Source organism: Bacillus sp. MYb78 (assembly GCF_002975115.1).
Lineage (GTDB): Bacteria > Bacillota > Bacilli > Bacillales > Bacillaceae_G > Bacillus_A > Bacillus_A cereus.
This window is the reverse complement of record NZ_PCOB01000027.1, coordinates 1-56,692: the sequence shown is the minus strand read 5'-3', so window position 1 is coordinate 56,692 and position 56,692 is coordinate 1. Positions and strand designations below refer to the sequence as shown.

Genomic DNA, 56,692 nt, shown 5'->3' with positions numbered 1-56,692 from the left:
ATTTGACTTATAACGCTAAAAATAAATCCTACACCCATCAACCAGAAAGATACCGCTAAAATCTCCTTAACGTCGAAATTTTGAAAAAATTCATTGTACCTGTCCCACTCCAAAACAAAACCAATAATAACTGTGCTAATCCCACCAAGAAACAACGTCGTTAAAAATAGTCGTACCCACTTGCGGCTATTCACAACACATCCCCCATTATCCTTATATTTCTAATTAAATTGTATCAATGACAATTTCAAAAAGCTAGCCATGTTCATGTATAAATTCCTTAAAGATATTTATATTAAAAAGAGAGAACTGTGCTGAAAGGAGTTCCAACTTATGAAACGGATACTATTCATTTTCGTTTCTTCTTTTCTACTTATCGCACTTGTAGCATGCGCACAAGGAAAAGAAACGAAATCCGAACTAGATTACGATCAAACAAAGAAAATGATTGTTGATATTTTAAAAACAGATCAAGGTAAGAAAGCTATTCAAGATGTATTAACTGATGAAAAAATGAAACAAGCACTCATACTAGATGAAACAGTAGTAAAGAAAACGATTGAAGATGCCATGGTATCCAATAAAGGGCAACAATTCTGGGAAAAGCTCTTTAAAGATCCTGAGTTCTCATCAAAGTTTGCTAAAAGTATGGGGAAAGAACAAACCCAATTAATGAAAACCTTATTAAAAGACCCTGAATACCAAGCAGGCGTTATAGAAATTATGAAAAATCCTGAAGTAGAAAAAATGATGTTACAAACAATGAAGAGTAAAGAATACCGTCAATATCTACAACAAGTACTAACAGAAACTACTGAAAGTCCACTCTTCCAAGCCAAGATGATTGATATCATTAGTAAAGGTGTACAAAAGGCTGAAAAAGGTGGATCTGATAAGAAAGAAGCAGGCGGTGACGGCGGTTCTCAAGGCGAGAAGAAGGAAGAACAGTAAAAATAATAACTATAATAACGAGTGGACAATGTATAAATTGTCCACTCGTTATTACTTTATCTTGCTATTAACAGACAAAATGGCCCTCTAGTTAAGCGAAAGGTTTACTAGTTGTTGCCAGTAACAGATGAGCCCCACTGATTAAAGTTTCGCTTTATTTTTGTGTAACAGCTGTTTTATCAATTACTGTTTCAGCTATTTTACTATAAATAATGCCGGTTGTATGTGTATCTTCATATACCGAAGGAGCAAAGTCTTCTTTATTCCAATCGGGTTGTTGCAGTGGAATACGCCCAAGAACATTTGTTTGTAGTTCGGTAGCTAACTTATCTCCCCCACCTCTTCCAAATACATATTCTTTCTCACCAGTTACCTTACTTTCAAAATATGCCATGTTCTCAACAACACCGAGAATACTATGTTCAGTGCGTAATGCCATCGCTCCAGCACGCGCTGCTACAAACGCAGCTGTTGGATGCGGCGTCGTTACAATAATCTCTTTGCAAGATGGCAACATTGAGTGCACATCTAACGCAATATCACCTGTGCCTGGTGGCAAATCTAATACTAAATAATCTAAATCGCCCCATTCTACTTCTGTGAAGAAGTGGTTTAACATTTTCCCAAGCATAGGTCCTCTCCAAATAACTGGTGCATTATCCTCTACAAAGAAGCCCATTGAGATTACCTTTACACCTAAACGTTCCACCGGAATTATCTTATCACCTCTTACGATGGGACGTTTTTCTATCCCCATCATGTCTGGCACACTAAAACCGTAAATGTCCGCATCAATAATACCAACTTTTTTTCCTAAACGAGCTAAAGCAACTGCAAGGTTAACGGAAACGGTTGATTTTCCCACGCCACCTTTTCCACTCGCTACTGCTAAGAATGTCGTTTTTGAATTTGGTGACAATAAAGATTCACTTTGCTCTGCTTCTTGTTCTGGTGCAAACTGAGCTAATTCCTCTTCTGTAAATTCTGCAAAACGAAGTCCAACTGTTGCTGCTCCAAGTTCTTTTAATAACTTTACAATTCCAGACTGCAACTGCATTTGTTCCGCTGTACCAGTTTTTACGATTGCAATTTTGACACTCACATGTTCCTTCTCAGGCTTGACTGTTACCTCTTTAATTGCACTTGTTTCTTTTAATGTTTTATGTAAAAACGGATCTACAATCCCTTCTAACGCTTCAACCACTTGTTCTTTCGTTACCATAATTAGCCCAGCCCCCTGTATGAAAAATAACGTAATGTTAATTGAATTTATCTCTGCTTATTCTTGAAATAAATGCGTTTACATTTCCAGTATAACATATTTTCCGAAAACTTCGTTAACGAGAGAAACTCAAAAAAATCCTCCTTATTCTGGAGGATTTCCTTTTTCCGTGAAATAGCGTAATATACCCCGGTATATTGCAGCCGCTACCTTTTGCTGATATTTCTCCGAATTTAACATATACCTTTCGTTCACATTCGATAAAAAGCCGGCTTCAATTAAAGCACCTGGTGTTTTAGAATACTTTAATAAATACACATGCGAAATTGTCTTAGCAGAACGATTCGTGTTCTCTAAACTTGTTCTCAATTCAGCCTGTATAAATTTTGCAGCACGTTCATTTTCAATTGAAGAGCGGTAATAGAACGTTTGTGCGCCCTTCGATCCACTACTAGTTAAAGCATTTAAATGAATACTTGCAAAAAAGTCTACATCAGGTTTATTGATGATTTCTACACGTTTTTTTAAATCCTCTGCTTTACGTCTACTATATGACTTTGTATCTTTGTTAGCTAAATCATAATCTCCCTCACGCGTTAAAATAACTAGTGCACCTTGTTCTTGTAAATAGTCTTGTACCTTTTTTGTAATTTCAAGCGTAATATCCTTTTCTATAATATCCTTTCCTCCAACAGCCCCTCCATCTGGTCCACCATGACCAGCATCTAATACAATTACTTTCCCTGATAAGGGTAAATTCCAAGCTCGCCACGATTTTGTAATTTGAAATTCTTGTTTGACTAAAAAAAACAATACAACCGCAGCGAGTGCAAAAGAGATAATTCGAATTCTCTTCATACCTTTCCTCCTCCAGCTAGTCCCTCTAATTACTTATATGGGACAAGAGGAAAGTTTATGCTTGTCTTAATGAAGCTTTAATCGATATCTTCTTTCACCTTTTTCATACCCTTCTTGCCACCACAATCCTATAAACTGCTGACAAGATTCAAAAAGTAATTCCTCATCTTTCAACTTTATTTCTCGCATAGTCATACTCGTTAAAAATTGAAATAGCGTTTCAGTTAATTGTTGTTCTTCTTCTAAAGCTCTATATTTCACATCAAAAAACGATTCACCATAATAACCAAATTTACTATATCTCGCTCCTAATAAATAAGATTCTATCCCTAATTCAATACAGTAATCTTCATACTGACGATGAAGCTCTTGCATTTGAAAGGCATCACGAATATTTGAACGTAATGTTTTTAATGATAATTCCCGCAACATCTTCCGCTCGTATTTTAACTGCTTTTCTTTTTGTTTTTCTTGTAAGCTGACAATGACATTCATAGTACTTATAAACCTCCCTAATACGTATTAGTCTAAACTTCTAAAGAAGAAGCATACGCGCGGCGGTAGCACTAAAATATTCCAAGCTATAAAAATTACAAAAGAGGAATGAAACATAAAAAAACCCCAACCAAAATGGTTGGGGTTTGTAGTTCGCAAAAATTAACGTTTTGAGAACTGAGGTGCACGACGTGCGCCTTTAAGACCGTATTTTTTACGCTCTTTCATACGTGCGTCACGAGTTAATAGACCTGCACGTTTTAGTGTTAGACGGTATTCTGGATCAGCTTTTAATAAAGCGCGAGAAATACCGTGACGAATAGCACCAGCTTGACCAGTGTATCCACCACCATTTACGTTTACAAGTACATCGTAGTTACCTAAAGTTTCTGTTGCAACTAGAGGTTGTTTCACTACTTCACGTAATGCAGCAAATGGGATATAGTTTTCAAAATCACGACCGTTAATGATAACGCGTCCTTCGCCTGGAACTAGGCGTACGCGCGCTACTGAACTCTTACGACGTCCAGTGCCATAGTATTGAACCTGTGCCAAAGTAAGCCCTCCTTTAATTAATTATCCGCGAAGTTCGTAAACTTCTGGTTTTTGTGCTTGGTGTGGATGCTCTGCTCCAGCATACACGTTAAGTTTCTTAGAAACTTGACGGCCTAAGCGTCCTTTTGGAAGCATGCCTTTAATTGCAAGCTCTAACATTTGTACAGGGTAGTTTGTACGCATTTCAAGAGCTGTTCTTTGCTTAAGTCCACCTGGGTGGTTAGTGTGACGGTAGTAAATTTTATCGTTTAATTTATTACCTGTTAAATGAATTTTCTCAGCGTTAATAATAATTACATGATCACCCGTGTCAACGTGTGGTGTAAATGTAGGTTTGTTTTTACCACGTAAAATGGATGCTACTTCAGTAGATAGGCGACCTAAAGTTTGACCTTCAGCATCAACCACATACCATTTACGCTCAACTTCGTTAGCTTTTGCCATAAAAGTCGTACGCATGTGTTTCCCTCCTCGTTATCTTTTCCATAGAAAAAATCTATTGTTTATCTTAAACACGATTTCCTTCCGGGGCTAATCGTGGTTTTAGAAACAATACCATATGTTATGATATACTTTTGAGTTTCTAATGTCAAGCAAATGTTACACCAGGATTAGTTGTTATAGTTTACCTCCCATAGGTAAAGCCCATGACCTGGAGCCATCTTTCCAGCAAACTGACGATTTTGTTTCGCTAAAATCTCTGGAATGCTATCAGGATCAAGCTTTCCTTGCCCTACGTTAAGTAACGTACCAACAATAATTCTGACCATATTATATAAAAATCCATTACCTACAAAACGAAAAATTAATTCATCGTCTTGCTCAATTAACTCGATTTCATAAATTGTTCGCACTTTATCTTTTTTGTCAGTTTTTGCCGAACAAAAAGAAGTGAAATCATGCGTTCCAATAAAATACGGAATTGCTTTTCTTATTTTTTTGATTTCGAGCGGATATGGATATTGATATACGTAATTTCTACGGAATACATCCGCAGTCTTTGATAATAATACACGATAACGATATTCTTTTCTCTCGACACCGTAACGTGCATGAAATTCTTCTGTTTTTTTCTCTACTTGCCTAATAACAATATCATCTGGCAACATTGTATTTAAAGCGTTACTCCATTGCCACTCTTCAAGAGACAAAGGAGTATCAAAGTGTATGACTTGTCCTTTTGCATGAACCGTAGAATCTGTTCTACCAGATGCCTGAACACGAACAAGTTCTCCCTTATGCAATTTCTGTAATGCTTTTTCTATCTCCTGTTGAACAGTACGATGCTTCGGCTGAATTTGATAACCACAAAAATGCATGCCATCATATGCAACCGTACATTTTATTCTATCCATTTCTCTATTCTCCATTACGATCGCACCCATGCCAAAATACAAGCTAAACAAAATAAGCTTACAATCGTTACTGTATCGCTTGTTTTCCAGCGTAGTTGCCTAAATTTAGTACGTCCTTCACCACTTTGATATCCACGAGCTTCCATCGCAATAGCTAAGTCCTCTGCACGCTTAAAAGCACTGATAAACAGAGGAACAAGCAGTGAGATAATAGCTTTCATTCTATCTTTTATCGGTCCCCCAGCGAAATCAATACCACGTGATGCTTGTGCTTTCATTATTTTACTCGTTTCATCCATTAATGTCGGAATAAAACGAAGAGAAATTGACATCATTAATGCGATTTCATGAACAGGAACCTTTATACGCTTCAACGGCTTTAATAACGTCTCCAAACCATCTGTAATTTCAATAGGTGTCGTCGTTAACGTTAATAATGTCGTCATTAAAATAATAACGAAGAATCGTACAGAAATGTATATCCCTTGCTCTAATCCTTTTTCATGTATCGAAAACCAACCAAGCTGGAGTAGTACATCCCCCTCTTTATTTGTAAAAATATGCAGGAAAAATGTAAAAAGAAAAATCCATAAAATTGGTTTTAAGCCCGAAAGTACATAACGAATCGGCACTTTTGCAAAAAATAAAGCAATGAGTGCATATAAAAATAAAAATCCATATGAAATCGCATTATTTGCTAAGAAAACAACAAATACATATAAAAAGACAATCAGCAGCTTCGTACGTGGATCAAGTTGATGAATAAGTGAATTCCCCGGGATATATCTCCCAATAATCAACTGCTGCATGATTCATGACCACCTTTTCGTAACACCTGCACAACTTCATGAGTAAGATCCTCTAAAGATAAGGTAGCCTTTGGAATTGAAATACCAAACTTCTCTTCAATTGCACGTTTATACTTTAATGACATAGGAAGATCCACACCAATTTTCTCTAGTTCATCAGCATGTGAAAATACTTCCTCTGCACTTCCTTGCAAAAAGACCGTTCCTTTATGCATAACTACAATCTGCTCCGCATACTGAGCGGCATCCTCCATATTATGCGTTACAAGGATAACTGTAAGCCCCTTCTCCTTATGCAACTTATAAAACATCTGCATAAGTTCGTTCTGCCCTTTTGGATCTAGACCTGCTGTAGGTTCATCTAATACAAGCACTTCAGGTTCCATCGCCAATACACCCGCTATCGCAACACGCCTCATTTGCCCGCCACTTAACTCAAACGGTGAACGTGTTAACAGTTCTGGCTCTAACCCTACAAGTTCAATTGCCTCTCTTGCCTTTTGCTTCGCTTCTTCTACAGATACCCCAAAATTAGTAGGGCCGAAACAAATATCTTTCTCCACAGTCTCTTCAAACAACTGATGTTCTGGGAATTGAAAGACAACCCCTACTTTTTTACGTAGTGGCTTTAGCTTTTTTTCTTTCTTTCCTGCCGAAATCAAATGTTCACCAATTTGAACTGTACCATTTGTCGGCTGCAATAAACCATTTAAATGTTGAATCATCGTCGACTTACCTGAACCAGTATGACCGATAATGGCATAATAGCCCCCACTTGGAAACGACACGTCTACATCATAAAGCGCGCGTCTTTCAAATGGAGTTTTATATTGATAACGATGTTCTACTTTTTGGAATGTAATCTCCAAAGTTCGTTCACCAAGCTTTCCATTGTAAGATGCGTATTTTGCAAAATAATTTCATTTCTTTTTAATAATTCTGCTATTTTCACCGAAAACGGTACATCTAAGCCAATTTCTTGGAGCATATGAGAGGACTTGAAAATTTTCTCTGGAGTCCCTTCCTCTAATATTTCTCCCTTATTTAAAATAATGACACGATCTGACTGTGCCGCTTCTTCTAAATCGTGCGTAATTGATAACACAGTAATACCTTTTTGATTAACAAGTTGTCTAACCGTTTCTACTACTTCACGTCTTCCTTGAGGATCTAACATTGACGTTGCTTCATCTAATATTAAAATAGATGGCTGAAGTGCTAAAACGCCTGCTATTGCCACTCGCTGCTTTTGCCCACCAGATAAGGAATGAGGCTCATCATTAAGAAAATCTTCCATACGGACAAGTCGTAAGGCCTGTTCTAATCTTTCAATCATTTGTTCTCTGGGCATTCCGATATTCTCTAAGCCAAATACAACATCATCTTGCACTGTTGTTCCAACAAATTGATTATCTGGATTTTGAAATACCATTCCAATTTGTTTTCGAACATCCCATACCGTTTCCTCTGATAAAACCATTGAATCATTTACTGTAATAGTCCCTGCTTCCGGCAAAAACAAACCATTCAATAATTTTGCAAGTGTAGACTTTCCTGAACCGTTTTGTCCAATAATAGATACCCATTCTCCCTCATATAAGGAAAATGAAACATCTTTTAATGCATACGTGGCTGCCCCAGGATATTGAAATGATATATTTCCTATCCGAAGTTTCTCTTTTTTCAATAGAAGGCACCCTTTCCTTCGCCAAGCTCGCCTATTTTTATATTTAAAAAAAAGGGCCATGACCAGTTTCTTGAAAAGAACTGTCCTGCCCTTTTAATTATCATTATACTAACTCGATAATTACCATTGGTGCTGCGTCTCCGCGACGTGGACCAATTTTTGCAATACGAGTGTATCCGCCTTGGCGCTCAGCATAGCGTGGAGCTACATCAGCGAATAATTTTTGAAGTGCATCTTGACCAGTCTCAGCGTTAGCTACTTCATTGCGAATGAAAGCTGCTGCTTGACGACGAGCATGAAGATCTCCGCGTTTACCTAAAGTGATCATTTTTTCCACTACAGAACGAAGTTCTTTTGCACGAGTTTCTGTCGTTTGGATGCGCTCGTTGATAATTAAATCAGTAGCTAAGTCACGTAACATAGCTTTACGTTGCGCACTTGTACGGCCTAATTTTCTGTATGCCATTCGTAGTTCCCTCCTTTGTTCATGGGTTTAAATCCTCAGTCGTCTTTACGTAAACCTAAACCTAATTCCTCAAGTTTATGTTTAACTTCTTCTAAGGATTTACGTCCTAAGTTACGAACTTTCATCATATCTTCTTCTGTTTTGTTCGCAAGCTCTTGTACAGTATTAATTCCTGCACGTTTTAGGCAATTATAAGAACGAACAGAAAGGTCTAGTTCTTCGATAGTCATCTCAAGAACTTTCTCTTTTTGATCTTCTTCCTTCTCGACCATAATCTCAGCATTTTGTGCTTCATCAGTTAAACCAACAAAGATATTTAAATGCTCAGTTAAGATTTTGGCACCTAAAGAGATAGCTTCTTTTGGCCCGATGCTTCCATCCGTCCATACATCAAGCGTAAGCTTATCATAATTAGCCACTTGTCCGACACGTGTCTTTTCCACTTGGTAAGTCACACGTGATACTGGAGTATAAATAGAATCAATAGGAATTACTCCTATTGGTTGATCTTCGCTTTTATTTGCATCAGCTGGCGTATACCCACGGCCACGCTTTGCAGTTAAACGCACGCGGAAATGCGCATCTTTTGCTAACGTTGCAATGTGTAAATCTGGATTTAAGATTTCTACATCACTATCGTGAGTAATATCAGCAGCTGTGACAATACCTTCGCCCTGCACATCAATTTCCAACGTCTTCTCTTCTTCAGAGTAGATTTTAAGAGCTAACTTTTTCAAGTTTAAGATGATCGTCGTAACGTCTTCTACTACGCCCTCAACTGTTGAAAATTCATGTAATACGCCATCGATTTGGATAGCAGTAACAGCGGCACCAGGGAGTGAGGATAAAAGAATACGACGTAAGGAGTTACCCAAAGTAGTACCATATCCACGCTCAAGCGGTTCAATTACGAATTTACCATATTTAGCATCTTCGTTAAGTTCAACCGTTTCGATTTTCGGCTTTTCGATTTCAATCATTAACTAAACCCTCCTTCAAAACGTCGAAACCCCGGTTAAACAAAGGTATAACCCCTGTCTAACCGAAAGTCCCCCTTAGGCAGTTCCCGATTGTGCACAACAAGCGATGTTTCTGTACGAAATTTCTCGATAATGCATCATATCCATTATAGACAAAAGGGAAAATTCTATACAGAAAAATTACACACGACGACGTTTTGGCGGACGACATCCATTATGAGGAACTGGAGTAACATCTCTAATTGCTGTTACTTCTAGACCTGCAGCTTGAAGAGCACGAATTGCAGCTTCACGACCAGCACCAGGACCTTTAACAGTAACCTCTAAAGTTTTTAAACCGTGCTCCATTGCAACTTTAGCAGCAGCTTCAGCAGCCATTTGCGCAGCGAATGGAGTAGATTTACGAGATCCACGGAAACCAAGTGCACCAGCACTAGACCAAGAAAGCGCGTTACCGTGAGTATCTGTAAGTGTTACGATTGTGTTGTTGAAAGTAGAACGAATATGAGCTATACCAGCTTCGATATTCTTTTTCACACGTTTTTTACGAGTGTTTGTTTTACGTGCCATTGTTAGTTCAACCTCCTTTACTTATTATTTCTTTTTATTTGCTACTGTACGACGTGGACCTTTACGTGTACGAGCATTGTTTTTAGAATTTTGACCACGAACTGGTAAACCACGACGGTGACGAAGACCACGGTAAGAACCGATCTCCATTAGACGTTTAATGTTAAGAGATACTTCACGACGAAGGTCTCCCTCAACTTTAATACGATCGATAACATCACGGATACGTCCTAATTCGTCTTCCGTTAAATCACGAACTCGTGTTTCTGAAGAAATACCAGCTTCAGTAAGAATTTTTTCAGCAGTTGTGCGACCAATGCCGAATACGTAAGTTAAAGAAATAACAACGCGTTTGTCTCGAGGAATATCTACACCTGCGATACGTGCCATTCTGAATGCACCTCCTTCTGATTAACCTTGTTTTTGTTTATGTTTAGGGTTTTCACAAATAACCATTACTTTTCCACGTCTACGAATAACTTTACATTTTTCGCAGATTGGTTTAACTGACGGTCTTACTTTCATGTCTCGAACCTCCTTAAAGATTACGGAGTGCTATATTATTTAAAACGGTACGTAATACGACCACGATTTAAATCGTACGGAGATAATTCTACCGTAACTTTGTCTCCTGGTAAAATACGAATGAAGTTCATACGGATTTTACCAGAAACGTGAGCCAATACGACATGCCCATTCTCTAATTCTACTTTGAACATAGCATTTGGCAACGTTTCAAGAACGGTACCTTCGACTTCAATTACATCATCTTTAGCCATTCAATAGTTCTCCCTTCTTCAAATCAGTAACATTTTACACTGCTCTGAAATCCCGGAGAGCCAGCTACTTATAAAGTGGTAAGGATTTCGTATCCTGCTTCTGTAAGAGCAATCGTGTGCTCAAAATGGGCACACCATTTACCATCTACCGTTACCACTGTCCAGTCATCAGATAGTGTTTTTACATATCGTCTTCCTTGATTCACCATCGGCTCAACACAGATGACCATTCCCGGCTTTAATCTAGGGCCTCTATTTGGTGGACCATAGTGCGGGATTTGAGGGTCCTCATGTAAGTCTTGCCCGATTCCGTGACCAACATACTCCCTAACGATCGAGAATCCATTCTCTTCAGCATGGGTTTGAACCGCATGTGAGATATTTGATAATCTCTCGCCTGGTTTTACTTGTTCTAGACCAAGATACAACGATTTTTCTGTGACATCAAGTAGCTTTTGAACAGATTCAGAAATGTTTCCAACTGGATACGTCCATGCAGAATCTCCATGGTACCCATTGTATTTCGCACCAATATCGATACTGATGATATCGCCCTCTTTGAGCTTGCGCTTTCCTGGAATTCCGTGTACAAGCTCTTCATTTACAGAAGCACATATGCTCCCCGGAAATCCGTTGTATCCTTTAAAAGATGGCGTAGCACCATATTTTTGAATCGTCTTTTCCGCTATTTGATCGAGCTCTTTCGTTGTAATTCCTGGAGTAATGTGCTGTTTCAACTCTTGATGAGTTAAAGCAACGATTCTGCCAGCTTCTCGCATGATTTCTATCTCGCGAGGAGTTTTGCAGATGATCATTACGCTAAGCCTCCGATGAGAACATCGATATCAGCAAATACTTTATTGATATCTTGCTCACCATTAATGCTTTTTAAGTAACCAAGCTCGTCGTAGAAATCAAGCAAAGGTTTTGTTTGCTTAATATTCACATCTAAACGATTTGCTACAGTTTCTTCATTGTCATCAGAGCGTTGGTATAATTCGCCACCACATTTATCGCACACATCAGCTGTTGCTGGTGGATTGAATTCTAAGTGGTAAGTCGCACCGCACTCTTTACAAATGCGACGGCCTGTAAGGCGTTTTAATAACAACCCTGAATCCACATTAATGTTTAAAACATAGTCGATTTTTTTGCCAAGATCTTTCATAATCTCTTCAAGAGCTGATGCTTGTGCAACAGTTCGTGGGAAACCGTCTAGTAAGAAACCTCTTACGCAGTCTTCTTGACTTAAACGTTCACGAACAATTCCGATTGTAACTTCATCTGGAACAAGTGCACCTTTATCAATAAAAGATTTTGCTTGTAGACCCATTTCAGTTTCAGCCTTCATAGCTGCACGGAACATATCTCCTGTTGAAATGTGAGGGATGTTATACTTGGCTACAATCTGTTCGGCTTGTGTACCTTTACCAGCACCAGGAAGCCCCATTAAAATTAAGTTCATCCTTGTTCCCCCTCAGTACATGAGCATGTAGGGAAGATGGTTCTTCCCACTTACTCACTGCTTGATAAACCCTTTGTAATGGCGTTTTACCAGTTGGCTTTCTAGCTGCTTCATTGTTTCTAAAGCAACGCCGACAACGATTAACATACTCGTTCCACCAATCTGTGCAGATGGAGGAAGATTTCCCAATTTCGTAAAGATAACTGGTAAGATTGCAATCGCTGCTAGGAAAATTGATCCTACAAAGGTCAAACGATACAAGATTTTTGTTAGATATTGTTCTGTATTCTTACCCGGACGAATACCTGGAACATATCCACCTTGCTTGTTTAGATTCTCTGACATTTGCTCTGGATTAACCTGAACAAACGCATAGAAATATGTGAAGGCTACAATGAGCGCAACATATATGATCATTCCCACTGGGTGAGAATAGTTAAAGTTTGCAATAATCCACTGCGATACATCATGTTTCGGGAAGAACTGTGCAATAGTTGGAGGCGTAATTAAGAATGAAACAGCAAAAATGACTGGAATAACACCCGCACTATTTACCTTAAGCGGTAAATGTGTGTTTTGTGCTCCAGCATGATTCCCATTCCCTCCTGTTACACGCTTCGCGTATTGAATTGGGATCTTTCTAACAGCTTGTTGAATGAAAATAACACCAACAATAACTGCTAGCACAGCTAGTAAAATCAATGCAACTTTAACGATACTCATGAACAATTGATCTCCGATATTTTGAAACTGTTGTTGATACACTTGAGATATAACACTTGGGATCGCTGCAGCAATACCGCCAAAGATAAGGATGGAAATACCATTACCCACACCTTTAGCTGTAATCTGTTCGCCTAACCACATTAAAAATGCAGTACCAGCAGTCAGTACCGTAGCAATGTATAAATAAGTGCTCCAACCAGGATTCAAAATTAATTGCCCACCTACCATACCGTTAAAACCGATTGACATACCAAACCCCTGAATAAACGCAAGAACAATTGTAAAGTAACGCGTGAATTGCGTTAGTTTACGACGGCCCATTTCACCTTGCTTCGACCATTCCGAAAATTTAGGAACAACATCCATCTGCAATAATTGCACGATGATGGATGCTGTAATATACGGCATGATTCCCATCGCAAAGATGGAGAAGTTTTTCAAGGCGCCACCGCCAAATGTATTTAGAATACCTAAAGCATTTAATTGGTCTTGTGCTTTCAGTACGTCTCCATTTGTAAATGGCACTGGGATAAACGTGCCAATCCTGAATACGATTAACATCGCTAAAGTGAATAATATTTTACGTCTTATCTCAGCAACGCGCATAAAGTTGGAGATTGTACGAAACATTAGATCACCTCAACTGATCCGCCAGCTGCTTCAATTGCTTCTTTAGCACTTGAAGAGAACTTGTGCGCTTTAACAGTTAGTTTTTTCTCTACTGCTCCGCTTGCAAGAATTTTAACACCGTCGTTTAACTTGCTGATAACGCCAGTTTCCAGCAATAATTCAGGTGTTACTTCTGTACCATCTTCAAAACGATTTAACGTTGATAAGTTTACAATAGTAAACTCTTTACGGTTAATGTTTGTGAAGCCGCGTTTTGGTAAACGACGGAATAATGGAGTTTGACCACCTTCGAAGCCAAGACGAACACCGCCACCAGAACGTGCGTTTTGTCCTTTATGACCTTTACCAGCAGTTTTACCGTTACCAGAACCGATACCACGACCGACACGGTTACGTACTTTACGAGAACCTTCTGCAGGTTTTAATTCATGAAGTTTCATTCCCAGGCACCTCCTTATATTAATGAGTTATCCTTAAGCTTCTTTTACAGTTAAAAGGTGAGAAACTTTGTTGATCATACCAAGAATAGCAGGAGTTTCTTCCTTAACTACAGTTGAATTCAACTTTTTAAGACCTAAAGCTTCTACCGTCGCACGTTGATCTTGTGGACGACCAATTACACTACGAGTGAGGGTAATTTCTAACTTTTTCGCCATTTGTTTTCCCTCCTTAACCTAGTAGCTCTTCTACAGATTTACCGCGTAATTTTGCAACATCTTCAGCGCGCTTAAGTTCGCTTAATCCGTTCACAGTAGCGCGAATCATGTTGATTGGTGTGTTAGAACCAAGAGATTTCGAAAGAATATCTTGTACACCAGCTAATTCAAGTACCGCACGAACAGGTCCACCAGCAATAACACCAGTACCTTCAGCAGCAGGTTTTAAGAATACTTCACCAGCTCCAAAGTGACCGTTGATTGTGTGTGGAATTGTTGTACCAACTAATGGTACAGCGATTAAGTTTTTCTTAGCGTCTTCGATAGCTTTGCGGATTGCGTCTGGTACCTCTTGTGCTTTACCAGTACCGAATCCAACATGACCGTTTTTATCGCCAACTACAACTAGTGCAGCAAAGCGGAAACGACGACCACCCTTAACAACTTTCGCGACACGATTTATCGTAACTACACGTTCTTCAAGTTCTAATTTACTTGGGTCAATGCGATGCATCAATTTTCCCTCCTTTGACCATTAAAATTGTAATCCAGCCTCACGAGCAGCTTCAGCTAGAGCTTTAACACGGCCATGGTATAAGTAACCACCGCGATCAAATACTACTTCTTTAACGCCTTTCTCTACAGCACGCTTAGCAACTGATTCTCCAACTTTCGTAGCAGCTTCAGTATTGCTAGTACCGTTAAGAGCAAGGTCTTTATCAAGAGTAGATGCACTTACTAACGTTACACCATTCACATCATCAATAACTTGAGCGTAAATATGTTGGTTAGAACGGAACACGTTTAAACGTGGACGCTCTGCAGTACCAGTAAGTTTAGCACGTACACGTGCATGTCTTTTCTTACGAGTCGCATTTTTATCAGCTTTAGTGATCATTTTCTTGTCACTCCTTTCTCTCACCTAACGGGTTTACTTAGCAGTTTTACCTTCTTTACGACGAACAACTTCGCCTTCGTAACGAATACCTTTACCTTTGTAAGGCTCAGGAGCACGTACAGCACGGATGTTAGCAGCAAATTCGCCAACACGTTGCTTGTCGATACCTTTAATTACGATTTTAGTTGGTGCAGGTACTTCAACTTCAAGTCCTGCTTCCGGAGTCATTTCTACTGGATGAGAATAACCTACGCTTAAAACAAGTTTATCTCCTTGTTTTTGAGCACGGTAACCAACACCGACTAATTCAAGTCCGCGTGCGAAACCTGCAGTTACACCTTCAACCATGTTTCCGATTAAAGCACGAGTTGTACCGTGTAATGCACGGTGTTCCTTCTGTTCAGATGGACGCTCAACTGTTAGTGTATTTTCTTCAATTTTGATAGACATATCAGCATTGAATTTACGAGTTAATTCACCTTTAGGGCCTTTTACTGTTACAGTATTGTCTTCTGCAATTGTAATAGTAACACCTGCAGGGATTTCAAGAATCTTTTTACCAATACGAGACATGTGGTCACACCTCCGTTCGTTTTAAATATATATTACCAAACGTATGCTACTACTTCTCCACCAGTTTGTAATTGACGAGCGTCTTTGTCTGTCATTACTCCCTTAGATGTAGAAACAAGAGCGATACCTAATCCGTTAAGTACACGTGGTACTTCGTCAGCTTTAGCGTAAACGCGTAAGCCAGGTTTACTGATACGTTTTAATCCAGTGATTACACGTTCATTGTTTGCACCATATTTCAGGAAAATACGAAGGATACCTTGTTTGTTATCCTCGATGTATTCTACATCACGAATGAAACCTTCACGTTTTAAAAGTTCAGCGATCTCTTTTTTGATTTTAGAAGCAGGAACCTCTAATTTCTCATGACGTACCATGTTCGCATTACGGATGCGAGTAAGCATGTCTGCAATTGGATCTGTCATCACCATGTGTTTTACCTCCTTCCCATTTGTGGGTTTTACCAACTAGCTTTTTTAACACCAGGAATTTGACCTTTATATGCAAGTTCACGGAAACAAATACGGCAAAGTTTAAATTTGCGGTATACAGAATGCGGACGACCGCAGCGTTCGCAACGTGTATACTCTTGTACTTTAAACTTAGGAGTACGCTTTTGTTTCGCTATCATAGATTTTTTAGCCACGTTTTCGCCTCCTCTACTTAGCGTTGGCTTCCATTATTTTTGGAATGGCATACCGAATTGTGTTAAAAGTTCACGAGCTTCTTCATCAGTTTTCGCTGTAGTAACGATTACGATGTCCATACCGCGTACTTTGCTTACTTTATCATAATCAATCTCAGGGAAGATAAGTTGCTCTTTAACACCTAATGTGTAGTTCCCACGACCATCGAATGATTTCTTAGAAACACCACGGAAATCACGTACACGTGGTAAAGAAACCGATACTAATTTGTCGAAGAACTCATACATTTGCTCGCCGCGTAAAGTTACTTTCGCACCGATTGGCATACCTTCACGAAGACGGAAACCAGCGATTGATTTTTTAGCACGAGTTACAACAGGTTTTTGACCTGCGATTTGTGTTAATTCTTCTACTGCATTGTCTAAAGCTTTTGAGTTAGATACCGCGTCACCAACACCAGTGTTGATTACGATCTTTTCGATTTTCGGTACTTCCATCACAGATTTATAGTTAAACTTGCTCACTAGAGCAGGAGTAATTTCCTTTTGGAACTTCTCTTTAAGGCGATTCAATGAAGTGACCTCCTTTCTTAAGAAAATTATTTATCTAATAATTCACCAGATTTTTTTGCAATACGAACTTTTTTACCATCTTCTACTTTGAAGCCTACGCGAGTAGGTTCACCTGTTTTCGGATCTAAAATCATAACGTTAGAAACGTGAATAGGTGCTTCTTTAGTAATAATTCCACCTTGTGGATTTAATTGAGATGGCTTAGAGTGTTTTTTAACGATGTTAACACCCTCAACGATAACACGGTTTTGCTTTGGGAAAGCCACAAGGATAACGCCTTGTTTTCCTTTGTCTTTACCAGTGATTACCTGTACTTTATCACCTTTTTTTACATGCATCTTAATTCTGCACCTCCTTAGCAAGGCAATACCTTAAATTATAGAACTTCTGGAGCTAAAGAAACGATCTTCATGAAGTTGCTATCACGTAATTCACGAGCTACTGGTCCGAAGATACGAGTACCACGTGGGCTCTTATCGTCTTTAATGATAACCGCTGCGTTTTCATCAAATTTGATGTAAGAACCGTCCGGACGACGAGCTCCGCTCTTCGTACGTACTACTACTGCTTTAACAACGTCACCTTTTTTAACAACGCCACCTGGTGTTGCTTGTTTTACCGTAGCAACGATAATGTCACCAATGTTAGCATATTTACGACCAGAGCCGCCTAATACTTTAATTGTTAAAAGTTCACGTGCACCAGAGTTGTCAGCAACTTTCAAACGAGATTCTTGTTGGATCATGTTATGAAACCTCCCTTCGGACTAAAAATTCCGATTCGTCTATTTAGATAATAACCGCTTCTTCAACGATTTCAACTAAACGGAAACGCTTAGTAGCAGAAAGCGGGCGAGTTTCCATGATTTTAACGATATCGCCAAGTTTCGCTTGGTTTTGCTCATCATGGGCTTTGTACTTCTTAGAATACTTAACACGTTTTCCGTACAAGGAATGAGTTTTGTAAGTTTCAACTAAAACTGTAATCGTTTTGTCCATTTTGTCAGACACTACACGACCAGTATAAACTTTGCGTTGGTTACGTTCGCTCACTATGCAAACCTCCCCTCAATTTATCGATTAATTCCGATCTCTCTTTCACGAACTACAGTTTTCATACGAGCAATTGCTTTACGCACTTCACGAATGCGAGTTGGATTCTCTAATTGTCCTGTAGCAAGTTGGAAGCGAAGATTAAACAACTCTTCCTTTAAAGCTTTAACTTTTGTTTCGATTTCGGCAGTGGTTAATTCACGAATATCATTAGTTTTCATTAGATTCACCACCATTTTCTTCACGTTTTACGAATTTACATTTCACAGGTAACTTGTGAGCTGCAAGACGTAATGCTTCGCGTGCTACCTCTTCAGATACACCCGCGATTTCGAACATAATTTTCCCAGGTTTTACTACTGCTACCCAGCCTTCTGGTGCCCCTTTACCGGAACCCATACGTACTTCTAGAGGTTTTGCAGTGTAAGGTTTAGAAGGGAAAATTTTAATCCATACTTTACCGCCACGTTTCATGTAACGAGTCATTGCACGACGAGCAGCTTCGATTTGACGGTTTGTAATCCATGAAGCAGCTTGTGCTTGTAAACCGAATTCACCGAAAGCAACTTCAGTTCCACCTTTAGCACGACCACGCATTTTACCACGATGCTCTCTACGATATTTTACGCGTTTTGGCATTAACATATTATTTTCCTCCTTCCTCAGAAGCTTTCTTTTTTGTAGGAAGGACTTCTCCACGGTAGATCCATACTTTTACGCCTAATTTACCGTATGTTGTATCAGCTTCAACTGCTGCATAGTCAATATCAGCGCGAAGTGTATGAAGTGGAACAGTTCCTTCACTGTAAGATTCTGCACGAGCGATATCAGCTCCGCCAAGACGACCAGAAACCTGTGTTTTAATACCTTTAGCACCTGCACGCATAGCACGTTGAATAACTTGCTTTTGTGCACGACGGAATGATACACGGTTTTCTAATTGACGAGCGATGTTTTCGCCTACTAATTTAGCGTTAAGATCAGCTCTCTTAACTTCTAAAATGTTGATGTGTACACGCTTGCCTGTTAATTGGTTAAGAGCTTTACGAAGTGCTTCAACTTCAGTACCACCTTTACCAATTACCATACCAGGTTTTGCAGTGTGAATTGTAACATTTACACGATTTGCTGCACGTTCGATTTCTACTTTAGCAACAGCAGAATCTTTTAAGCGTACATTAATGTACTCACGGATTTTGATGTCTTCATGTAATAATGTAGCGTAATCTTTCTCAGCGAACCAACGAGATTCCCAGTCACGGATAACACCGACACGAAGACCAATTGGATTAACCTTTTGACCCATCGATTATCCCTCCTTCTTTTCTGATACCACAACTGTAATGTGGCTTGTGCGTTTGTTAATTTGGCTTGCACGACCCATTGCACGTGGACGGAAACGTTTCAACGTTGGACCTTCGTCAACGAAGACTTTTTCAACAACTAGGTTGTTAATGTCCATCTCATAATTGTGCTCTGCATTTGCGATTGCAGATTTTAAAACTTTTTCTACAACTGGAGAAGCAGTTTTTGGTGTGTGGTTAAGGATAGCAATCGCTTCACCCACTTGCTTACCTCGGATTAAGTCTACTACTAAACGAACTTTACGAGGAGCAATACGAACTGTTCTCGCTACTGCTTTAGCTTGCATTGAAGTGCCTCCTCTCATTATCTTCTAGTTTTCTTATCGTCAGCAAGGTGACCTTTATACGTACGAGTTGGTGCGAATTCACCTAACTTATGGCCAACCATATCCTCAGTGATGTACACAGGTACGTGTTTACGACCATCATATACAGCGATTGTGTGTCCGATGAACTGAGGGAAGATTGTTGAACGGCGAGACCAAGTTTTAACAACTTGTTTTTGCTCAGATGCAACTAATTTTTCCATTTTGCTCATTAAGTGATCATCGACAAATGGTCCTTTTTTTAAGCTACGAGCCATTTTGGTGCCTCCCTTCGTGATTGGCGTACGGTTCTAGAAATGAACCGTACTACAATCCCATTATTTTTTACGACGACGAACGATGAATTTGTCAGACGCTTTGTTTTTCTTACGAGTCTTGAATCCAAGAGTTGGTTTACCCCATGGAGACATTGGAGACTTACGTCCGATTGGAGAACGTCCTTCACCACCACCGTGTGGGTGATCAACCGGGTTCATTACAGAACCACGAACTGTTGGGCGTTTACCTAACCAGCGAGAGCGACCTGCTTTACCGATTTTAATAAGTTCGTGTTGTTCGTTACCTACTTGACCGATTGAAGCGCGACAAGCAGATAATACAAGACGTACTTCACCAGAAGTTAAACGTACAAGTACGTATTTACCTTCTTTACCAAGTACTTGAGCAGATGTACCAGCAGAACGAACTAATTGTCCGCCACGACCAGGCTTAAGCTCGATGTTATGAACAACAGTACCTACTGGAATGTTGATTAATGGTAATGCGTTACCGATTTTGATGTCAGCTTCTGGGCCAGACATAACTTCCATACCTACTTCTAAAGATTTAGGAGCAAGAATGTAACGTTTTTCACCGTCAACGTAGTTAATTAATGCGATATTCGCAGAGCGGTTTGGATCGTATTCGATCGTAGCAACGCGTCCTGGAATTCCATCTTTGTTACGCTTAAAGTCGATGATACGGTATTGACGCTTATGTCCGCCACCTTGATGACGTACAGTAATTTTACCTTGGTTATTACGACCAGCCTTCTTGCTTAAAGGAGCAAGTAATGACTTTTCGGGTCTGTCAGTCGTGATTTCAGCGAAATCATTCGTAGTCATATTACGACGACCGTTAGTAGTTGGATTATACTTTTTAATTCCCATCTCAATTTCCCTCCTTCTTTAGTAAGAATTAAACGCCTTGGAAGATTTCGATTTCTTTGCTGTCAGCAGTTAGCTTAACGATTGCTTTACGACGACGGCTAGTAAAACCAGCGTGACGACCAACGCGTTTTGCTTTCGGCTTGTAGTTCATGATGTTCACTTTTTCTACTTTAACACCAAAGATCGCTTCAAGAGCATCTTTAACTTCTGTTTTATTAGATTTAACGTCCACATCGAACGTGTATTTTTTTTCAGCCATCATTTCCATAGAACGTTCAGTGATAACTGGGCGCTTAATGATATCACGAGGATCTCTCATTATGCAAGCACCTCCTCTACTTTTTCCACTGCCGCTTTTGTCATGATTAGCTTATCATGATGAAGCACGTCTAAAACGTTTACGCCATCAGCAGTGATTACTGTTACTCCAGGGATATTGCGAGCAGATAACTCTACAGATTCGTTTGCATCAGCAGTTACGATAAGAGCTTTCTTCTCAACAGTTAATCCTTTAAGTACTGCTAGCATGTCTTTTGTTTTTGGTGCATTTAACACTAGGTCTTCAAGAACTACAATGTTGTTCTCAACTACTTTAGTAGCTAATGCAGATTTGATTGCTAAACGACGAACTTTCTTAGGAAGTTTGTACGCATAGCTTCTTGGTGTAGGTCCGAATACCGTACCACCACCACGCCATTGAGGAGAGCGGATAGACCCTTGACGAGCACGTCCAGTTCCTTTTTGACGCCATGGTTTACGACCACCACCGCGAACTTCAGAGCGAGTTTTTACTTTGTGTGTACCTTGACGTAAAGATGCACGTTGCATCATTACAGCTTCGAAAAGTACAGCTTCATTTGGTTCGATACCGAAAATAGCTTCAGCTAATTCGATTTCACCAACCTGTGAACCAGTTTGGTTATATACAGTAACTTTTGGCATTGGAATTCCTCCTTCCTATTGTGAATTATTTGCTAACCTTCACAGCGCCTTGAACAACTACAAGAGATTTCTTAGCACCTGGAACGTTACCTTTTACTAGTAATAAGTTGCGCTCAGTGTCAACTTGAACGATTTCTAAGTTTTGGATAGTAACTTGGTCTCCACCCATACGTCCAGCAAGTTTTTTGCCTTTGAATACACGGTTCGGAGCAACTGGGCCCATTGAACCTGGACGACGGTGATAGCGAGAACCATGAGACATAGGTCCGCGAGATTGTCCGTGGCGTTTGATAACACCTTGGAAACCTTTACCTTTAGAAATTCCTGTTACGTCAACGATTTCACCTGCAGCGAAAACTTCAACTTTTACCTCTTGACCAACCTCTAATCCGTCCACGTCTGCATCGCGGATTTCGCGAATGAAGCGCTTAGGAGTTGTAGATGCTTTAGCAGTGTGGCCTTGTTCAGGTTTGTTAGTTAACTTTTCACGCTTATCTTCAAATCCTAACTGGATTGCATTGTAGCCATCAGTTTCAGTTGTTTTCTTTTGAAGAACAACGTTTGGATTAGCAGCGATAACTGTTACTGGGATTAACTCACCGTTCTCAGCAAATACTTGAGTCATACCGATCTTTCTTCCTAAGATTCCTTTGGTCATGAGTTACACCTCCTACATTTTTAAGTTATATAATTTATAGTTTGATTTCGATATCTACACCAGACGGTAAGTCTAAACGCATTAATGAATCTACTGTTTGTGGAGTAGGACTCACGATATCGATTAAACGTTTGTGTGTGCGCATTTCGAATTGCTCACGAGAATCTTTGTACTTATGAACAGCACGAAGAATTGTGTAAATAGTCTTCTCAGTTGGTAATGGGATCGGACCAGAAACTGTTGCCCCAGAACGCTTAGCTGTTTCTACAATTTTCTCAGCTGATTGATCAAGAATACGGTGATCATAAGCTTTTAAACGGATACGAATTTTTTCTTTTGCCATTATTTTCCCTCCTTCGTTCGCCTATTTCTAAAATAGACCTTCTCCATGGAAATTTCCCCACACCATGCCATGGCAAAGCGGCCGGGTGTGTCAGCAACCTTCCACTTCATCGCAGTCAAAGACCAACATTGTCTATTATACAATGTTATTCGTCTAGATGCAAGCATCTTTTTGTTTGCATCTGCTTTTCTCTACTTTTGCTATTATACATGGCACTTTAAAGAATTTCAAGTTTTCATCTAACAGAATTCGTTTTACAGTTTCTGGATTATCTTTTGTTGTTTTTATATTACTATAGAAGAAACTCGTCAAAACAAAAAAAACACACTCTTCTTCTTTATATAAACGCAAACAAAAAACCTAAGGGAAAATCCCTTAGGTTTTTTTATATCAGCTAAGATTACTCAACGATAGTAGCAACTACACCGTAACCTACTGTACGTCCACCTTCACGAATAGAGAATTTAGTTCCCTCTTCGATAGCGATTGGAGCGATAAGTTCGATAGTCATTTCGATGTTGTCACCAGGCATTACCATTTCAGTACCTTCTGGTAATTGGATGATACCAGTTACGTCAGTTGTACGGAAGTAGAACTGAGGACGGTAGTTAGCGAAGAATGGAGTGTGACGTCCACCTTCTTCTTTAGATAATACGAAAACTTCAGCTTTGAATTTAGCGTGTGCTTTTACAGAGCCAGTTTTAGCAAGAACTTGTCCACGTTGGATGTCTTCACGAGCAACCCCACGAAGAAGAGCACCGATGTTGTCTCCAGCTTGAGCTTGGTCAAGAAGTTTACGGAACATTTCTACACCAGTTACAGTTGTAGAAGCATTCTCTTCAGCAAGACCGATGATTTCTACTACGTCACCAACTTTAACGATTCCGCGCTCTACACGACCAGTTGCAACTGTACCACGACCTGTGATAGAGAATACATCCTCGATAGGCATTAAGAATGGTTTGTCAGTTTCACGTTCTGGAGTTGGGATGTAAGCATCAACTTCAGTCATTAATTCAATGATTTTTGCTTCCCAATCAGCTTCTCCTTGAAGAGCTTTAAGAGCAGAACCTTTGATTACAGGAATGTCGTCGCCTGGGAATCCGTATTCAGATAATAGGTCACGAACTTCCATTTCTACTAATTCTAATAATTCTTCGTCGTCTACCATGTCGCATTTGTTTAAGAATACAACGATGTAAGGAACACCTACTTGACGAGAAAGAAGGATGTGCTCACGTGTTTGAGGCATTGGGCCATCAGCAGCAGATACTACTAAGATACCGCCGTCCATTTGAGCAGCACCAGTGATCATGTTTTTAACATAGTCAGCGTGACCTGGGCAGTCAACGTGTGCATAGTGACGAGTTTCAGTTTCGTACTCAACGTGTGCAGTTGAGATTGTGATTCCGCGCTCTCTTTCTTCTGGAGCAGCGTCGATTTGATCGTATCCGCGTGCTTCAGCACCACCAGCTTTTGCAAGAACTGTAGTGATCGCAGCAGTTAATGTAGTTTTACCATGGTCAACGTGGCCGATTGTACCGATGTTAACATGGGGTTTAGAACGTTCGAATTTAGCTTTAGCCATTCTAAATTCCTCCTTAGTTTATATAGGTTATTTTATATTTAGACTAGAAAGCGAAACTTACGTCCCACTTTCTAAGCTTACATAAGTAGTTATACTCGAACAATTGATAAAAATCAATTATTCGCCTTTATTTTTTTTAATAATTTCTTCTGAAACAGACTTCGGTACTTCTTCATAATGATCAAATGTCATTGAGAATGTTCCGCGTCCTTGAGTGTTAGAACGTAATGCTGTCGCATAACCGAACATTTCAGAAAGTGGAACCATAGCGCGAACAACTTGTGCGTTACCGCGAGCTTCCATACCTTCTACACGTCCACGACGAGATGTTACGTCACCCATGATGTCTCCCATGTACTCTTCAGGAATTACAACTTCAACTTTCATCATTGGCTCAAGAATTACTGGGTTACATTTAGAAACCGCAGCTTTAAGTGCCATTGATGCAGCGATTTTGAACGCCATCTCAGATGAATCGACATCATGGTAAGAACCGTCAACTAATGCTGCTTTAATGTCAACTAGTGGATAACCAGCTAGTACACCATTTTTAAGTGAGTCTTCAAGACCCGCTCCAACAGCTGGGATGTATTCACGTGGAACTACACCGCCGACGATTTTGTTTTCGAATTCAAATCCTTTACCTTCTTCGTTAGGTGCAAACTCAATCCAAACGTGACCGAATTGTCCACGTCCACCAGATTGACGAGCAAACTTACCTTCAACTTTCGCAGCAGCGCGGAAAGTTTCACGGTATGCTACCTGAGGAGCACCAACGTTTGCTTCGACTTTGAATTCACGGCGCATACGGTCAACGATGATATCAAGGTGAAGTTCACCCATACCAGCGATGATAGTTTGGCCAGTTTCTTGGTCAGTGTGAGCACGGAATGTTGGATCTTCTTCAGAAAGCTTAGATAATGCTGTACCCATTTTATCTTGGTCAGCTTTAGATTTTGGTTCGATAGCTACAGAGATAACTGGCTCTGGGAATTCCATAGACTCAAGGATAACAAGGCTCTTCTCGTCACAAAGAGTATCACCAGTAGTAGTATCTTTTAAACCTACAGCAGCAGCGATATCACCAGCGTAAACTGTTGAAATCTCTTCACGGCTGTTAGCGTGCATTTGTAGGATACGTCCTACACGCTCACGCTTACCTTTAGTTGAGTTTTTCACGTATGATCCAGAGTTTAACACACCAGAGTACACACGGAAGAACGTTAACTTACCAACATAAGGGTCAGTCATGATTTTGAATGCTAAAGCTGCGAATGGTTCTTCATCGCTAGACTTACGTTCGATTTCTTCATCTGTATCCGGAAGAGTACCTTTAATAGCAGGTACATCTAATGGAGATGGTAGGTAGTCGATAACTGCGTCTAACAGAATTTGAACACCTTTGTTTTTGAATGCAGAACCACAGATTACTGGGAAGAATTCTACAGAAGTTGTAGCCTTACGGATACCAGCTTTAAGCTCTTCTACAGTGATTTCTTCACCTTCTAGGTACTTCATCATCATTTCTTCATCAAGCTCAGCTACCGCTTCAATAAGCTTTCCGCGGTATTCTTCAGCTAGTTCTTTGTGCTCTTCAGGAATTTCGACACGCTCGATGTCTGTTCCTAAATCGTTACCGTACATGTAAGCACACTCTTCAACAAGGTCAATGATACCATTGAACTCATCTTCAGCACCGATTGGTAACTGAATTGGATGTGCGTTTGCTTGTAAACGATCGTGGATTGTTCCTACAGAGTATAAGAAATCTGCACCGATCTTATCCATTTTGTTAACGAATACGATACGAGGTACACCGTAAGTAGTAGCCTGACGCCAAACAGTTTCTGTTTGTGGTTCTACACCAGATTGTGCATCAAGTACTGCTACCGCACCATCAAGTACGCGTAAAGAACGTTCTACTTCTACTGTGAAGTCTACGTGTCCTGGAGTGTCAATGATGTTTACACGGTGACCTTTCCATTGAGCTGTAGTTGCAGCAGAAGTAATTGTGATACCACGCTCTTGCTCTTGCTCCATCCAGTCCATCTGAGATGCACCTTCATGAGTTTCACCGATTTTATGAATACGTCCTGTGTAATACAGAATACGCTCAGTTGCTGTTGTTTTACCAGCATCGATGTGAGCCATGATACCAATATTACGAGTGTTTTCTAAAGAGAACTCTCTTGTCATTTGGTGTCTTGCTCCTTCCATATATGGATTGGATTTTTTATTTTAAGTAGCAAAAAAGCCACTTTATATTGTTACATATGCCAGTGTCCAGTACCCTCATTATGTAAAACGAGCGCCCAACGAAAGGGAGAGGCATTCTCCCTCTCCACACTTCCATAAGCGACAAATAAAGCGGTTTATGCATACATTTATTTTACGTTGAATCCTACCAACGGTAATGAGCAAATGCTTTGTTAGCTTCTGCCATTTTATGAGTGTCTTCACGTTTCTTAACAGATGCACCAGCGTTGTTAGCTGCATCTAAGATTTCGTAAGCTAGACGCTCTTCCATAGTTTTTTCACCACGAAGACGAGCATAGTTTACTAACCAGCGAAGACCTAAAGTTGTACGGCGTTCTGGACGAACCTCAACTGGAACTTGGTAGTTAGCACCACCAACACGACGAGCGCGTACTTCAAGAACAGGCATGATGTTCTTAAGAGCTTGCTCGAATACTTCCATTGGTTCTTTATCTGAACGTTCACGAACGATATCGAAAGCGTTATAAAGAATTGTTTGAGATTTACCTTTTTTACCGTCAACCATCATTTTGTTGATAAGGCGTGTTACTAGCTTAGAATTGTACATTGGATCTGGTAACACGTCACGTTTCGCAACAGGTCCTTTACGAGGCATATTGAGTTCCTCCTTTCATTATAAGTTTATTATTTTTTAGCAGGTTTTGGTCGCTTAGTACCATATTTAGAACGTCCTTGCATACGTTTGTCAACACCAGCTGTATCAAGCGCTCCACGAACGATGTGGTAACGTACCCCTGGTAAATCCTTTACTCGACCACCGCGAATTAATACTACGCTATGCTCTTGTAAGTTATGACCGATACCTGGGATGTAAGCTGTAACTTCAATACCGTTTGTTAAACGTACACGAGCGTATTTACGTAACGCTGAGTTAGGTTTCTTTGGAGTCATTGTACCAACACGAGTACATACACCACGTTTTTGAGGTGCAGAGATATCAGTTGATTTTTTCTTTAAAGAGTTAAATCCTTTGTTTAACGCAGGTGATTTAGATTTCCATACTTTATCAGTACGACCATTTCTCACTAATTGGTTAATAGTAGGCATTTGATTATCCTCCCTTCGCATGTTTGTATGACCACATATCCAGGTGGTTCATTATTAGTTGAAAACAAAGTTTTTGCAAGGAAGAGCAAATGCTCTCTCCTCACAAAAACAGTTTTAACTTATTATTCCTATTGCTGAAGCTCCCACTTGAATCCCCGAAACTTTTCCAAGCTTACGAACTGATTCAACCTTTGTTATGGGTATGTTATGTTGCAAAGCAGTGCGAATGATAATATGGGTTAACCGCACATCAGCATCTTCTGCAATAACAACTTCTTTAACTATACCATTTTTGATTGCTTCCAATGTGCGTTTATGACCAACGACTACATTTTCAGCATTTGACACTTTTTGATAAGACATATAAATATCCTCCAAAGCATCGTTCAGGAGCAACCTTGATTATAGTAACATTTTGACTCATACAATGTCAACTAGGATTAGATGTTTTTATACAAAATTTACGACGGAAAATTTTACTGTTCCACATAAATCTCATCGTTTTCTACATTCATGTTATCTTGTGTTGTTTTTACAAGATCCACTTTGCGATAACGATTCATACCTGTTCCAGCAGGAACAAGTTTACCGATAATAACGTTCTCTTTCAATCCTAGAAGCTCATCACGTTTACCTTTAATTGCTGCATCAGTTAAGACACGAGTTGTTTCTTGGAATGATGCTGCAGATAAGAATGAATCAGTTTCAAGTGAAGCTTTTGTAATACCAAGTAGAACAGGTCTAGCTGTCGCTGGTTGTTTACCTTTCAGTAACACCTTCGCATTCGCATCAGTAAACTGATGGATATCTAGTAATGTTCCTGGTAATACGTCTGTTTCACCTGCATCACTTACACGAACTTTACGTAGCATTTGACGTACCATTACCTCTACGTGTTTGTCACCAATTTCTACCCCTTGCATACGGTATACTTTTTGAACTTCACGTAATAAGTATTCTTGAACTGCTGTAATGTCCGTTACTTTTAGTAATTCTTTCGGATCAATAGAACCTTCTGTTAACTCTTTACCGTGGCTAATTGGCTGTCCTGGAGTTACTTTCAGACGAGCACCGTAAGGAATAGCATACGTACGAGCTTCAACTTCACCCTGTACAACTACTTCTTGGCGATCTTTAACATCGTTGATCGCTGCGATAACACCGTCGATTTCACTGATAACTGCCTGACCTTTCGGATTACGAGCTTCGAAGATCTCTTGGATACGAGGTAAACCTTGAGTGATATCATCTCCGGCAACCCCACCTGTATGGAATGTACGCATCGTTAACTGTGTACCTGGCTCACCGATAGATTGAGCTGCGATAATACCTACCGCTTCTCCTACTTCTACGTCTGTACCAGTTGCTAAGTTACGACCGTAACACTTCTTACATACACCATGGCGAGTGTTACACGTAAACGCTGAACGAATATTTACAGTTTCAACACCCGAATTTTCAACGATATGAGCGATATCTTCAGTAATTAATTGGTTTTCACTAACTAATACTTCACCTGTTTCAGGATGTTTTACAGTTTTTCTTGCAAAACGTCCAACAAGACGATCATATAATGACTCAATTACTTCATTACCCTCTTTAATCGCACCAATTAATAGACCACGATCTGTTCCACAATCATCTTCACGGACAATTACATCTTGTGCAACGTCTACAAGACGACGTGTTAAGTAACCAGAATCGGCAGTTTTAAGTGCTGTATCGGCAAGACCTTTACGCGCACCATGCGTAGAGATGAAGTACTCAAGTACTGTTAAACCTTCACGGAAACTCGATTTGATTGGAAGTTCGATGATACGACCAGATGGATTGGCCATCAGACCACGCATACCAGCAAGCTGAGTAAAGTTAGATGCGTTACCACGGGCACCTGAGTCACTCATCATGAAGATTGGATTGCGTTTATTCAAGGATTTCATCAGTTTTCCTTGGATAACATCTTTTGCATTACTCCAAATAGAGATAACGCGATCGTAACGTTCTTCTTCCGTGATTAAACCGCGACGGAATTGTTTAATTACATTATCTACTTTTGCTTGTGCTTCGTGGAGAATTTCATCTTTTTCGCCTAATACAAGAATGTCAGATACCCCAACTGTAATACCAGCTTTTGTAGAGTACTTGAACCCTAAGTTTTTCATACGGTCAAGCATGCGAGACGTTTCTGTAATTTGGAAACGTTTGAACACTTCCGCAATGATGTTACCAAGGATCTTCTTGCTAAATGGCGCCACTTCTTCGCGACTAGCAATAATTTCTTTAATGTTCGCACCTTTTTCAACGAAATATTCCGCTGGTGTTTCTTTTTCAAGGTTTGAGTTTGTCGGTTCATTAATATAAGGGAACGACTCTGGTAAGATTTCGTTAAATATTAATTTACCAACTGTTGTTAATAGAAGCTTACCTTTTTGCTCTTCAGTAAACGTTACGTTATTTACTGAACTTGCAGCAACTGCAATACGTGTGTGCAGATGTACATATCCATTTTGATATGCAAGTATTGCTTCGTTTGCATCTTTGAAGACCATACCTTCACCGATTGCGCCTTCACGCTCAAGTGTTAAGTAGTAGTTACCTAATACCATATCCTGAGATGGAGTAACAACTGGTTTTCCGTCTTTTGGATTCAAGATGTTTTGTGCCGCTAACATAAGAATACGAGCTTCTGCTTGTGCCTCTGATGATAACGGAACGTGAACCGCCATTTGGTCACCGTCAAAGTCCGCGTTGTATGCAGTACATACAAGTGGGTGAAGACGAATTGCGCGACCTTCTACTAATGTAGGTTCAAACGCCTGGATACCAAGACGGTGAAGTGTTGGTGCGCGGTTTAGAAGTACTGGATGTTCTTTAATCACAGATTCTAAAACGTCCCAAACTTCAGGGTGTACACGCTCAATTTTACGTTTCGCACTCTTAATGTTGTGTGCTAACCCTTTTCCAACTAACTCTTTCATAACAAAAGGTTTGAACAGTTCAAGCGCCATTTCTTTCGGTAATCCACATTGGTACATCTTTAAGTTCGGTCCTACAACGATTACAGAACGGCCAGAGTAGTCAACACGTTTACCTAATAAGTTTTGACGGAAACGTCCTTGTTTACCTTTAAGCATGTGAGATAATGATTTTAATGGACGGTTACCTGGTCCAGTTACTGGACGGCCACGACGACCATTATCAATTAATGCATCTACAGCTTCTTGTAACATACGTTTTTCGTTTTGAACGATGATGCTTGGAGCACCTAGGTCCAATAGACGTTTTAAACGGTTGTTACGGTTAATTACACGACGATATAAGTCGTTTAAGTCAGAAGTAGCAAAACGTCCACCATCTAACTGTACCATTGGGCGTAGTTCTGGTGGGATAACTGGTAGAACATCTAAGATCATCCAAGATGGTTCATTTCCAGAGTTACGGAATGCTTCTAATACTTCTAGACGTTTAATAGCACGAGTACGGCGTTGTCCTTGTGCTGTTTTTAATTCTTCTTTTAAGAAGTCTACTTCTTTATCTAAATCAATGTCTTGTAGTAGCTTTTTAATCGCTTCTGCACCCATAGCAGCTTGGAATGTGCTACCATATCGATCACGATATGCACGGTATTCTTTTTCAGAAAGTAATTGCTTCTTATCAAGTGGTGTATCTCCACTTTCTGTTACAACATAAGAAGCGAAATAAATTACTTCTTCAAGCGCGCGAGGGGACATGTCTAAGACAAGTCCCATGCGGCTCGGGATACCTTTGAAATACCAAATATGAGATACAGGAGCAGCTAATTCAATATGACCCATACGTTCACGACGTACTTTTGCACGCGTTACTTCAACGCCACATCGATCACAAACTACACCTTTATAACGTACACGTTTGTATTTTCCGCAATGACATTCCCAGTCCTTTTGTGGTCCGAAAATACGCTCACAGAACAAGCCATCTTTTTCAGGCTTTAACGTACGATAGTTAATAGTTTCTGGTTTCTTAACTTCACCGTATGACCAAGAACGAATCTTGTCAGGTGAAGCAAGTCCAATCTTCATATATTCAAAGTTATTTACATCTATCAAGGGGCCTACCTCCCTTTTAGTCTACAGGTTATCCCAATTATTCCTTAGTTGTCTCAACTTCGACATTCAATTTATCTGCTGATTGATGATCATCGTCATCTTCTGTATCACGCATTTCAATTTCTGTATCGTCGCTAGACATCATTTTAACGTCCATACCTAAACTTTGCAGCTCTTTAATCAATACTTTGAATGATTCAGGAACGCCTGGTTCTGGAACATTTTCGCCTTTAACAATTGCTTCATAAGTCTTAACACGTCCAACAACATCATCAGACTTCACTGTTAAGATTTCTTGAAGAGTATAAGCAGCACCGTAAGCTTCAAGTGCCCAAACCTCCATCTCACCGAAACGCTGTCCACCGAACTGAGCTTTACCTCCAAGAGGTTGCTGCGTTACAAGTGAGTATGGTCCAGTAGAACGAGCATGAAGTTTATCGTCAACCATGTGCGCAAGTTTGATCATATACATGACACCAACAGATACGCGGTTATCGAATGGTTCACCAGTACGTCCGTCATACAGGATTGTTTTCGCGTCATTTGCCATACCAGCTTCTTCAATTGTGCCCCAAACATCTTCCTCACGAGCACCATCAAATACTGGTGTTGCAATGTGAATGCCCAGGTATCTTGCTGCCATACCAAGATGAAGCTCTAATACCTGACCGATATTCATACGAGATGGTACCCCTAATGGGTTTAACATGATATCGATTGGCGTACCGTCTGGTAAGTAAGGCATATCTTCTTCTGGTAAAATACGAGAAATAACACCTTTGTTACCGTGACGTCCGGCCATCTTGTCACCTTCAGAAATTTTACGTTTTTGAACGATATATGCACGTACAAGTTGATTCACGCCTGGTGGCAATTCATCGCCATCTTCACGGTTGAATACTTTTACGTCTAAGATAATACCGCCACCACCGTGTGGTACACGTAGTGATGTATCACGTACTTCACGCGCTTTTTCTCCAAAGATAGCATGTAATAGACGTTCTTCAGCTGTTAATTCTGTTACACCTTTAGGTGTTACTTTACCAACAAGTAAATCTCCATCTTTTACTTCAGCACCAACGCGAATGATACCGCGCTCGTCAAGGTTACGTAATGCGTCTTCCCCAACGTTTGGAATGTCACGTGTAATTTCTTCTGGTCCAAGCTTCGTATCACGAGCTTCTGATTCATATTCTTCAATATGAATAGAAGTGTACACATCATCTTTTACAAGGCGCTCACTCATGATGATCGCATCCTCGTAGTTATAACCGTCCCAAGTCATGAAGCCAACAAGCACGTTACGTCCAAGTGCTAGTTCACCTAATTCCATAGAAGGACCATCCGCAAGGATTTCACCTTTTACAACTTCATTTCCAACACTTACGATTGGACGTTGGTTGTAACAAGTTCCTTGGTTAGAACGAATGAATTTTTGCATTTTGTAGCGATCTAAGTCGCCTTTTACTGTTTGACCGTCAACTTCTACATAGCGACGTACCCAAACTTCACGTGCTTCTACGCGCTCAACAACACCAGGATGTTTACAGATTACTGCAGCACCTGAGTCTTTTGCTGATACGTACTCCATACCTGTACCTACAATCGGAGATTCCGGATTCATTAACGGAACCGCCTGACGTTGCATGTTCGCTCCCATAAGTGCGCGGTTAGAGTCATCGTTTTCTAAGAACGGAATACAAGCTGTCGCTGCCGACACTACTTGTTTTGGAGATACATCCATGTAGTCGATGCGTTCTCTATTTGTGACAATGTTTTCACCACGGAAACGAGCTACGATATCTTCACTTAGGAATTCACCTTCATCAGATAATTTCATATTCGCTTGGGCTACAACATAGTTATCTTCTTCATCTGCTGTTAAATAATCAACATGCCCTGTTACAAGACCAGTTTCTGGGTCAACACGACGATATGGTGTTTCAATGAAACCAAACTCATTTACTTTCGCGAACGAAGATAATGAGTTAATCAAACCGATGTTTGGTCCCTCTGGTGTTTCAATCGGACACATACGACCGTAGTGGGAGTAATGAACGTCACGTACTTCAAAGCCTGCGCGCTCACGCGTTAAACCACCAGGTCCTAATGCAGATAGTCTTCGTTTGTGAGTTAACTCTGCTAATGGATTTGTTTGGTCCATGAACTGAGATAACTGAGAACTTCCGAAGAACTCTTTAATAGATGCAATAACAGGACGAATATTAATTAGCGCCTGTGGTGTAATTGCATTTGTATCTTGGATCGACATTCTCTCACGAACAACACGTTCCATACGAGAAAGACCGATACGGAATTGATTTTGTAATAGTTCTCCAACAGAACGCAGACGACGGTTTCCTAAATGGTCAATATCATCTGTATCCCCTACTTTGTATAGTAGGTTGAAGAAGTAACTGATAGAAGCAAGGATATCACCTGGTGTGATGTGTTTCACATCACGAGTAATATTTGCATTACCAATTACATTAATTACACGTTCGCCTTCCGACTCAGGAGCATAAATCTTAATAGATTGCAGCTCAACATCGCCTTCTACCACTCCACCCATTGGTTTCGCTGTTTTGAATCCAATGTTTTTCTCTAAGTAAGGTAAAATGCGATCAAGTGTACGACGATCTAAGATTGTTCCTTCTGCCGCTAAAATTTCACCAGTTTCTGGATCCACTAATGTTTCAGCTAAACGTTGATTAAACAATCTGTTTTTAATGTGTAACTTCTTGTTGATCTTATAGCGACCTACATTTGCTAAATCGTAGCGCTTTGGATCGAAGAAACGAGACACAAGTAAGCTCTTAGCATTTTCTACTGTTGGTGGTTCACCAGGACGTAGACGCTCATAAATTTCAAGCAATGCTTTTTCTGTACTATCTGTGTTGTCTTTTTCTAATGTGTTGCTTAAGTATTCGTTATCACCTAAAAGCTCGGTGATTTCTTGATCAGAGCCAAACCCTAATGCGCGTAACAAAACAGTTACAGGAAGTTTACGCGTACGGTCAATACGCACATATACAACATCCTTAGCATCTGTCTCATACTCTAACCAAGCTCCGCGGTTTGGAATTACAGTAGCAGTAAAACCACGTTTTCCGTTTTTATCCACTTTGCCACTATAGTATACGCTTGGAGAGCGAACTAACTGGGAAACGATAACACGTTCTGCACCGTTAATTACGAATGTTCCAGTCTCTGTCATGAGTGGGAAATCTCCCATGAACACATCTTGTTCTTTTACTTCACCAGTTTCCTTGTTGATTAGACGCACTTTTACACGAAGTGGTGCTGCATACGTCACATCACGCTCTTTGCATTCGTCTACAGAGTATTTAGGTTCACCTAAGCTGTAGTCGATAAATTCAAGCGATAGATTTCCCGTAAAGTCTTCAATCGGAGAAATGTCTTGGAACATTTCTCGCAAACCCTCATCAAGAAACCACTGATAAGAAGAGGTTTGAATTTCGATAAGATTTGGTAACTCTAATACTTCACTAATACGGGCATAACTTCTTCGTTGGCGGTGGCGTCCGTATTGAACTAGTTGACCTGTCAACTGCTTCACCCCTCAAATCATGAGTATTATAAATGCACAAAAAAATTTGTGCAAAATCACAAATAAATACAACTACTGCTATTAGCGTAGTCTTTTTCTCTTAAAGATAAATACGTTGAGTCTTTCTACCTGCTCAAAAAAGAAAAATGGCTTCTATAAGAAAACCATCATTCTGTTTCATAATCTGCTGATTTTACTATCTTTTCCAAGAGAAACAAAAATATACATCTTTCTCAACGCAGAAAATCATATATTGGCATTGTATAATGTTAACATAGCCAAAAATAACCGTCAACGTTTTTTTGATTTTATGATATAATATCCTTTTTTCTTTTCTACAATCTCAACTTCAGAAAATACTTCTTCTAGTTTTTTCAGCGCAGATGGTGCACCTTGCTTCTTTTGAATAACAATCCAAAGTTCTCCACCTGGAACTAAATACTCCACAGCTTTTTCTAAAATCTCATGTACGATATCTTTACCCGCACGAATTGGAGGGTTAGATAGAATAGCAGCATACTCGCCATCTACATTTTCATAGACGCTACTTTGAAAAATACGTATATTCTCGATTCTGTTATTAGCGGCATTTTCTTTCGCAAGCCCAAGCGCCCTTTCATTCACATCCACCATGTGAACTTCACAACCTTGAAACTCTTTCGCTAACGACAAACCAATAGGACCGTATCCACAACCTACGTCTAATATATCACCTTTAATATCCGGCATTTGAAACGCTTCAATTAAAAGACGAGAACCAAAGTCCACCTCGTTTTTCGAAAACACCCCATGGTCAGATAAAAAAGTAAATTGAGATCCACGAAGTGGAAATTCCCATCGTTTACGATCACTTTTACTAGAAGGGTCGTTAGAAAAATAATGGTCTGCCATATGGCCACCTCTTTTCTTTACAGTTAAAAAAAAAGCTCGCATGAGAGCGAGCTTTTTTTAAAGCATCAAAAGTTAATTACTTAACTTCTACAGCAGCGCCAACTTCTTCAAGTTTAGCTTTCATTTCTTCAGCTTCCTCTTTAGAAACGCCTTCTTTGATTGCTTTTGGAGTGTTGTCAACTAATTCTTTAGCTTCTTTTAAGCCAAGACCAGTGATTTCACGTACAGCTTTGATAACTTTGATTTTTTGAGCGCCAGCACTTGCAAGTACTACGTCAAACTCAGTTTTTTCAGCAGCAGCTTCACCAGCGCCACCAGCTACAGCTACAGGAGCAGCAGCAGTTACGCCGAATTCTTCCTCGATAGCTTTTACTAAGTCGTTAAGTTCTAATACAGTCATAGATTTAACTGCTTCAATGATTTGTTCTTTAGTCATTGTAAATATCCTCCCTTAAATAGGTTTGTATTGTTTTATAGATAACAAGTAATTATCTTTTAAAAAATTAAGCGCCTTGCTCTTCCTTTTGTTCTGCAACTGCTTTAGTAGCAAGTGCAAGGTTACGGATTGGAGCTTGAAGAACGCTAAGAAGCATAGAAAGTAAGCCTTCACGTGATGGAAGAGTAGCGATTGCTTTAACCTCATCAAGTGTTACAAGTTTACCTTCGATTACGCCCGCTTTAATTTCTAAAGCTTCATGTTTTGTAGCGAAGTCGTTTAATACTTTCGCAGGAGCAACTACATCCTCGTTACTGAACGCGATTGCGTTTGGTCCTGTTAAGAATTCGTTTAACTCAGCCATTTCAGCAGATTCTGCAGCACGACGAGTTAGAGAGTTTTTGTAAACTTTGAACTCAACGCCAGCTTCACGTAATTGCTTACGTAATTCTGTTGCTTCAGAAACTGTTAAACCACGGTAGTCAACAACAATTGTAGATTTACTAGCACGAAGTTTGTCCGCGATTTCAGTTACAACTTGTTGTTTAGTTTCGATTACTTTGCTCATGTTATTACACCTCCTGTAGATTATATAGAAGATGTACCGAAAGTGCACTAAAAACCTCCATGCCCAACTTGTAGACATGGAGGCATATAGTCACAGAAAAAAATTCCGTTTCGTATATTAACACCTAGGTAGGAAATTAAGTCTATTGACACCTACTGTCTACGGTACACTATTTAAATTCACAACATAAATGATTATATTAAATCTTCTTTATGAAGTCAACTTCCAATTTTTACGCTAATGTAGAAACGTCTACGCGTACGCCAGGTCCCATTGTAGAAGCAACTGTTACGTTCTTCATGTAAGTACCTTTTGCAGCAGATGGCTTAACTTTTAATAAAGTGTCAGCGATTGTTTTGAAGTTTTCTACTAATTTAGCATCTTCGAAAGATACTTTACCGATTGGAACATGGATGTTACCAGCTTTATCAACGCGGTATTCAACTTTACCAGCTTTGATTTCGTTAACAGCTTTAGTTACATCGAAAGTAACTGTTCCAGTTTTAGGGTTTGGCATTAAACCTTTAGGTCCTAATACGCGACCAAGTTTACCAACTTCACCCATCATGTCAGGAGTTGCTACTACTACATCGAAATCGAACCAACCTTGTTGGATTTTACCGATGTAATCAGTATCGCCTACGAAGTCAGCGCCAGCAGCTTCAGCTTCTTTAGCTTTTTCACCTTTAGCGAACACTAATACACGTTGTACTTTACCAGTACCGTGCGGAAGAACAACTGCACCACGGATTTGTTGGTCAGCTTTCTTAGGGTCAACACCTAAACGGAATGCAGCTTCTACAGTTGCATCAAATTTAGCTGTGTTTGTTTTCTTTACTAATTCTACTGCTTCTGTTGCAGAGTAAGCAGATGCACGATCAACAAGCTTTGCAGCTTCTACGTACTTTTTACCTCTTTTAGCCATTTTTATTTCCTCCTCGAATGTGGTTTTAGCGGAATAACCTCCCACGTTTACGCCTGTTTTCAGGTATAACCTGAGGATGAGCGCCATCCATTTATTTAAAAACAATAATCATTTACGATAATAAAGGTTGCGAATTGGAATTCCAGACCCGCAACCTTTTTTAAAAACAAATCGAATTAGTCTTCGATAACGATGCCCATACTGCGTGCAGTACCTTCAACCATACGCATTGCAGCTTCTACGCTAGCAGCGTTTAGGTCAGGCATTTTAGTTTCAGCGATTTCGCGTACTTTATCACGCTTAACAGTTGCCACTTTATTACGGTTTGGTTCACCAGAACCAGACTCAATACCAGCTACTTTCTTAAGAAGAACAGCAGCAGGAGGAGTTTTAGTAATGAAAGTGAATGAACGGTCCTCAAATACCGTAATTTCAACAGGGATGATAAGACCAGCTTGATCTGCTGTACGAGCGTTAAACTCTTTACAGAAGCCCATGATGTTAACACCTGCTTGTCCTAATGCTGGACCAACTGGTGGAGCTGGGTTAGCTTTACCTGCAGGAATTTGAAGCTTTACCATTTTAATTACCTTTTTAGCCACGAGACACACCTCCTTAAGTCCGTGATGTGGTCAATTGGACAGTGATTTGCCCTCCCACGTCATATTTTATCTGTAAGGATAAAATCTTTCAAAAAACGTCTCCGATAACGAAGACGTACTGACTTAAAAGATATTATCACTTTTTACAATTCATTTCAAGTTTCATTTTATAATTTTTCAATTTGATGGAAGTCAAGTTCAACTGGAGTCTCGCGACCAAACATGTCCACAAGTACGCTAACCTTTTTCTTCTCCACATCAATTTCTTCAATAGCACCTGTATAATCTGCGAATGGCCCCTCATTTACACGTACTGTCTCATGAAGTTCAAAGTCGAAATCAACCACTTCGTTGTCCATTCCCATATGTTTCATAATGGTAACAACTTCCTCTTCTAATAGAGGTGATGGTTTAGATCCAGAACCAGAAGAACCAACGAACCCAGTTACACCCGGCGTGTTACGTACAACATACCAAGAATCATCAGTCATGATTAATTCTACTAATACATAACCTGGGAACACTTTTCTTTTCATTAATTTTTCTTTTCCGTTTTTCATTTCTACTTCTACTTCTTCCGGGACAACAACACGGAAAATTTTATCTTGCATACCCATTGATTCTACACGCTTCTCTAGGTTTGCTTTTACTTTATTTTCATATCCAGAATAAGTATGGACAACATACCAACTTTTTTCCATTCATTTAGGACGAGCGTCCTTCCCTCCCTGACGTACATTTTTTTGCGCAAATGAAAAAACCCGTTCACCGGGCTTTTACACAGTTCTTATAAATAACATTATATCATGGATAAGTGCTTCTTATTCAAGAATTAACCAAGAATTAACCGAATTAAAGAAGAAATGCCCATATCAACTACTGCGAAGAAAATCGCAAAGAACACAACTGTAGCAACAACAGTCGCTGTTGAGCGGAGTAATTCATCTTTTTTAGGCCAACTTACTTTTTTCATTTCGCGACCTACATCGCCGAAAAAGTTCGTTAAACGCATCTGCGGGACCTCCAGTGTATTATTTCAATTATTTATTTTGTTTCCTTGTGAACTGTATGCTGATTGCATGTTTTACAAAACTTTTTTATTTCAAGTCGCTCTATTGAGCTCGTATCTTTCATAGTAGAGTAGTTTCGATTTTTACACTCTTCACATGAGAGTACAACTTTTTTCCTCATTAGTTACACCAACCTTGTAACATTATGTCCCTAAAAATGTATCATACAATAAAAGACAATGTCAATGACATGCATTTTGTACTGTCTACAAAAGAAAACAGGTGATTTATTTTACACCTGTTGCACTTGTTATTTGTTATGAATTTAAAGTTGTACTTTCTCGCATTTCCATATATCGTTCCAATTTCCTCTTCACCCGCTGTAAAGCGTTATCAATAGATTTCACATGTCTGTTTAACTGTTCTGAAATCTCTTGATAAGAACGCCCATCTAGATATAAAGAAAGTACTTTTCTTTCTAAATCGCTTAATAATTCTGATATTTTTGATTCTATGTCTGTATATTCTTCTTGGCTAATAATCATCTCTTCAGGATCAGTTACCTTCGCTTCAGAAATAACATCCAATAATGTTCGATCAGATTCCTCATCGTAAATCGGCTTATCTAAAGACACATACGAATTTAAGGGAATATGTTTTTGCCTTGTTGCCGTTTTAATAGCGGTAATAATTTGTCGAGTGATACACAGTTCAGCAAATGCTTTGAATGAAGACAGCTTGTCCTCTTTATAATCACGAATTGCTTTAAACAATCCTATCATACCTTCTTGAACAATATCTTCTCGATCGGCACCCACTAAAAAGTAAGATCTTGATTTCGCGCGAACAAAGTTCTTATATTTGTGAATTAAATATTCTAGAGCGTCAGTATTACCTTTTCGAACTAACTCAACGATTGCCTCATCCTCTAAATCACGAAATGTAACGTCGCCTACACTTACGAAGCCTGCTTCCACCTTGATCCCTCCGACCGCTATTTATTTAGCAATATTATACAGTAAAAAGACAAAGAGCGTCAATGCTTCAACGCTCTCCTCTTCTTAATTTTTCTAATTTTTCTGTAATATCTTTACTAAATATCTTTCGCATGGCGGGTTGCTGTTCTTTCGTGTCTTTTGTACGCCTTCTTACTTGTTGCTCCATTGCCTGTACTTCCAACTCTAATTCACGCGCAGATTTCCGAAGGGCACCTTGCGCAAATATAACCCATTGTTCCGTGTAATCAGAAGTCGCAACATATATTCGTGTATTTATATTTCTAAGCTCTATCGCAAGTTGCTCTATCTTTTCGTCTGCAGTTTGATTCTTTCGTGTGAATATTACTTCCACACGAGATTGTTTCATCTTTTTTTCAATACCATGTACTGTATAGGCATCAAAGACTATCATCACTTTTGTACCTGTATAACCTTGATAATCCGCCATCTTATCAATAAGTGCATCTCTTGATGATTGTAAATCTACATCCCGCAGTTTCTTCAAATCTCCCCAAGCTCCGATAATGTTGTAACCGTCAACGATTAAAATATCGTTCATCTTTTATTTACCAATTTCGTGACGTTTACGATATACCTCATACATTAACAAACTTGCGGCTACGGAAGCATTTAAGGATGTAACTTTACCAACCATCGGTAGAGTGATTAGGAAATCACACTTTTCACCAATAATACGACTCATACCTTTTCCTTCACTACCAATTACTAACCCAATTGGCATTTTACCATCTAAATTACGGTAATCCGTTTTCCCTTTGGCATCTGTACCAGCAATCCAAAGTCCACGTTCTTTTAATTCATCAATTGTACGGGATAAGTTCGTTACGCGCGCAACAGGAATGTATTCAATCGCTCCTGTTGATGCTTTCGCAACTGACGCTGTAAGCCCCACAGCCCTTCTCTTTGGAATAATAATTCCATGAGCTCCTGTCGCATCAGCAGTACGCATAATAGAACCTAGGTTATGGGGATCTTCAATCTCATCTAAAATTAAGAAGAATGGATCTTCATTACGTTTTTCTGCCACTTTGAATAACTCTTCTAACTCCGCATACTGATATGCAGCTACTTGAGCAATTACACCTTGATGATTACCCTCAACTAATTGATCTAACTTTTTCTTTGGTGCATGTTGTAAAATAACCTTATTTTCTTTCGCTAACGCTAGTACAATCTGTACTTGTCCTTTGGCAGCACCTTCTGCGATCCAAATTTTATTTATATCTCTCCCTGATCGTAACGCCTCAATTACAGGGTTACGTCCGATAATATATTCACTACTCATGATGATGTGCCCCCTTCCTTTTCTTCTAAAACTGCAATTGCCTTATATACAATTTCGTCTAATCTTTCACGGTTATTTAATAAATGATGATAACCAATTAGCGCTTCAAAGGCTGTACTATGTCGATATGTTTGTACATCCGTATTTTTTGGAACTGTACCTGAATTTGCATTACGTCCTCTTCTTAATACCGCCTCTTCTTCCTCTGTCAAAAACGCCGTCTCTAATAAATGATAAACAACTTTCGCCTGTGCTTTTGCTGAAACAAAGCTCGTCCCTAATCGATGTAATTGATTAGGGCGAACTTTCCCTTTTTGAAGTAGGTGATAGCGGATATATTGTTCATATACCGCATCACCCATGTATGCTAACGCTAAGCTGTTTAATTGCTTTGCATCAATCATTCTTATCCTCTTTTCCATCTTGTACCTTGAGCGGTATCTTCTAAAATAATATTACGGTCTTTTAAGTCATCGCGAATTTGATCTGATAATGCAAAATCACGATTTTTACGAGCTTCAATGCGTTTTTGAATAAGTGCCTCAATTTCTTCATCAAGCAACTCTTCTTGCGCTAATTCTAACCCTAAAATATCAAATAATGTTTCAAGTTGTTTTACGTATGCTTCAATTACCACTGTAGACGTATGTTCTTCCAGTAAATATTGATTCGCATGATTTGCCACATTATATAACTCAGTGATTGCATTAGCAGTGTTGAAGTCATCATTCATCGCTTCTTCAAATGCAGTCTGGAATTTTTCCAGTTCCGCTAACCATTTCTCATTATGGTCTGTTAAATCAGTACTACTCTCCATACGGTGTTTTAAGTTACCGTAAGCCGTCTTAATTCTTTCCAGTCCGTTATTTGTGCTTTGTAATAACTCTTCACTGAAATTAATTGGATGACGGTAATGTACCGATAGCATAAAGAATCTAATTAACTGCGGATTATATTGCTTAATGATATCGTGAACTAAAATAAAGTTCCCCAATGACTTAGACATCTTCTCATTATTAATATTAATATATCCATTGTGCATCCAGTAACGTGCAAATGTTTTTCCAGTTAACGCCTCAGACTGCGCAATTTCATTCTCATGATGAGGAAATGCTAAGTCTTGACCACCAGCATGAATATCGATTGTATCTCCTAAGTATTTACGTGCCATTGCCGAGCATTCAATATGCCAGCCTGGACGACCTTTCCCCCAAGGGCTTTCCCAGAAGATTTCTCCTTCTTTAGCATCTTTCCATAAAGCAAAATCAAGAGGGTCTTGTTTCTTTTCTCCTACTTCAATACGCGCACCGTGACGTAAGTCTGCGATTGGTTGATGCGATAATTTACCGTATCCTTCGAATTCCTTCGTTCTAAAGTACACATCACCTTCTGATTCATATGCATATCCTTTATTCACAAGTTCTTGAATAAATTCAATAATGATATCCATATTTTCCGTTACACGCGGATGAACTGTTGCGTGTTTGCAACCTAGTGCCGTTACATCCTCAAAGTACGCTTCAACGAAACGGTCAGCAATTGTCGGCACATCTTCACCTAATTCATTTGCTGCTTTAATTAATTTATCATCTACGTCAGTAAAGTTGGACACATACTGCACATCATACCCTTTATATTCTAAATAACGGCGTACCGTATCAAATACCATAGGTGGTCTTGCATTCCCAATGTGAATATAGTTATAAACTGTAGGTCCACACACATACATCTTTACCTTATTTTCTTCTAATGGAGTAAACTCTTCCTTTTGACGTGTTAACGTATTATAAATGTGAATAGTCATTTTTATCCTTCCTTTCTACCTTTACTTCAAGTTGTTTTTTCAATTTATCAAGTTCTACTTCCATGACCTTTAACTTATCAAAAATTGGGTCTGGAAGGTCAGAATGATTTAATTCTTGACCGATTTTTACTCCATTTTGAATAACGACTCGGCCAGGTATACCTACAACTGTAGAATGTGCAGGGACTTCTTTTAATACGACAGAACCTGCTCCAATTTTAGAATTCTCTCCAACTGTAATAGAACCTAGTACTTTAGCACCTGTTGCAATTAATACATTATCCTGAATTGTAGGGTGCCTCTTTCCCTTTTCTTTACCCGTACCACCTAATGTAACCCCTTGATAGATCGTTACATTATCACCAATTTCGCACGTTTCTCCAATTACAACCCCCATTCCATGGTCTATGAAAAAACGACGACCAATTGTTGCTCCTGGATGAATCTCAATGCCAGTAAAGAAACGACTAACTTGTGAGATCCAACGTGCAATAAAGAAGAAATTTTTTTTATAAAAAGCATGTGCAATTCGATGGGCCCAAACTGCATGTAATCCAGAGTAAGTCAAAATGACTTCGAAATAACTTCTTGCCGCTGGATCCTGTTCAAAAACGACTTCAATATCTTCCCGAAGCCTCTTAAACATCGACGTTCCCTCCCCTTTATGGGCTGCTTTTTCGAATGAACTAACTCCCTACTTATCTCCCTAAATCTTTATACACGTAGATAAAATTTATACTCATACCCAGTTTTACGGTATAAAAAAAGACGCCTCTGTCATATTGACAGAGACGCCTTATAAGCGCGGTTCCACTCTGTTTAGGCTAAAAAAGCCTCAAACTCATCTCTGATAACGGTGTACACCGCTTCTGCTTACTTTACGCCCTAAGACGTTTCGCAAAACAATTTACTGTTCAGCAGAAGACTCGAAGGGGCATTTCAAAAATCCGCTTATAAACCACTTCCAGCCTAAAGGTGGTTCTCTCTGTAAAAAGCCTGATTTTCTACTTCTCCTTCTCGTCGCTTTTCCTTATTAGGTTTTAAGTATACTTATTATATTTCTAAACCTAGAAAATGTTAACCAATTACTTTTTGAAGACGATTTAAAACTTTTTCTTTTCCAAGAAGTGCAATAGCATTCGGAAGCTCTGGACCATGTGTTTGACCAGTAGTTGCAACACGGATTGGCATAAATAAGTTTTTACCTTTATGACCTGTTTCCTTTTGAACTGCTTTAATAGCCGCCTTAATTGCTGCTGGTTCCATCGCTTCTAGTGCTTCTACTTGACCAGCAAATGCACGAAGTACTTCTGGTACTTGTTCACCTTTTAATACTTCTTGTCCTTCTTCTTCATAATCAACATGATCTTTGAAGAACATTTCAGAAAGCTCTACAATTTCAGCTCCAAAACTCATTTGTTCATGGTATAAAGCAATTACACCACGGATCCAATCTTGATCTTGTTCACTTAAAGTTTCTCCCACACGTCCAGCTTTCACTAAATGCGGTAAACTTAACTCTACAACCGTATCTAAATCTTGCTTTTTCATATACTGGTTGTTCATCCATTTTAGTTTTTGAGAATCAAATAATGCAGGTGATTTTGATAAACGAGCTGCATCAAACATTTTGATAAACTCATCTTTAGAGAAGATTTCTTCTTCACCTACTGGTGACCAACCTAATAGCGCAATAAAGTTAAAGATTGCTTCTGGAAGATATCCAAGCTCTTTATATTGCTCAATAAATTGAATAATAGATTCATCACGCTTGCTTAATTTTTTACGACTTTCATTTACAATTAAAGTCATATGACCGAATTGTGGGATATCCCAACCGAAAGCTTCATAAATCATCATTTGTTTTGGCGTGTTTGAAATATGATCATCACCACGAAGTACATGTGTAATCTCCATTAAGTGATCATCTACTGCTACCGCAAAGTTATAAGTTGGGATTCCATCTTTTTTCACGATAACAAAATCACCAAAATCATTTGAATGGAATGCAACTTCGTCTTTTACGATGTCTTTGAATGTGTAATCACGATTAGCTGGTACACGGAAACGAATACTCGGAATACGTCCCTCAGCTTCAAATTCTTTCATTTGTTCTTCAGTTAAATCACGGTGGTTACCTGCATAACGAGGTGTTTCACCACGAGAAATTTGTCCTTCACGCTCTGCTTCTAGCTCTTCTTCTGTCATATAACATTTGTAAGCTAAACCACGCTCTAATAAATCTAGATATAATTTTTTATAAATATCTAAACGCTCTGTTTGACGATATGGTCCAAATTCACCGCCAACATCAACACCTTCATCCCAGTCCATACCGAGCCATTTTAAGTATTTTAATTGGCTTTCTTCTCCACCAGCCACGTTACGTTTTACATCAGTATCTTCAATACGAATAATAAACTTGCCATCTAAATGACGAGCAAATAAATAATTAAATAATGCCGTACGCGCATTTCCGATATGTAAGTGTCCTGTTGGACTTGGCGCATAGCGCACTCTCACTTGCTTTTCCATAATTGGTACACCTTCCATTCTTAATGTCTACACATTCTATAATTGTACAACAAAAAAATGTGATTATCCATCTTACGAATTAAAAACCATTATTTTTTCTGTAATAATACCACTGCTTGAGAGGCAATTCCTTCTTCCCTACCTGTAAATCCTAATTTTTCTGTTGTAGTTGCCTTTACATTAATGTTATCTATAGACGTTTCTAACAGTTCACTAATACGTTTACGCATACTTTCAATATGCGGTGCCATTTTTGGCTTTTGAGCAATAATTGTACAATCTAAATTCCCTAACTCGTAACCTTGTTCACGCACAAATTCCCAAACTTTTTGCAACAATACAGCTGAATCTGCATCTTTAAAAGCTGGGTCTGTATCAGGAAAATGCTTTCCGATATCTCCTGCTGCAATGGCACCTAAACATGCATCAGCAATCGTATGTAACAATACATCTGCATCTGAATGGCCGATTAATCCTTTCTCGTGTGGAATTGTAATTCCGCCAATAATTAACGGTCTACCTTCTGCAAATTCATGCACGTCAAAACCTTGTCCAATTCGAAACATTCTTTACATCCTCCTTGAGCTAAACCACTGAGCTTTATGACTCTATATTATATCGATATCCTTACAAAGAAAAGCCCGGCCATTGCCGAGCTTTTCTTTGTTATACACCATCACGGCTATTTTTTCAGAACATGAAGGAAACTTTCAGCAATTAGTAAATCCTCTGGAGTCGTCACTTTAATATTATAGTAACTCCCTTCTACTACACCTACTTGCTTTCCAATACGTTCCACGAGACTTGCATCATCTGTACCAAGAAAACAGCTCTGTTTTGCACTTCTATGAGCTTCTAGCAAAAGAGAAACAGAGAACCCTTGCGGTGTTTGTACAGCCTTAAGCTGAGATCGTTCTACCGTTTCGACAACAACACCTTGCTCTACCTTCTTAACTGTATCCTTTACTGGCACTGCACAAATGGAAGCTCCATATTTTTCTGCTGCTGTTAATACATCTTGAATCACTTTATTCGTTACGAATGGGCGCGCTCCGTCATGTACAAGAACGTATTCAACATCACTCGCATGCTGAATCGCGTTATATACACTATCTTGTCTTTCGGCTCCACCCTGAATAAATTGTACCTGTTTTTCAATCGGATACTTCTGCATTAATTCTTCAAAATACGGGCGTTCCTCTTCGTTAATTGCCATAACAATACTTTTGCACGCTTTATCTCTTTCAAAAGCACGTAATGTATGAACGATAATCGGTACTTCATTTATAAGTAAGAACAACTTATTTTTGCCAGCACCCATCCGCTTTCCTTGGCCGGCTGCCGGAATAATTAATGTATACATATTAATAATCCTCTACCTATAATGCTTTTTCTAATAATTTACGTTTTGCGAAAATCATACGACCAGCTGATGTTTGTAATACGCTAGTAACCAGTACATTAAGTTGCGAACCTACATACTCTCTACCATCTTCTACTACAATCATCGTACCATCATCTAAGTACGCAACACCTTGGTTTTGCTCTTTACCATCTTTCACAACATAAACATTTAATTCTTCGCCAGGGAGTACAACTGGTTTAATTGCATTAGCTAAATCATTAATGTTTAACACTGTTACTCCTTGTAATTCAGAAACTTTATTTAAGTTAAAATCATTCGTTACTACAGTTCCACCGGTGATTTTTGCTAACTTTACAAGTTTGCTATCCACCTCTTGGATATCCTCGAAATCGCCTTCATAAATTTCTACCGGAATCGGCATCTCTTTTTGAATACGATTTAAAATGTCTAGTCCTCTGCGACCACGATTACGCTTTAAAGCATCGGAAGAATCGGCAATATGCTGAAGCTCTTCTAATACGAATTGTGGAATCACAATTGTTCCTTCCAAAAACTTCGTTTGGCAAATGTCAGCAATACGTCCATCGATAATTACACTCGTATCGAGAATTTTCCAATGAGTCGTAGATTTTTCTGCTTCTGCCTCTTCGTTCTCGTTATTATTTTTCTTCTTACCTCCGCGTTGGGGTAATGTAAATAATCCTAGCAATTCATTCCTCTTTTTAAATCCTACTTGGAATCCTAAATATCCAAGTAAAAGAGTGAAGAACACTTGCAATACCGTACTAATAACCGGAATTGTAAATTCACGAATCGGTATTAAAATTAAATATGCAACAATAAGACCAGAGATCAATCCTAATGTACCAAATAAAACATCTGCTACAGGCGCCTTTACAAGAGCCTCTTCAATATGCTTAATAAGTTGAACAATATAATCTACAAGCCAAAATGTTGTTAAAAATAAAATAATTGCACCAATAATCGCACGAACATACGATCCTTCCAATAAAGGAACAGCACCGATGTCTAATACATTAATAACTTTTGGGATTAAGTAAATCCCTAACGCTCCCCCGATCACTAGAAAGAAGAGCTGTACGATCCGTTTTAACATCCAACCACCTCCTACTCATTATTAACCATTGTTTCGCTAATCAAAACGCCGAATGCAAAAGCGGACGTGTTTTTTTATAAATAGTTTTATTTACCAATATATCATATCATATACCAAAAATGTTCTAGTGTCGTTATATTATGGAATCAATGTAATATTCTTAATTGTGTCTACTCATATATAGATGCTCTTGAATTCTTTTTAGGCCTTCTCGTATTTTCTTCGCCCTTACTTCCCCAATTCCTTCCACATCATCCAATTCATGAATAGTCGCGCGACAAACTCCTTGCAACGTTTTGAATCGATTAATTAAATTTTCAATGATAAGTGGCGGAACACGAGAGATTTTGCTTGTAATTCGATATCCCCTTGGCGTCACACTTTCTTCTAAACTGGTTTGCCCTGGGTAACCAAGTAATTTAACTAAATCACTATCCTCTAAAAGTTGTGTATTTGCAAGGTCCTGTAACTTTTTCAAAATTTGATGATGGTCTTGTGTTTTCTCCTGATGGTAATCTTTAATTAACAATGCTGCCTCTGCTTCTAAATCAGCTAGTAATTCTGTAAGCTGTAAACGAATTAACCTACCTTCTGTTCCTAGCTCATGAATATAGCTCAATATTTCATTTTTAATACGCAGTACCATTTCAACACTATGTAAAACGTGAACTACCTCAGACATTGTAACGACCTCTTCAAATTCTAGAATGCCCAAATTCGTAATACCATCATTCCATACAGCCTTATATTTTTCTAACGTTTGAATAGCTTGGTTTGCCTTTGTTAAAATAACCCCTATATCTTTTAGTGTATAACGTAAGTTCCCTTGATATAGCGTAATTACATTACGTCTTTGTGAAATGGCCACAACAAGGCTGCCCGTCTGCTTCGCTACACGTTCTGCTGTTCGGTGACGCATACCGGTTTCAATAGAATCAATAGATGCCTCTGGAACTAACTGTGCATTCGCTATTAAAATTTTACTTCCCGTTTCATTTAAAATAAGTGCCCCGTCCATTTTTGCTAATTCATATAAACTAGCAGGAGAGAATGCACAATTAATGTGAAAACCACCATCCACAATACTTTTAATCTGCTCATTATATCCAAGAACAATTAGCCCCCCTGTTTGTGCGCGAAGTACATTATCTATCCCTTCACGCAGTGGTGTTCCTGGGGCCACGAGCTGTAAAATATTAATCATACTTTTGACACGTTGCTTATTTTCTTCCATAGCCTAGCCTCCTAATGTCAAACGAAGCGCTTCTCCTAAATTAGAAACACCTACAACCTCAATCCCATCCGGAATTGTCCATCCTCCTAAGTTTTTTCTAGGAATAATAACACGTTGAAATCCTAATTTAGCCGCTTCTTGTACACGTTGTTCGATTCTTGATACTCTTCTTATTTCTCCAGTTAATCCTACTTCTCCTATTACTGCATCAGTTGGTGCCGTAGATTTATCTCTAAAACTTGAGGCTATACTTAAAGCCACTGCTAAATCAATTGCCGGTTCGTCTAATTTCAAACCACCAGCTACTTTTAAATATGCATCTTGATTTTGCAATAGTAAACCTGTTCTTTTTTCTAATACTGCCATAATAAGCGAAACACGGTTATGATCAATTCCCGTCGCCATTCTTCGAGGATTTCCAAAACTAGTAGGGGAGATTAATGCTTGTATTTCTACTAAAACCGGTCTTGTTCCTTCCATTGAAGCAACTACTGTTGATCCTGCAACACCAACCGGCCTTTCCTCAAGGAAGATTTCAGAAGGATTTAAAACTTCCGCAAGACCAAGCTCTTTCATTTCAAAGATACCCATTTCATTCGTGGAACCAAAACGGTTCTTCACAGCCCGTAAAATACGATACGTATGGTGTCGATCTCCTTCAAAGTAAAGAACTGCATCGACCATATGTTCTAACATACGAGGTCCTGCAATTGCTCCTTCTTTTGTCACATGCCCGACAATGAAAATAGGGATTCCTTTTGTTTTTGCAAGTTTCATTAATTCCGCTGTACATTCACGTACTTGTGCCACACTTCCTGGTGCTGACGTCACTTCAGGTAAATGTATCGTTTGAATAGAATCAATAACAACAAAAGCTGGATTCATCTCTTCAATATGTGCTGCAATACGCTGCAGGTCTGTCTCTGCTACAACAAATAGATTGCTACCCTTTACATGCAAACGATCTGCACGAAGTTTAATCTGCTTTGCCGACTCCTCACCCGATATGTATAATACATCATATGAAGAATCTGCTAATTGTGATGAAATCTGTAATAGTAATGTTGATTTTCCAATCCCAGGGTCTCCACCAATAAGCACTAAGGACCCATCTACAATTCCACCACCAAGCACACGATTAAACTCTTGAAATTCCGTTTCAATACGTGCCTCAGACTTTGTTTCTACTTCGGTAAGACGTCTTGGTTTTGTTACTTCCGTTTGAATTGCATTCGCGTAATTAAGGCGCCTAGATGATACAACTGGCTCCATTTCTTCAACAAGTGTATTCCATTGACCACATCCAGGACATTTACCCATATATTTTGGTGACTGATAACCACATTCTTGACATATAAATTTCGTTTTCTTTTTAGCCATACCTTTTTATAGTTCACTTCACTTTCGTCTATAAACGTTTATCCTTCTCGTACAAGAAAGAGGGCTATCGCGTAGCCCTCTTTGTTTGTCTATACTTATTTTACCTTTTCCGCACTATGAATGACAAATGATTCTCCTTCTACATCAAAGATAACTTTTTGTCCTTTCTCAATAGCACCTTTTAAAAGTTCTTCTGATAGTCTATCTTCTACATGTTTCTGAATTGCTCTGCGAAGTGGACGAGCGCCATACTCACGATCAAATCCTTTATCTGCAATAGCTGAAATTGCCCCTTCCGTTAAGTGCAATTCGATTTCTTGTTCTTTTAAGCGATTAACTAACTGATTTACCATAAGAGTTACAATCTCTTGAATATGTTTTTTCTCAAGCATATGGAATACGATAATTTCATCAATACGGTTTAAGAATTCTGGACGAAATGCCTTTTTCAGCTCATCCATTACTTTACCTTTCATATCCGAATAATCACGGCTTTCATCTTGTACATTAAATCCAAGATGTTTGTTACGTTTTAACGCCTCGGCACCAACGTTAGACGTCATAATAACAATCGTATTACGGAAATCAACTGTACGTCCTTTAGAATCTGTTAAACGACCATCTTCTAATACTTGTAGTAAAATATTAAACACATCCGGATGAGCTTTCTCTACCTCATCTAATAAGACAACTGAATATGGCTTGCGACGAACTTTCTCTGTTAATTGTCCACCTTCTTCATATCCAACATATCCTGGAGGAGAACCAACTAAACGGGAAGTAGAATGCTTCTCCATGTATTCTGACATATCGATGCGAATCATTGCATCTTCATCACCGAACATAGATTCTGCTAGTGCTCTTGCAAGTTCTGTTTTACCTACACCTGTTGGCCCTAAGAAAATAAATGAACCAATTGGGCGCTTCGGATCTTTTAATCCTGCTCTTGCACGACGAACAGCTTTTGCTACAGCTACTACTGCTTCATCTTGACCAATCAAACGATCATGGAGAATGGATTCTAAATTTAATAATTTATCAGTCTCTGTTTGTGCAAGTTTAGAAACTGGGATACGCGTCCATGTAGAAACGACATTTGCAATATCTTCTACCGTAACCTCTGAATTTTCTTTTCCTTGTTGCTCTTTCCATTGACGTTTTGTATCTTCTAACTTCTCACGTAAGCGTTGCTCCATATCACGTAAGGATGCAGCCTTTTCAAATTCTTGACTTTGTACAGCTGCATCTTTTTCTTTTCGAATCTCCTCAAGCTTCACTTCAAGCTCTTTTAAGTTTGGTGGTGTTGTATAAGAACGTAAGCGAACTTTTGAAGCAGCTTCATCAATTAAATCAATTGCTTTATCTGGTAAAAAGCGATCTGTAATATAACGATCTGAAAGTTTTACAGCTGCATCAATAGCGTCATCTGTAATAGATACACGGTGATGCGCCTCATAACGATCACGTAAACCTTTCAAGATTTGAATCGATTCTTCTAAACTTGGCTCATCAACATGAATTGGTTGAAAACGTCTTTCTAAAGCCGCGTCTTTTTCAATATATTTACGATACTCATCTAAAGTTGTTGCCCCAATACATTGTAACTCTCCTCGTGCTAAAGATGGTTTTAAAATATTCGATGCATCGATTGCACCTTCTGCTCCACCTGCACCAATTAATGTATGAAGCTCATCAATAAATAGAATAATATTGCCTGCTTGGCGAATTTCATCCATCACTTTCTTTAAACGATCTTCAAATTCACCGCGATATTTCGTTCCAGCTACCACTGTACCCATATCTAGTGTCATAACACGCTTATCTCTTAAAGTTTCAGGAACTTCATTATTTACAATTTGCTGTGCTAATCCTTCTGCAATTGCCGTTTTACCTACACCAGGCTCACCAATTAATACTGGGTTGTTTTTCGTTCTACGGCTTAATACCTCAATTACACGTTGAATTTCTTTACCACGTCCAATAACAGGGTCTAAGCGATTTTCACGCGCAACAACTGTTAAGTCCCTTGCTAAACTGTCAAGTGTCGGTGTATTTGCATTTGATGCTGAACCACCTTGATGACCTGAACTAGCTTCATTACTTCCAAGAAGTTGTAAAACTTGTTGTCTTGCTTTATTTAGACTTACACCTAAATTATTTAAAACACGTGCGGCTACACCTTCACCTTCACGGATTAAACCGAGTAAAATGTGTTCTGTTCCAACGTAAGAATGGCCTAGCTTACGCGCTTCATCCATAGATAATTCAATAACCTTTTTAGCACGAGGTGTATAATGTACAGTTTGAGAAGCTTCTGTTCCACGCCCAATTAACGCTTCTACTTCTTTTTGAACTTTCTCTGGACTTAATCCAAGAGCAATTAATGCTTTTGCTGCAATTCCTTCACCTTCGCGTACAAGCCCAAGTAAAATATGTTCTGTTCCAATATTATTATGCCCAATACGAATTGCTTCCTCTTGAGATAAAGCTAATACTTTCTGTGCTCTTTCTGTAAATCTTCCAAACATCATAGAAATCGCCTCCTACTTGCGCTTAGTTTTTTTCAATACGTAATCGCTCACGGATTAAGGTTGCTCTTCGATAATCTCTTTCTTCTGGCCCTAAAGGTCCACCTGCGTATTGTTGTAAAATACCTGGTTGTGTAAGAACCATTAGCTCAGTCAAAATATTTCTCGATATACCTTTTATATATCCTAGATCAATACCAAGTCGTACATCCGATAAGCAATTGGCTGCTTCTGCAGATTGAATTAAACGACTGTTTGCTAGTATGCCGTAAGAACGATAAACCTTATCTTCAAGTTCAATACTTGAATTTTGTACAATTAATTCTCTAGCTATTTTTTCTTGCTGTATAATTTGTTGAATGACACTCTTTAAATCTGCAATAATATCTTCTTCAGACTTTCCTAGCGTCATTTGATTTGAAACTTGAAATATATTACCTAACGCTTCGCTACCTTCACCGTATATTCCTCTTACTACTAACCCTAATTTTTGAATTACTTGTATAATACGGCTAATTCTTTTTGTTAAAACCAGTCCCGGTAAATGAATCATCACAGAAGCTCTTAACCCTGTGCCAACATTAGTAGGACAACTTGTAATATATCCAAGTGACTCATCAAAAGCGTATTCAACTTCTTTCTCAATCCAATTATCTATTTGATTGGCGCTTTGAAGCGCCTCTGATAACTGTAATCCTGAAAATAGGCACTGAATCCGAATATGGTCTTCTTCATTAAGCATAACACTAATATGTTCACTTTCTGATAGTAGACATGCTCCATATTCTGTCCCTGCAAGATTTGGACTAATTAAATGCTTTTCGACTAAAACTCTCCTTTGAAGGGGGGTTAATTCATTCATCTTTAATAGTCCAAACTCCCCAAAGGAACCTACTGCTTTATTTATAAATTTCTTTTTGAATAGTTCATGAATCTGTTTAGCTTCTTCTTCGTTTTGCATAGTGGAAAATTGATATTGTTTAAAATTACGAGCCAAACGAATTCGACTACTTAAAACAATATCAGAATCAGGGCCATCCCCCTTCATCCATGGACTAATTGCTTCGTTCATAATTTTGTCCAGTGACATAGAATTATTCCCCCTCCCTATGCTCACTAAGCTGTATTTCAAGACCTCGGATTTTATCCCTTACCTCTGCAGCTTTCTCAAATTCCTCTTTCTGTACGTATTGTTTCAGAATAAGTTTTAGTTCATCTAATTCTTTCTTTAAGTGGATATTTCCTTCTATACGTTCCGGAATTTTTCCACAATGTTCTGTATGCCCGCCGTGAAGGCGTTTTAATAATGGCTTTAAATGCTCCTTAAATGTATCGTAACAAGAAGAACAGCCAAAACGTCCGACTTTTGTAAATTGTTCATATGTCATCTTACAATCTGGACACCTTACTATATCTGCATTTGAAAATCCATTTTTTCCTTCTTCAAACATTGTTGATTCACCGTGTAATAAACCAGCAAATAAATCATGAAATGAAAAGTTAGACTGCGATGATTGAAAGAAAGACGTATAGCCACTTTGCTCTGCACATTGCTCACAAAGATGAACTTCCGCCTTCTTCTCGTTAATTACTTTTGTATAATGTAAAGTTGCTGGTCTTATGTTACAGTTTTGACAAGTCATCACTATCCCCACCTTTACAACAGGAACGCTCTATCTCATGGTACTTTTCATACATTACTAGATTGTTCGCTTTCCTGAATCCATTTAAATAAAAGTGCATGTTCTTTTTCAAAACTTCTACAATATTTAACTGCTTTATCTTAGTTATCAATCTTTTACAAAAGTTATATTTATTTATATTTCAGTGTTCTTAACATTGCGCATAATATTCGAGCCCTAAGTTCATCTCGAGAAGGAACATCCATTGATAATACAGAACGGTCTATTACACTTAACATCAGTTTCGCTTCACGATTTGTTATGATTCCCTCTTCTATTAAACGTATAATCATACTTTCTGCATTCCCTTGCGCAACGCTATGATCAATCATATGAAGCATTTGATCAATAATGTCTATATCATCATGCAGTTTGACTTTTATAATGCGAATGTAACCTCCTCCACCACGTTTACTTTCTACTACAAATCCTCTTTCTAACGTAAAACGGGTATTGATTACATAATTGATTTGAGATGGTACGCACTCGAATCGATCCGCAATCTCATTTCTCTTGATTTCAATCACATTATTATTACTTAAGTCAATAACTTGCTTTAGATATTGCTCAATGATATCAGATATATTTCTCATTTATCCGCCACCTTTATTGACTTTGACTATCTTTGACTTTAATTATATACGTATTAATAAAATTTGCAACTCTTTTGCTTATTCACTATCCTAGCCACATTCCCCTGTATTTAAACAAAATATGAATACTTTAAACACATTTTTTATTACTATGGATTATAAAATAAAACACGAAAAAACACGAGTCATTTGACTCGTGTTTTAGTTGCTTGGCGACGTCCTACTCTCACAGGGACAAGGTCCCAACTACCATCGGCGCTAGAGAGCTTAACTTCCGTGTTCGGTATGGGAACGGGTGTGACCTCTCTGCCATCATCACCAAACTATGAAGGCATATTCCTTCAAAACTAGATAACATTTGCTACATATTATATGGTTAAGTCCTCGATCTATTAGTATTCGTCAGCTCCACATGTCAC

General features: G+C 39.0%; 72 protein-coding genes, 1 rRNA gene and 2 other annotated features (1 of these 75 cut by a window edge). Of the genes, 1 reads left to right on the top strand and 72 read right to left on the bottom strand.

Annotation, left to right across the window (positions count from 1 at the left end; translation table 11 throughout):
• Positions 1-194: the beginning of a KinB signaling pathway activation protein KbaA gene (kbaA, locus tag CQ064_RS29555; protein ID WP_001088531.1), read on the bottom strand. Its footprint begins 418 nt before the window's first position; the window shows 194 of its 612 coding nt (coding positions 1-194); the start codon lies at positions 192-194; its stop codon lies off the left edge, out of view.
• A 139-nt stretch (positions 195-333) separates the two neighbouring features.
• Here kbaA and gerD point away from each other — a divergent pair, with 139 nt between their 5' ends.
• The gene (gene gerD / locus CQ064_RS29550) at positions 334-951 is read left to right on the top strand and encodes a spore germination lipoprotein GerD (RefSeq protein WP_000821603.1); all 618 of its coding nucleotides are present in this window, start codon (positions 334-336) and stop codon (positions 949-951) included.
• A 154-nt stretch (positions 952-1,105) separates the two neighbouring features.
• Here the strand turns inward: gerD and CQ064_RS29545 are convergent, their stop codons facing one another.
• The 71 genes from CQ064_RS29545 to rrf all read right to left on the bottom strand — a co-directional run bounded on the left by CQ064_RS29545 (position 1,106) and on the right by rrf (position 56,596).
• Positions 1,106-2,173: an Mrp/NBP35 family ATP-binding protein gene (locus CQ064_RS29545; protein ID WP_000256623.1), complete on the bottom strand. Its 1,068-nt coding sequence runs from the start codon at positions 2,171-2,173 to the stop codon at positions 1,106-1,108.
• Between the two features lie 144 nt (positions 2,174-2,317).
• On the bottom strand, positions 2,318-3,031 hold the full coding sequence (gene cwlD / locus CQ064_RS29540; RefSeq protein ID WP_000822439.1) for an N-acetylmuramoyl-L-alanine amidase CwlD: 714 nt from the start codon (positions 3,029-3,031) through the stop codon (positions 2,318-2,320).
• Positions 3,032-3,097: 66 nt separating this feature from the next.
• Positions 3,098-3,526: a DUF2521 family protein gene (locus CQ064_RS29535; protein WP_001101005.1), complete on the bottom strand. Its 429-nt coding sequence runs from the start codon at positions 3,524-3,526 to the stop codon at positions 3,098-3,100.
• 162 nt (positions 3,527-3,688) lie between these two features.
• Positions 3,689-4,081, bottom strand: a complete 393-nt coding sequence (gene rpsI, locus CQ064_RS29530; RefSeq protein WP_000079986.1) for a 30S ribosomal protein S9 — start codon at positions 4,079-4,081, stop codon at positions 3,689-3,691.
• 21 nt (positions 4,082-4,102) lie between these two features.
• Positions 4,103-4,540: a 50S ribosomal protein L13 gene (rplM, locus tag CQ064_RS29525; protein WP_001260795.1), complete on the bottom strand. Its 438-nt coding sequence runs from the start codon at positions 4,538-4,540 to the stop codon at positions 4,103-4,105.
• A gap of 152 nt (positions 4,541-4,692) precedes the next feature.
• Positions 4,693-5,436: a tRNA pseudouridine(38-40) synthase TruA gene (gene truA, locus CQ064_RS29520; protein ID WP_015055073.1), complete on the bottom strand. Its 744-nt coding sequence runs from the start codon at positions 5,434-5,436 to the stop codon at positions 4,693-4,695.
• A 14-nt stretch (positions 5,437-5,450) separates the two neighbouring features.
• The gene (locus tag CQ064_RS29515) at positions 5,451-6,245 is read right to left on the bottom strand and encodes an energy-coupling factor transporter transmembrane component T family protein (RefSeq protein ID WP_001186530.1); all 795 of its coding nucleotides are present in this window, start codon (positions 6,243-6,245) and stop codon (positions 5,451-5,453) included.
• On the bottom strand, positions 6,233-7,114 hold the full coding sequence (locus CQ064_RS29510; RefSeq protein WP_000406539.1) for an energy-coupling factor ABC transporter ATP-binding protein: 882 nt from the start codon (positions 7,112-7,114) through the stop codon (positions 6,233-6,235). Before CQ064_RS29510 ends, CQ064_RS29515 begins: the two co-directional genes overlap by 13 nt.
• Positions 7,090-7,932 carry an energy-coupling factor ABC transporter ATP-binding protein gene (locus CQ064_RS29505; protein WP_000711762.1) on the bottom strand — a complete coding sequence of 281 codons (843 nt, stop codon included), beginning with the start codon at positions 7,930-7,932 and terminating at the stop codon, positions 7,090-7,092. Before CQ064_RS29505 ends, CQ064_RS29510 begins: the two co-directional genes overlap by 25 nt.
• A 103-nt stretch (positions 7,933-8,035) precedes the next feature.
• Positions 8,036-8,398 (bottom strand): 50S ribosomal protein L17, encoded by a 363-nt coding sequence (rplQ, locus tag CQ064_RS29500; RefSeq protein WP_000331490.1) that lies wholly within the window; start codon positions 8,396-8,398, stop codon positions 8,036-8,038.
• A 35-nt stretch (positions 8,399-8,433) separates the two neighbouring features.
• Positions 8,434-9,378, bottom strand: coding sequence for a DNA-directed RNA polymerase subunit alpha (locus CQ064_RS29495; RefSeq protein WP_000569643.1), 945 nt, complete (start codon positions 9,376-9,378; stop codon positions 8,434-8,436).
• Positions 9,379-9,558: 180 nt separating this feature from the next.
• Positions 9,559-9,948, bottom strand: coding sequence for a 30S ribosomal protein S11 (gene rpsK, locus CQ064_RS29490; protein ID WP_000101797.1), 390 nt, complete (start codon positions 9,946-9,948; stop codon positions 9,559-9,561).
• 24 nt (positions 9,949-9,972) lie between these two features.
• Positions 9,973-10,338, bottom strand: coding sequence for a 30S ribosomal protein S13 (gene rpsM / locus CQ064_RS29485; protein WP_000090792.1), 366 nt, complete (start codon positions 10,336-10,338; stop codon positions 9,973-9,975).
• A 21-nt stretch (positions 10,339-10,359) separates the two neighbouring features.
• The gene (rpmJ, locus tag CQ064_RS29480) at positions 10,360-10,473 is read right to left on the bottom strand and encodes a 50S ribosomal protein L36 (protein ID WP_000868344.1); all 114 of its coding nucleotides are present in this window, start codon (positions 10,471-10,473) and stop codon (positions 10,360-10,362) included.
• Positions 10,474-10,508: 35 nt separating this feature from the next.
• Positions 10,509-10,727 (bottom strand): translation initiation factor IF-1, encoded by a 219-nt coding sequence (gene infA, locus CQ064_RS29475; RefSeq protein ID WP_001029884.1) that lies wholly within the window; start codon positions 10,725-10,727, stop codon positions 10,509-10,511.
• Between the two features lie 68 nt (positions 10,728-10,795).
• Positions 10,796-11,542 (bottom strand): type I methionyl aminopeptidase, encoded by a 747-nt coding sequence (map, locus tag CQ064_RS29470; protein ID WP_000582539.1) that lies wholly within the window; start codon positions 11,540-11,542, stop codon positions 10,796-10,798.
• Entirely contained in the window at positions 11,542-12,192 is a 651-nt protein-coding gene (locus CQ064_RS29465) for an adenylate kinase (protein ID WP_001048997.1), read from the bottom strand. The genes map and CQ064_RS29465 overlap by 1 nt, the downstream gene beginning before the upstream one ends.
• A gap of 54 nt (positions 12,193-12,246) precedes the next feature.
• Positions 12,247-13,548 carry a preprotein translocase subunit SecY gene (gene secY, locus CQ064_RS29460; RefSeq protein ID WP_000490118.1) on the bottom strand — a complete coding sequence of 434 codons (1,302 nt, stop codon included), beginning with the start codon at positions 13,546-13,548 and terminating at the stop codon, positions 12,247-12,249.
• Positions 13,548-13,988, bottom strand: a complete 441-nt coding sequence (rplO, locus tag CQ064_RS29455; RefSeq protein ID WP_000766083.1) for a 50S ribosomal protein L15 — start codon at positions 13,986-13,988, stop codon at positions 13,548-13,550. The genes secY and rplO overlap by 1 nt, the downstream gene beginning before the upstream one ends.
• 33 nt (positions 13,989-14,021) lie before the next feature.
• The gene (gene rpmD, locus CQ064_RS29450) at positions 14,022-14,204 is read right to left on the bottom strand and encodes a 50S ribosomal protein L30 (protein ID WP_001085233.1); all 183 of its coding nucleotides are present in this window, start codon (positions 14,202-14,204) and stop codon (positions 14,022-14,024) included.
• Between the two features lie 13 nt (positions 14,205-14,217).
• A complete protein-coding gene (gene rpsE, locus CQ064_RS29445; protein WP_000554646.1) occupies positions 14,218-14,718 on the bottom strand; it encodes a 30S ribosomal protein S5 in 501 nt (166 codons plus the stop codon).
• A 21-nt stretch (positions 14,719-14,739) separates the two neighbouring features.
• Entirely contained in the window at positions 14,740-15,102 is a 363-nt protein-coding gene (gene rplR / locus CQ064_RS29440) for a 50S ribosomal protein L18 (protein WP_000628818.1), read from the bottom strand.
• 33 nt (positions 15,103-15,135) lie between these two features.
• Positions 15,136-15,675: a 50S ribosomal protein L6 gene (gene rplF / locus CQ064_RS29435; protein WP_000086551.1), complete on the bottom strand. Its 540-nt coding sequence runs from the start codon at positions 15,673-15,675 to the stop codon at positions 15,136-15,138.
• 32 nt (positions 15,676-15,707) lie between these two features.
• Positions 15,708-16,106 carry a 30S ribosomal protein S8 gene (rpsH, locus tag CQ064_RS29430; RefSeq protein WP_000245511.1) on the bottom strand — a complete coding sequence of 133 codons (399 nt, stop codon included), beginning with the start codon at positions 16,104-16,106 and terminating at the stop codon, positions 15,708-15,710.
• A gap of 29 nt (positions 16,107-16,135) precedes the next feature.
• Positions 16,136-16,321: a 30S ribosomal protein S14 gene (gene rpsN, locus CQ064_RS29425; RefSeq protein WP_001085700.1), complete on the bottom strand. Its 186-nt coding sequence runs from the start codon at positions 16,319-16,321 to the stop codon at positions 16,136-16,138.
• Positions 16,322-16,354: 33 nt separating this feature from the next.
• Positions 16,355-16,894 carry a 50S ribosomal protein L5 gene (gene rplE / locus CQ064_RS29420; protein WP_001080829.1) on the bottom strand — a complete coding sequence of 180 codons (540 nt, stop codon included), beginning with the start codon at positions 16,892-16,894 and terminating at the stop codon, positions 16,355-16,357.
• A 26-nt stretch (positions 16,895-16,920) separates the two neighbouring features.
• Positions 16,921-17,232 (bottom strand): 50S ribosomal protein L24, encoded by a 312-nt coding sequence (rplX, locus tag CQ064_RS29415; protein ID WP_000558200.1) that lies wholly within the window; start codon positions 17,230-17,232, stop codon positions 16,921-16,923.
• Between the two features lie 38 nt (positions 17,233-17,270).
• Positions 17,271-17,639 carry a 50S ribosomal protein L14 gene (gene rplN, locus CQ064_RS29410; RefSeq protein WP_000615912.1) on the bottom strand — a complete coding sequence of 123 codons (369 nt, stop codon included), beginning with the start codon at positions 17,637-17,639 and terminating at the stop codon, positions 17,271-17,273.
• Between the two features lie 43 nt (positions 17,640-17,682).
• Positions 17,683-17,946, bottom strand: a complete 264-nt coding sequence (rpsQ, locus tag CQ064_RS29405; protein ID WP_000004106.1) for a 30S ribosomal protein S17 — start codon at positions 17,944-17,946, stop codon at positions 17,683-17,685.
• Positions 17,947-17,966: 20 nt separating this feature from the next.
• Complete coding sequence (gene rpmC / locus CQ064_RS29400) at positions 17,967-18,167, bottom strand: 50S ribosomal protein L29 (RefSeq protein ID WP_000855718.1); 201 nt, start codon at positions 18,165-18,167, stop codon at positions 17,967-17,969.
• Positions 18,157-18,591, bottom strand: a complete 435-nt coding sequence (gene rplP, locus CQ064_RS29395; RefSeq protein ID WP_000928971.1) for a 50S ribosomal protein L16 — start codon at positions 18,589-18,591, stop codon at positions 18,157-18,159. Before rplP ends, rpmC begins: the two co-directional genes overlap by 11 nt.
• Position 18,592: 1 nt before the next feature.
• Complete coding sequence (gene rpsC, locus CQ064_RS29390) at positions 18,593-19,252, bottom strand: 30S ribosomal protein S3 (RefSeq protein WP_000529956.1); 660 nt, start codon at positions 19,250-19,252, stop codon at positions 18,593-18,595.
• 3 nt (positions 19,253-19,255) lie between these two features.
• Entirely contained in the window at positions 19,256-19,597 is a 342-nt protein-coding gene (gene rplV, locus CQ064_RS29385) for a 50S ribosomal protein L22 (RefSeq protein WP_001148024.1), read from the bottom strand.
• Positions 19,598-19,614: 17 nt separating this feature from the next.
• On the bottom strand, positions 19,615-19,893 hold the full coding sequence (gene rpsS, locus CQ064_RS29380; RefSeq protein ID WP_000124454.1) for a 30S ribosomal protein S19: 279 nt from the start codon (positions 19,891-19,893) through the stop codon (positions 19,615-19,617).
• 60 nt (positions 19,894-19,953) lie between these two features.
• Entirely contained in the window at positions 19,954-20,784 is an 831-nt protein-coding gene (gene rplB / locus CQ064_RS29375; RefSeq protein ID WP_000511583.1) for a 50S ribosomal protein L2, read from the bottom strand.
• A gap of 28 nt (positions 20,785-20,812) precedes the next feature.
• Complete coding sequence (gene rplW, locus CQ064_RS29370; protein ID WP_001205558.1) at positions 20,813-21,103, bottom strand: 50S ribosomal protein L23; 291 nt, start codon at positions 21,101-21,103, stop codon at positions 20,813-20,815.
• Positions 21,103-21,726, bottom strand: a complete 624-nt coding sequence (rplD, locus tag CQ064_RS29365; protein WP_001127258.1) for a 50S ribosomal protein L4 — start codon at positions 21,724-21,726, stop codon at positions 21,103-21,105. The genes rplW and rplD overlap by 1 nt, the downstream gene beginning before the upstream one ends.
• 25 nt (positions 21,727-21,751) lie before the next feature.
• The gene (gene rplC / locus CQ064_RS29360) at positions 21,752-22,384 is read right to left on the bottom strand and encodes a 50S ribosomal protein L3 (RefSeq protein ID WP_000160209.1); all 633 of its coding nucleotides are present in this window, start codon (positions 22,382-22,384) and stop codon (positions 21,752-21,754) included.
• 34 nt (positions 22,385-22,418) lie between these two features.
• Positions 22,419-22,727 carry a 30S ribosomal protein S10 gene (gene rpsJ / locus CQ064_RS29355; RefSeq protein ID WP_001040595.1) on the bottom strand — a complete coding sequence of 103 codons (309 nt, stop codon included), beginning with the start codon at positions 22,725-22,727 and terminating at the stop codon, positions 22,419-22,421.
• A gap of 400 nt (positions 22,728-23,127) precedes the next feature.
• Positions 23,128-24,315 carry an elongation factor Tu gene (gene tuf, locus CQ064_RS29345; RefSeq protein ID WP_001029617.1) on the bottom strand — a complete coding sequence of 396 codons (1,188 nt, stop codon included), beginning with the start codon at positions 24,313-24,315 and terminating at the stop codon, positions 23,128-23,130.
• Positions 24,316-24,432: 117 nt separating this feature from the next.
• Positions 24,433-26,511 carry an elongation factor G gene (gene fusA, locus CQ064_RS29340; RefSeq protein ID WP_000196383.1) on the bottom strand — a complete coding sequence of 693 codons (2,079 nt, stop codon included), beginning with the start codon at positions 26,509-26,511 and terminating at the stop codon, positions 24,433-24,435.
• A gap of 205 nt (positions 26,512-26,716) precedes the next feature.
• On the bottom strand, positions 26,717-27,187 hold the full coding sequence (rpsG, locus tag CQ064_RS29335; RefSeq protein ID WP_001137492.1) for a 30S ribosomal protein S7: 471 nt from the start codon (positions 27,185-27,187) through the stop codon (positions 26,717-26,719).
• Between the two features lie 29 nt (positions 27,188-27,216).
• Positions 27,217-27,639: a 30S ribosomal protein S12 gene (gene rpsL / locus CQ064_RS29330; protein WP_001142341.1), complete on the bottom strand. Its 423-nt coding sequence runs from the start codon at positions 27,637-27,639 to the stop codon at positions 27,217-27,219.
• Between the two features lie 114 nt (positions 27,640-27,753).
• Positions 27,754-28,002 (bottom strand): 50S ribosomal protein L7ae-like protein, encoded by a 249-nt coding sequence (locus tag CQ064_RS29325; RefSeq protein ID WP_000121831.1) that lies wholly within the window; start codon positions 28,000-28,002, stop codon positions 27,754-27,756.
• A 113-nt stretch (positions 28,003-28,115) separates the two neighbouring features.
• Positions 28,116-31,727, bottom strand: coding sequence for a DNA-directed RNA polymerase subunit beta' (rpoC, locus tag CQ064_RS29320; RefSeq protein ID WP_000567942.1), 3,612 nt, complete (start codon positions 31,725-31,727; stop codon positions 28,116-28,118).
• Positions 31,728-31,764: 37 nt separating this feature from the next.
• Complete coding sequence (gene rpoB / locus CQ064_RS29315) at positions 31,765-35,298, bottom strand: DNA-directed RNA polymerase subunit beta (RefSeq protein ID WP_000147553.1); 3,534 nt, start codon at positions 35,296-35,298, stop codon at positions 31,765-31,767.
• Between the two features lie 291 nt (positions 35,299-35,589).
• On the bottom strand, positions 35,590-36,189 hold the full coding sequence (locus tag CQ064_RS29310) for a class I SAM-dependent methyltransferase (protein ID WP_000763269.1): 600 nt from the start codon (positions 36,187-36,189) through the stop codon (positions 35,590-35,592).
• A gap of 76 nt (positions 36,190-36,265) precedes the next feature.
• Positions 36,266-36,625 carry a 50S ribosomal protein L7/L12 gene (rplL, locus tag CQ064_RS29305; protein WP_000159737.1) on the bottom strand — a complete coding sequence of 120 codons (360 nt, stop codon included), beginning with the start codon at positions 36,623-36,625 and terminating at the stop codon, positions 36,266-36,268.
• A gap of 67 nt (positions 36,626-36,692) precedes the next feature.
• Positions 36,693-37,193 carry a 50S ribosomal protein L10 gene (gene rplJ, locus CQ064_RS29300; protein ID WP_000048718.1) on the bottom strand — a complete coding sequence of 167 codons (501 nt, stop codon included), beginning with the start codon at positions 37,191-37,193 and terminating at the stop codon, positions 36,693-36,695.
• A gap of 39 nt (positions 37,194-37,232) precedes the next feature.
• Positions 37,233-37,376, bottom strand: a sequence feature (ribosomal protein L10 leader region).
• A 49-nt stretch (positions 37,377-37,425) separates the two neighbouring features.
• Complete coding sequence (rplA, locus tag CQ064_RS29295; protein ID WP_002094239.1) at positions 37,426-38,118, bottom strand: 50S ribosomal protein L1; 693 nt, start codon at positions 38,116-38,118, stop codon at positions 37,426-37,428.
• A 176-nt stretch (positions 38,119-38,294) separates the two neighbouring features.
• Positions 38,295-38,720, bottom strand: a complete 426-nt coding sequence (gene rplK / locus CQ064_RS29290) for a 50S ribosomal protein L11 (RefSeq protein ID WP_001085872.1) — start codon at positions 38,718-38,720, stop codon at positions 38,295-38,297.
• 167 nt (positions 38,721-38,887) lie between these two features.
• Entirely contained in the window at positions 38,888-39,421 is a 534-nt protein-coding gene (nusG, locus tag CQ064_RS29285; RefSeq protein WP_000415794.1) for a transcription termination/antitermination protein NusG, read from the bottom strand.
• A gap of 131 nt (positions 39,422-39,552) precedes the next feature.
• The gene (gene secE / locus CQ064_RS29280; protein ID WP_001241323.1) at positions 39,553-39,732 is read right to left on the bottom strand and encodes a preprotein translocase subunit SecE; all 180 of its coding nucleotides are present in this window, start codon (positions 39,730-39,732) and stop codon (positions 39,553-39,555) included.
• A gap of 32 nt (positions 39,733-39,764) precedes the next feature.
• Complete coding sequence (gene rpmG / locus CQ064_RS29275) at positions 39,765-39,911, bottom strand: 50S ribosomal protein L33 (RefSeq protein ID WP_014481927.1); 147 nt, start codon at positions 39,909-39,911, stop codon at positions 39,765-39,767.
• A gap of 136 nt (positions 39,912-40,047) precedes the next feature.
• Entirely contained in the window at positions 40,048-40,707 is a 660-nt protein-coding gene (locus CQ064_RS29270; RefSeq protein ID WP_000387198.1) for an RNA polymerase factor sigma-70, read from the bottom strand.
• 67 nt (positions 40,708-40,774) lie between these two features.
• Positions 40,775-41,287, bottom strand: coding sequence for an NYN domain-containing protein (locus CQ064_RS29265; protein WP_000997887.1), 513 nt, complete (start codon positions 41,285-41,287; stop codon positions 40,775-40,777).
• A gap of 3 nt (positions 41,288-41,290) precedes the next feature.
• Positions 41,291-42,034, bottom strand: coding sequence for a 23S rRNA (guanosine(2251)-2'-O)-methyltransferase RlmB (rlmB, locus tag CQ064_RS29260; RefSeq protein ID WP_000093765.1), 744 nt, complete (start codon positions 42,032-42,034; stop codon positions 41,291-41,293).
• Complete coding sequence (locus CQ064_RS29255; RefSeq protein WP_000564261.1) at positions 42,031-42,438, bottom strand: Mini-ribonuclease 3; 408 nt, start codon at positions 42,436-42,438, stop codon at positions 42,031-42,033. Before CQ064_RS29255 ends, rlmB begins: the two co-directional genes overlap by 4 nt.
• 2 nt (positions 42,439-42,440) lie before the next feature.
• A complete protein-coding gene (cysS, locus tag CQ064_RS29250; protein WP_000152273.1) occupies positions 42,441-43,838 on the bottom strand; it encodes a cysteine--tRNA ligase in 1,398 nt (465 codons plus the stop codon).
• Positions 43,819-44,484 carry a serine O-acetyltransferase gene (cysE, locus tag CQ064_RS29245; protein WP_000476500.1) on the bottom strand — a complete coding sequence of 222 codons (666 nt, stop codon included), beginning with the start codon at positions 44,482-44,484 and terminating at the stop codon, positions 43,819-43,821. The genes cysS and cysE overlap by 20 nt, the downstream gene beginning before the upstream one ends.
• Before the next feature lie 138 nt (positions 44,485-44,622).
• Positions 44,623-44,868, bottom strand: a binding site (T-box leader).
• Positions 44,869-44,915: 47 nt separating this feature from the next.
• A complete protein-coding gene (gene gltX / locus CQ064_RS29240) occupies positions 44,916-46,373 on the bottom strand; it encodes a glutamate--tRNA ligase (protein ID WP_000415150.1) in 1,458 nt (485 codons plus the stop codon).
• Positions 46,374-46,462: 89 nt separating this feature from the next.
• On the bottom strand, positions 46,463-46,939 hold the full coding sequence (gene ispF, locus CQ064_RS29235; RefSeq protein WP_000488386.1) for a 2-C-methyl-D-erythritol 2,4-cyclodiphosphate synthase: 477 nt from the start codon (positions 46,937-46,939) through the stop codon (positions 46,463-46,465).
• Positions 46,940-47,055: 116 nt separating this feature from the next.
• On the bottom strand, positions 47,056-47,736 hold the full coding sequence (gene ispD / locus CQ064_RS29230; protein WP_000288307.1) for a 2-C-methyl-D-erythritol 4-phosphate cytidylyltransferase: 681 nt from the start codon (positions 47,734-47,736) through the stop codon (positions 47,056-47,058).
• Between the two features lie 16 nt (positions 47,737-47,752).
• On the bottom strand, positions 47,753-48,856 hold the full coding sequence (locus tag CQ064_RS29225; RefSeq protein ID WP_000919679.1) for a PIN/TRAM domain-containing protein: 1,104 nt from the start codon (positions 48,854-48,856) through the stop codon (positions 47,753-47,755).
• 160 nt (positions 48,857-49,016) lie between these two features.
• Positions 49,017-50,090, bottom strand: coding sequence for a DNA integrity scanning diadenylate cyclase DisA (disA, locus tag CQ064_RS29220; protein ID WP_000392164.1), 1,074 nt, complete (start codon positions 50,088-50,090; stop codon positions 49,017-49,019).
• 3 nt (positions 50,091-50,093) lie between these two features.
• Positions 50,094-51,470: a DNA repair protein RadA gene (radA, locus tag CQ064_RS29215; protein WP_001085199.1), complete on the bottom strand. Its 1,377-nt coding sequence runs from the start codon at positions 51,468-51,470 to the stop codon at positions 50,094-50,096.
• Positions 51,471-51,565: 95 nt separating this feature from the next.
• Positions 51,566-54,001 (bottom strand): ATP-dependent protease ATP-binding subunit ClpC, encoded by a 2,436-nt coding sequence (clpC, locus tag CQ064_RS29210; protein ID WP_000971170.1) that lies wholly within the window; start codon positions 53,999-54,001, stop codon positions 51,566-51,568.
• Between the two features lie 22 nt (positions 54,002-54,023).
• Positions 54,024-55,088: a protein-arginine kinase McsB gene (gene mcsB, locus CQ064_RS29205; RefSeq protein ID WP_000050836.1), complete on the bottom strand. Its 1,065-nt coding sequence runs from the start codon at positions 55,086-55,088 to the stop codon at positions 54,024-54,026.
• 4 nt (positions 55,089-55,092) lie between these two features.
• Entirely contained in the window at positions 55,093-55,641 is a 549-nt protein-coding gene (gene mcsA, locus CQ064_RS29200) for a protein-arginine kinase activator protein McsA (RefSeq protein ID WP_000128385.1), read from the bottom strand.
• A gap of 170 nt (positions 55,642-55,811) precedes the next feature.
• On the bottom strand, positions 55,812-56,273 hold the full coding sequence (gene ctsR / locus CQ064_RS29195; protein WP_001244560.1) for a transcriptional regulator CtsR: 462 nt from the start codon (positions 56,271-56,273) through the stop codon (positions 55,812-55,814).
• A 207-nt stretch (positions 56,274-56,480) separates the two neighbouring features.
• A 5S ribosomal RNA gene (gene rrf, locus CQ064_RS29190) occupies positions 56,481-56,596 on the bottom strand.
• Positions 56,597-56,692: the final 96 nt, after the last annotated feature.

Coding starts and splice junctions, on each gene's coding strand:
- map (WP_000582539.1), bottom strand. CDS start 11,542: ATGATCATCTGCAAAACTCCTCGCGAGATAGAAATCATGCGAGAAGCT.
- rpsG (WP_001137492.1), bottom strand. CDS start 27,187: ATGCCTCGTAAAGGACCTGTTGCGAAACGTGACGTGTTACCAGATCCA.
- ispD (WP_000288307.1), bottom strand. CDS start 47,736: ATGTATACATTAATTATTCCGGCAGCCGGCCAAGGAAAGCGGATGGGT.
- rplJ (WP_000048718.1), bottom strand. CDS start 37,193: ATGAGCAAAGTAATCGAAACTAAACAACAAGTTGTAACTGAAATCGCG.
- rpsK (WP_000101797.1), bottom strand. CDS start 9,948: ATGGCACGTAAAACAAACACTCGTAAAAAACGTGTGAAAAAGAATATC.
- rplF (WP_000086551.1), bottom strand. CDS start 15,675: ATGTCTCGTATTGGTAAAAAGATTCTTGAAATCCCTGCAGGTGTTACT.
- rplC (WP_000160209.1), bottom strand. CDS start 22,384: ATGACCAAAGGAATCTTAGGAAGAAAGATCGGTATGACTCAAGTATTT.
- CQ064_RS29310 (WP_000763269.1), bottom strand. CDS start 36,189: ATGGCAGACCATTATTTTTCTAACGACCCTTCTAGTAAAAGTGATCGT.
- CQ064_RS29325 (WP_000121831.1), bottom strand. CDS start 28,002: ATGTCTTATCAAAAAGTGTCAAATGCTGAAAATGTAGTCGTTGGTCAT.
- secY (WP_000490118.1), bottom strand. CDS start 13,548: ATGTTTCGTACAATCTCCAACTTTATGCGCGTTGCTGAGATAAGACGT.
- mcsB (WP_000050836.1), bottom strand. CDS start 55,088: ATGTCACTGGACAAAATTATGAACGAAGCAATTAGTCCATGGATGAAG.
- clpC (WP_000971170.1), bottom strand. CDS start 54,001: ATGATGTTTGGAAGATTTACAGAAAGAGCACAGAAAGTATTAGCTTTA.
- tuf (WP_001029617.1), bottom strand. CDS start 24,315: ATGGCTAAAGCTAAATTCGAACGTTCTAAACCCCATGTTAACATCGGT.
- gltX (WP_000415150.1), bottom strand. CDS start 46,373: ATGGAAAAGCAAGTGAGAGTGCGCTATGCGCCAAGTCCAACAGGACAC.
- rplB (WP_000511583.1), bottom strand. CDS start 20,784: ATGGGAATTAAAAAGTATAATCCAACTACTAACGGTCGTCGTAATATG.
- rplD (WP_001127258.1), bottom strand. CDS start 21,726: ATGCCAAAAGTTACTGTATATAACCAAACTGGTTCACAGGTTGGTGAA.
- disA (WP_000392164.1), bottom strand. CDS start 50,090: ATGGAAGAAAATAAGCAACGTGTCAAAAGTATGATTAATATTTTACAG.
- nusG (WP_000415794.1), bottom strand. CDS start 39,421: ATGGAAAAAAGTTGGTATGTTGTCCATACTTATTCTGGATATGAAAAT.
- rplX (WP_000558200.1), bottom strand. CDS start 17,232: ATGCATGTAAAAAAAGGTGATAAAGTACAGGTAATCACTGGTAAAGAC.
- mcsA (WP_000128385.1), bottom strand. CDS start 55,641: ATGACTTGTCAAAACTGTAACATAAGACCAGCAACTTTACATTATACA.
- ispF (WP_000488386.1), bottom strand. CDS start 46,939: ATGTTTCGAATTGGACAAGGTTTTGACGTGCATGAATTTGCAGAAGGT.
- CQ064_RS29255 (WP_000564261.1), bottom strand. CDS start 42,438: ATGATTGATGCAAAGCAATTAAACAGCTTAGCGTTAGCATACATGGGT.
- rpsC (WP_000529956.1), bottom strand. CDS start 19,252: ATGGGTCAAAAGGTTAATCCAATTGGTCTTCGTGTCGGTGTTATCCGT.
- cwlD (WP_000822439.1), bottom strand. CDS start 3,031: ATGAAGAGAATTCGAATTATCTCTTTTGCACTCGCTGCGGTTGTATTG.
- CQ064_RS29515 (WP_001186530.1), bottom strand. CDS start 6,245: ATGCAGCAGTTGATTATTGGGAGATATATCCCGGGGAATTCACTTATT.
- rplQ (WP_000331490.1), bottom strand. CDS start 8,398: ATGGCATACAGAAAATTAGGCCGTACAAGTGCGCAACGTAAAGCTATG.
- CQ064_RS29225 (WP_000919679.1), bottom strand. CDS start 48,856: ATGTTAAAACGGATCGTACAGCTCTTCTTTCTAGTGATCGGGGGAGCG.
- infA (WP_001029884.1), bottom strand. CDS start 10,727: ATGGCTAAAGATGATGTAATTGAAGTCGAAGGTACCGTTCTTGAAACG.
- rpmJ (WP_000868344.1), bottom strand. CDS start 10,473: ATGAAAGTAAGACCGTCAGTTAAACCAATCTGCGAAAAATGTAAAGTT.
- ctsR (WP_001244560.1), bottom strand. CDS start 56,273: ATGAGAAATATATCTGATATCATTGAGCAATATCTAAAGCAAGTTATT.
- radA (WP_001085199.1), bottom strand. CDS start 51,470: ATGGCTAAAAAGAAAACGAAATTTATATGTCAAGAATGTGGTTATCAG.
- rpsH (WP_000245511.1), bottom strand. CDS start 16,106: ATGGTGATGACAGATCCAATTGCAGACATGCTTACTCGCATCCGTAAT.
- cysS (WP_000152273.1), bottom strand. CDS start 43,838: ATGACTATTCACATTTATAATACGTTAACACGTCAAAAGGAAGAGTTT.
- fusA (WP_000196383.1), bottom strand. CDS start 26,511: ATGACAAGAGAGTTCTCTTTAGAAAACACTCGTAATATTGGTATCATG.
- rplL (WP_000159737.1), bottom strand. CDS start 36,625: ATGACTAAAGAACAAATCATTGAAGCAGTTAAATCTATGACTGTATTA.
- rplM (WP_001260795.1), bottom strand. CDS start 4,540: ATGCGTACGACTTTTATGGCAAAAGCTAACGAAGTTGAGCGTAAATGG.
- rplP (WP_000928971.1), bottom strand. CDS start 18,591: ATGTTAATGCCAAAACGCGTAAAATATCGTAGAGAGCATCGTGGTAAA.
- cysE (WP_000476500.1), bottom strand. CDS start 44,484: ATGTTTAAGAGGCTTCGGGAAGATATTGAAGTCGTTTTTGAACAGGAT.
- rplR (WP_000628818.1), bottom strand. CDS start 15,102: ATGATCACTAAAGCTGATAAAAATGCGACTCGTAAGAAAAGACATGCA.
- CQ064_RS29495 (WP_000569643.1), bottom strand. CDS start 9,378: ATGATTGAAATCGAAAAGCCGAAAATCGAAACGGTTGAACTTAACGAA.
- CQ064_RS29545 (WP_000256623.1), bottom strand. CDS start 2,173: ATGGTAACGAAAGAACAAGTGGTTGAAGCGTTAGAAGGGATTGTAGAT.
- rpsL (WP_001142341.1), bottom strand. CDS start 27,639: ATGCCTACTATTAACCAATTAGTGAGAAATGGTCGTACTGATAAAGTA.
- rpmC (WP_000855718.1), bottom strand. CDS start 18,167: ATGAAAACTAATGATATTCGTGAATTAACCACTGCCGAAATCGAAACA.
- rpsM (WP_000090792.1), bottom strand. CDS start 10,338: ATGGCACGTATCGCAGGTGTAGATATTCCTCGAGACAAACGCGTTGTT.
- rplW (WP_001205558.1), bottom strand. CDS start 21,103: ATGAGAGATCCTCGTGATATCATTAAGCGCCCAGTTATCACTGAACGT.
- rlmB (WP_000093765.1), bottom strand. CDS start 42,034: ATGAGTAGTGAATATATTATCGGACGTAACCCTGTAATTGAGGCGTTA.
- rplN (WP_000615912.1), bottom strand. CDS start 17,639: ATGATCCAACAAGAATCTCGTTTGAAAGTTGCTGACAACTCTGGTGCA.
- rplO (WP_000766083.1), bottom strand. CDS start 13,988: ATGAAACTTCATGAATTAAAACCTGCAGAAGGTTCTCGTAAAGTACGT.
- CQ064_RS29265 (WP_000997887.1), bottom strand. CDS start 41,287: ATGAACGATATTTTAATCGTTGACGGTTACAACATTATCGGAGCTTGG.
- secE (WP_001241323.1), bottom strand. CDS start 39,732: ATGCGTTTAACGAACTTTTTCGGCGATGTAGGTCGCGAAATGAAAAAA.
- rpsJ (WP_001040595.1), bottom strand. CDS start 22,727: ATGGCAAAAGAAAAAATTCGTATCCGTTTAAAAGCTTATGATCACCGT.
- rpsS (WP_000124454.1), bottom strand. CDS start 19,893: ATGGCTCGTAGCTTAAAAAAAGGACCATTTGTCGATGATCACTTAATG.
- rpsE (WP_000554646.1), bottom strand. CDS start 14,718: ATGCATCGCATTGACCCAAGTAAATTAGAACTTGAAGAACGTGTAGTT.
- CQ064_RS29465 (WP_001048997.1), bottom strand. CDS start 12,192: ATGAACTTAATTTTAATGGGGCTTCCTGGTGCTGGTAAAGGTACACAA.
- CQ064_RS29535 (WP_001101005.1), bottom strand. CDS start 3,526: ATGAATGTCATTGTCAGCTTACAAGAAAAACAAAAAGAAAAGCAGTTA.
- rpmG (WP_014481927.1), bottom strand. CDS start 39,911: ATGAGGAAAAAAGTTGTACTCTCATGTGAAGAGTGTAAAAATCGAAAC.
- rpmD (WP_001085233.1), bottom strand. CDS start 14,204: ATGGCGAAAAAGTTAGAAATTACCCTCACTCGTAGTGTAATTGGTCGT.
- rplV (WP_001148024.1), bottom strand. CDS start 19,597: ATGCAAGCTAAAGCAGTAGCGAGAACAGTTCGTATTGCTCCTCGTAAA.
- gerD (WP_000821603.1), top strand. CDS start 334: ATGAAACGGATACTATTCATTTTCGTTTCTTCTTTTCTACTTATCGCA.
- rplA (WP_002094239.1), bottom strand. CDS start 38,118: ATGGCTAAAAGAGGTAAAAAGTACGTAGAAGCTGCAAAGCTTGTTGAT.
- truA (WP_015055073.1), bottom strand. CDS start 5,436: ATGGATAGAATAAAATGTACGGTTGCATATGATGGCATGCATTTTTGT.